We start from the raw sequence: 47597 nt of genomic DNA, 5'->3' as shown, positions 1-47597 counted from the left end.
CAGCGGAAAATCCATATCTCTCGCTACGTGCCATTTCTTAATCTGCTCCAATCAACGAACGAAAAGTGTACGTTGCGCTGACCGGTTGAGCCCGCCACTCTTTTCTTTACGAAAACAACATAAACCCAGAGCTATTTACGCCACCATGGACTTGCGAGTACCCGCTAGACTGAGTTCAACAAAAGAGGCCACAGAGGACACACTAACATGAGAACCCAGCTTAAATACGAACTCCATCCCCTTCGAGTCCCAAGCGGATGGACTATTACAATCAACAACCTTTTCGAGGTTGATTTCACACCAGAGACTGTCGGGTGGTTTAGTAACTCAGTTTTACTGGGTGGTGTCCGACGAACTACTGGTCACTGCTTTGACTCAAGACTTGAGCCAGATGGAGATCTTGACGGGGACTTTGTCATTGAATTCCTGACAATCAAGTACGACAACAAAGGAAAACCGATCAAAAACTCTGAGCTACCATTAGGGCAATACAGAACAAAAAGCAAAGAAGACTTTATCAAGCAGATTGAACGTTTCATGCTCGACGCTTGAAAATGCTTCCTTCTCAACCAAATGGAACTGATCTATTTTTCTTTTTTTCTGCAAAATAACAGGAATACCACGATGAGCTATTTGGAAAAAGAAATCACATCAGCACTTGAAAAAAACCATCTAAAAAACCAGCAACTCAAAGACAATGAATTAGAGAAAACAATCTCAAACATAAAAACCTGCTTCTTTTACTCCAACACAAAAACCCTTGACCCCCTCAATCTAAAATCCGTAACAAAACAACACGACCCAGACTTTTGGAAAAAAGTCGATCTTCTATACCCTTCTGAAAAACCAACATTAATAGTCCTCGACAACCAAATCCATGCTTGGACGCTTCAGTCATCATCCGATTTGAAAATATTGCTTTCAGCAACGACTGGCTTTCCATTCTGGATAACCAATACAGCCCTTAGCTTCTTAACTTATGTAGATGACCACGATTGCGTACATACAGCATCGCCTTCATTCCCTCCAGCGATTAAAAAATCATGATCTTCAAATCAGAAAACAAAATTATTGACCCAGCCTCTGTAACCTACCGCAGCCTTGGCTTCGGCGAACCTCTTTCCAACAACGCCAAAAATTATACTTTATCAATAAAAACCCACGAACTCCCCGAGCACTTTCATAAGTTAGCAAACGCATTCATCGCCGAATGCATACAAGATGATAACAAACAAGGCTACGCCGACATCCCGGAATTACGAGATTGCAACTACCCGCCATTTTCAACCCTGATAAGAAACAACCCAGACGTAACGGCAATCCTCATCAAGGACTACTTATTCTTTGAGCTGTTCTATTTGCTATTCCCATCAAAGGGAAAGCTAGAACTGGTAATAAACTCAATTTCTGAAGTTTATTATTTGGACGATACGTTTCACCTATGCGGCGAAACGTATCCCTACCGAAACCCGTAATTGCGTTATTTCCGTCACAGACTCAAAACCCTAAGGCAAAAACACAACCTACTGCTGCCTTTCAATGACTTGTTCCCCGAACTCATACTTAACCACCACCCGATTCCCATACAACTTCTCCCTCTCCACCAACGCCCCCACCTGCCCCTTCTCCCTCACCTCCCGCCAAATCTCATTCTCCCGATACACCCGCTCCCCCTCCCGCACAAACCGATGCCCCACTTCAAACACGTGATACCGATACGCCCGCTCCCGATCACACAACAATTCCCCCTCCAACTGCGTCTCCCCTACTTTCAACTTCAGCTGAAAGCTGCGATCCGTCGGGTTGTGCAGTACCAGGTCGATGTAGTTGTAGAAAATCGCCGCGCCGGAGCCGAATGGAAGGACGCGGCCGTCGTCCGGGAAGGGGTCGAAGCTGTGGTTGGCGCGTTCGATGACGACCAGAGGTGAGTGAATGGCCATCCAGTGGATGAGGTTGCTGAGTTGGCAGATGCCGCCGCCGATGCCGGTGCGGGCTTGGCCGAATGAGAGTTCCATGCCTTCGACGTAGCCGCGTTGGCGGGTCGGGCGGCCGACGAGGCGGCAGAAGGAGAAGTATTCGCCCGGAGCGATGGTGACGCCGTCGATGGCGGCGACAGCGAGTTTGAGGTTGATGACTTTGTTGTGTTGCAGCGCGAGGTCGGAGTCGCCGAGTTTGCGGATCAGTTTTGAGGTGTGTTTGAGGTAGCGGTAAGGCAGGCGCCCGGAGGTCGTGGCAGGCCGCGCGTAGCGTTTACTCGAGCAGTGCCAGGCGATGTGGCGGAACAGTCTTTTTTGCCACACGCGCAGCCAGTAAAGCGCCGGGTGGTAGAGGGAAAGTGGTTTCATCCGTGGCGAACGGCGCGGGCCGTTGTCTTCCTTGAGCTTGAAAGGGCGGCGCATCTTACCGTGGAACCGCGCTTGATCGCCAAGCGCCTCGCCTGCGTCGCAAGCCGTAACAAGTCGCCCGGCCTGGGCGCTCGGAAATTAAGCTTGAGCTAAGGTTGCGTCCCTACCATCCGGGCCACCAAGCAGCGGTTCTGTGTGCTGATTGCCGTCAGCAGAACCCTTCAACTTGAAGTGAGCCCGGATCATGAGCGCGATCGATTCAACCTCAAAACAAATGCCCGCCTTCAGTCTTGTATTGGTCAATTACAAGACGCCGGAAATAACCCGGATGTGCCTGGAGTTTCTCCAGCAATACGTCAAGGAGCATCAAATTCCGGTGTGGGTGGTGGACAACGATTCCGCCGATGAAAGCCTGATTTACTTGCGGTCTCTGGACTGGATCAACTTGATCGAGCGCCCTTCACCCGGCAAAGAGGCGGGGCATATTGCTCATGGCAAGGCACTTGATCTGGCACTTGCGAAAGTTGAAACCGATTACCTGTTTTTGCTGCACACCGATACTTTCGTTTTTGACAGCACTGTCTTTTCGATGATGATGAATGAGTGCATGCAATCTTTGGATACGGCGGCGGTCGGTTGCGTCGAGCAATTGGATCGCGGTGTTCTTAGAGACACCTGGCGTTTGTCTTCGCGTTATTTCAAACACTATTTCCGCCGGGCAAAACAGCATTTCGGGTTGCCGTCCCGAGAGCCAAAACCCTACCGGGAAACTCACCTGAAAAGCTTCTGCACCTTGTGGAATGCACGCCTGATCAAGGCTCATGGACTACATTTTTCGATGGACGACCGGGTCCCGGGATACACGCTGCAGGATCGTTTAAGCAGCCTTGGCTACGGCATCAAATGCCTCTCGCCGCGGACAATCTTTCGCTACCTGGATCACATCCAGGCCGGCACCGTAGCCGCTATCGGTGGATATGGCACGCAACACCGCCGCACCACCATGTATCAGGAAACGCTCAAGCGCCTTCAGTTACAACAGGGCATGCGACCCGCCAAATCGTAAGACAATAAAAAAGGGCGACTTCAAAGTCGCCCTTTTGGCATCTGAATTCTTGGGCCTCCACTCCGAGGAGGTGTTCGCCCAGTGTAATGGCCTGGCAATCCATGCACCGGTAAAGAGCCCTGACACTGGGCGAACGCGAAGGATTTTAATGGAAACTGGCGGATATGTCGTCCTGCTTCAACATGAAATTTATGTACTGAAAAGTTAAATAAAATATTCGTCGATATTTCCCGACAAACTTTCTGACATCCCCCCCTCGAATACTTCATATGACTGTTCTCATACAATTGTTCGTACAAGAACAGCCGTTTTGTAGAGTTAATACTCAACTTTCATGCTGACTGGTCACTTTTAATACATCGGTGTAAGTGACCACAACGCTTTGCCCGACTTTCAAATCTTTCAGTTTGGCCTGAATCTCAGGCTTTTCGACGTTGAGGGTTTTCGACTGGCCTGAAGGGTTTTCCAGGGTGACCTGGTTTGTCGCCAAATCAATTTTGGTGATTTTCAACTGGACCTGAACCTGGCGGAAAGCCTCTCCACCGGGGTTGCTGCTGCCCACGGCGTTGCGCAGTTCACCGGTACGCTCGGTAGAGCCTGGCAGACCTTTATCCACGTCGGTGTCCAGATAAGCGGCGACCGAACGTGTCACCTCGATCTTGACCAGATCGCCCACCTTGAGATTTCCGAGGTTTTTCGCCTTGTCGCTGAGCTGAATGTGCACTTGGCGACCTTCTGCGCCTTCCAGGACCACCTGATGATTGGCCGGGTCAACCGCCAGCACTTTGGTGGTGACCCGGTCCGCCTCGACCGCGGCCGACAGCGGGATATCGGCGGCCATCGCCGAAAGGCTGGCAGCAGAAAAGACAGTGGCAAGTGCAATGGCGTGCGTCAGTGCTTTGAGCTTCATAAGCGGTACTTTCCCTGTGATGGATGGCAGCGCACGGCACCGAATGGGTCTCGGCAGCGTGCGTGCCAAGGAGCATAGACGCTGATCGGCCGTTGCTCCTCGATCCGGGTCAATCAGTACCCGGTCATCTCCAGATACCCCTGCCCGCTCCGGTTGCCGCTCAGGCGCACCGGCCCTTCCCAATACGGAATGCGCAGGTTCATCCAGGCATCGGGGTTGATTGCATCAAGGGTGATCTGCAGGTTTTTCTGCGGAATGTCGATTGACCAGCGCACCGGCATTGGACGGCCGGCGACCTTCGCAGTGCCTTGCGGGGTCAGCTTGATCTGTTCGGCGTGCAGGGTTTCGGTCTGGCCATCGGCGGCAATCCACGTGCCGGTCAGGTACGGCGCACCTTCCTTCTGGCGCATGCGGTACAGCATGACGTGTTCACCGCCGTCCAGATGCAGGGAGAACCAGTCCCAGCCCGTCTGGTTGGCGGTCAGCGGCTGGCTGCTCCATTCGCGGTCGAGCCACGCGGGGCCGTTGACGGTGTAGGTCTGGCCGTCGATCTGCAGGGTGCCGCTGGCCTGGAAGAACGGCTGGCTGTAGTAATACGACGCCTGGCCATGTTCGGATTTCTGGCTGAAGCCCTTGTCGCCCTGCAGCACCAGCGGGCGGCTGGAGGTCAGGCGCAGTTGGTAGCTGAAGTTCTTGTCCTGGGCGCTGAGTAGCATGTCGCTCAGCGGATCGCTCGCCTGACTGACAAAGCGCCAGTCATCGATCCATGCCTCGAACGGCGCCGCACGCACCCCGGCCTGGCCGACGCCGCCACGGGCGTAACGCTCGGCGGCATGGTGGACGCTGGCCGAGGTCACTGCCGCGTGCCCGAGCCAGATCGTCTGGTTGGCCCAGCCCGGTTGCTGCGGCGAGGCGTTCAGGGCGCTGCGGAATAACGTCCACTGCACGCCGAAATCGTTGCCCTGGGCATCCTTGAGATTCGCCGTCACGTACCACCATTCGATGCGAAAACCGTCATGGGCACCGTGATCCGCCGGGAAGCTGAACACCCGCCCCGGCACCACCGGCGTAAACGCCTGCGCTTGAGCGCCCATCCCGGCGAAGCCCTTCTGCTCCGGTGCCGGGTTGTCGCAACCACCGAGCAATAACGCCAGAAACGCCAGCGCAAACCTAATCCTCATGGGCAAACGTCCTCAACAAGTCCGCCGGTTGCGTGCGGTACAGCGAATACAGCGGCCACGCCGAGGCCAGCAAGGTCGCCAGCAGCGCCAGCCCCATCAGTTGCAGCAACTGCCATGGAAACACCCGCAGCGGCAGACGCCAGCCAAAAGCCTGCACGTTGATCACCGCGTCCAGGCACCACGCCAGGCCGATGCCCAGCGGCAACGCCAACACCAGCGTCAGCAGCGCCAACAGCCAGGTTTGCCCGAGATTGAGCAGCATCAATTGCCGCCGCGTCACGCCCAGAGCCCACAACGGTGCGAGCTGACCGAGACGGCTCTGGCTCTGGGTCAGCAGGCTGATGAACAGCGCCACGCCAGCGACGGCCAATGTAAGGCTGTTCAGGGCGGCGGTCGCGGCGAAGGTGCGTTCGAAGACTTGCACCGACCAGCCCTTGAGTCGCGCCTGATCGACGATGCGGCTGTCATCAAGCTGAAAGCGTGCCTGCAAAGCCGTGAGCAGCGCCGGGATGTTCGGCGGGTCGATGCGCAGGTTGAAGCGGTTCGGCGTCAGTTGCGGCCAGCCGCGCAACAGGTGATTGCTGTTGACCAGCACATGGCCCTTGGGGTTGCCGTAATCGGCGTAGATCCCGACGATGCGCGGCGACCACGACCCGCCCGGCGTGGGAATCGTCAGGTGATCGCCCGGCGCCACTTTCAAGCGACGCGCCAGTTGCTCGCTGAGCATCACTGCATCGTCCTTGGCCAGCGCCGCCCACGGATCATCGCCCCGCGCTTCGAGCAGCGGCCAGTGCTGGCGATAGTGCGGATGATCAATGATGCCGAACACGTCCGCCGGCCAGCCTTGCAGCGTCACCGAAACCTGCCAGTTGGGCATGATCGCCGTGACGTTCGGTTGCTGTTTGAGCCAGGTGGACAGCTCTCGCGCCTGCGCCGGGTTGCTCGGGTTCAGATAGAGCTCGGCGGTGAGCCGTTGTTCGAGCCAGTCATTGAAGGTCTGGCGGAAACCGGCGGTCATGCTGCCGGCGCCGATGTTCGCCGCCATCGCCAGCAGCAACGCCATCAACGCCAGGCTCAACGCCGGCAATTGCTGGCGGCAATCGGCGAGAAACCACTGCCCGAGCACCGAGCGGCTACGCCCGAGCAAACCGTTGAGCAGCGCGCTGAGCAACACCGGCAACGCCAGCGCGGCGCCGAGCAACAGCCCCGCCATCAACACAAAACCGCTGGCCAGGCTGTTGCCCCACACCAGCGCGGCCAAGGCAATCACTGCACACACGCCGGCCACCCAACCCTGACGCCGCAACCAGCGCGCATGTTGCTGATGCCAGGCCTGTGGATCCGCCACCGCCAGCAACGGCAGACGCGCCGCCCGCAACAAGCTGTTGGCCCCGGCCAGCAACGCGCCGAGCAGGCTCAAGCCGATGCCGCTGAACCACCACCACGGACTCAGACGCAACTGCCCCGCCACTTCCGCGCCGTACAGACCGCGCAGGCTGGCGGCGACATCCGGCAACAGCATGCTCGCCAGCCAATAACCGCTGACCACGCCGAACAGCCCGCCGATCAACGCCAACGCGCCGAGCTCGACGATCAGGCAAGCGATCAACATTCGCGCGCTGACACCACAGGCCCTCAGCGTGCGCAGCAGTCCCCGGCGTTGCTCCAACGCCAGACCGATGGCCGCGTGGACAATGAACAAGCCGACAATAAACGAGAGGAACCCGAGCGCATCGAGGTTGAGGTGGAAGCTTTCGGTCAGTCGCGCCAGGTTGTTTTCCTCGCCACTGCTCTTGAGCTGCAGCTGGCCTTTGAACGCGGCCGGCACCTCGGCGTGAAAATCCTTCGGCAGCAGCAGACGCGACAGTTGATCGGGTTGTTCGAGCACGCGTTGAGCGACGCCAATGTCCACCAGCAGCACGCCGGGGGCCATGTCGGTTTGCGCTCGCAGCGGCGGCAACGTCTGGCCGGTTTCGGTAGCCGGCGTCGCGCCCTCGGCGAGGTTCAACGCACGCAACGTCTCGGGAGAAATCCAGGTGCTGCCCGGCGGGGTGAAGAATTCGACGACGCGTTCAATCGGCATCGCCTGCCCGGCCACTGCGCTGTCGCCGGGCAACGACACCGGTTCGATGCCCATCAATTGCAGGCGCTGGTTCTCGTGGCCCTTGAGCATCAGGCGCCCTTGCAGCACCGGCGACACCGGCCAGCCCAGGCGCCGCAGGTCAACAAACCATTGTTGCGGGAACGTCGCGCCGTTCGGCGTACTGAGGCTGGCTTGGGGCTCGCCGCCGATCATTTGGCTGGCCCGAGCGTAACTGTCCCGCGCCTGACTGTTGAGGGCTTCGACTCCGGTCAACAGGCTGGTGGCCAGCCATAGTCCGGTCAGCACACTGAAAAACTGCACCGGATGGCGTCGCCAGTGACTGAGCAGCGCCATCAGCGCATGGCGGAAAACCTTCACGTCAATCGTCCGTTGGACAGCACCACCCGCTCGGCCAGCCGTGCCGCCACCCGCTGACTGTGGGTGACCATCAGCAAGGTGGTCGGGGTGTCGTCGAGCAATTCCAGCAACAGCCGCAGCACTTCGTCGCTGGTGGCTTCGTCGAGGCTGCCGGTGGGCTCGTCGGCCAGCAGCAATTTCGGTTGCGCGGCCAGCGCCCGACCGAGCGCGACCCGTTGTTGCTGGCCGCCGGAGAGTTGTTCGGGATAGCGCTTGAGCAGTTCGCTCAGCCCCAGACGCTGCACCAGGTGATGCTGCCAGCGCGGGTCATGCCGCCCGGCCAGCCGCGCCTGAAACGCCAGGTTGTCCTCGATCCGCAGGCTGCCGATCAGGTTGTACTGCTGAAACACCAGACCGATTTCGGTGCGCCGCCAGTTGGCCAGTTGCGCCTCGTTCATCCGGTCCAGTCGATGCTCGCCGCTGCTGATGCTGCCGCTGTCGACTTTGTCGAGCCCGGCGATCAGGTGCAGCAGCGTGCTCTTGCCGCTGCCCGACTCGCCCATCAGCGCCAGGCTGCTGCCGGGCTTGAGCGTCAGGTCGATGCCTTGCAGCACCGGCAACGAGCCTTGCGGGGTGAGGTAGCTTTTGAAGACGTTGTGAACCTGGAGCATGCCGCCATCCGATCGATCCGTGTCGGCCAAGGATAGCGGATACCGACGCGTTACTGCCCCACCGCCACACTCGTCGGCGCTTCACCCGGCGTCACGATGCTGTTCAGGTCGATGTGTTTCCACTCGGGCTTGGCCCCCAGCCGCGCGTTGAAGCGGTAGTTGAAGGTGAATTCATCCGCCGTCGCCACGCTCAGCGGTTTGCCGTACACCGCTTCGATTCCCGGCAGGTCGTAGCCCATCAACTGCAACAGGGTCGGGAAGATGTTGTAGTGACTGGAGCGATCCTTGTTCGCCGCCAGTTGCGCCGACCAGTCCAACGTGTGCAACTGATCGCCCTGAATCACCACCAGCGGCACCAGCCCTTCTTCCTCCACCGGATCGCCGCCGCAGTGGGTGTTGAGTCCCGGATTGCCGCGTTCGTGCAAATCCTGGCCGTGATCCGAGGTGTAGATCAGCAGCGCATTGTTCAGGTTGGCCTGGGCAAATACCCGCGAGAAGAACTCGCCGACATTCCACAGCAAGGTGTTCTTGTAGGCATTGCGATACAGCACCCAGTCATCCGGCTGGCCGTTGAAGCCGGTACGTTCACCGGTGTCGGCGACTTCGGTGAACTGCCCGCGCGGCAAGGTCGGGCGGTAGGCCATGAAGGCGTCCGGGTATTTGTCGTGCACCGGGAAGTGCGCGCCGACCTTGTTGATCAGCACCAGCTCCGGCCTGTCGTCGTTGAGCAGCTCGATCAACTTGGCGGCGGCGGCCATGTCGCGGTCGCGCACGCTGGTCTGGTCGAATTGCACGAATTCGTCGATGTCCTTTTTTTCGGCATCGTTCATCAGGTTCTGCAGGTTGCCGCCAGTGCGCTGAGCGTCGATGTAGACCGTGCGCAGGCCGGCCTTTTTGGCGTACTGCCAGATCGACGGGAACGTGCTGTTGATCCGCATGTAGTCAGCGCGGGTGCCGCCGTAGCGCAGGGTGATGTTGGTGTCGGCGCTGCAATTGGCGATGGACGCCGCGTAGCCGTAATTGAAGATCTCGACGCCCGGACGGGCCTGCTTGAGGTTGCTGTGCACGCCGAACGGCGCGTTGATGTCCAGGTAATTGCCGGAAATGCTCTCGTCGATGATCAGCACGACGTCGTGGCCGACCGCCGGGCCGTTACGTGCGAGGGTCACCGGCTCACGCGGGCCGACGGTGTTGTGCAGCGCTTCGTAGCCGAACAGGTTCAGATAGGCCAGCGGCGTGTACATGATCGGCAACCCGCGCGCGCCCTCCCCGGCGCGTACGAACAGCACGACGCTGAGCAGCAACACGCCACACACCGGCGCAGCGATCCGCCAGGCATTGGGTAGCGGGATCGCGTGCCGAGGCTTGAGACCGATCCCGAACAACAGCAACAACCCGTTGAGCAGCCCGTGGATGATCGCCCCCCGGTATTGATACGCCGCTTCCTGGATGAAGCCGCCGGAGTACACCAGCGAAACGAAACTGCTGTAGGTCAGGTAATCGGCGGTCACCCTCGTATAAACATCAAAGAACACCGCCGAGACAAACAGGGTTAATGCGAACACATGCCGAATGATAGTCTGACGTATATAGGCAGTTAGTAATAACGCACCTGTAAGCGTCAAAAACATCGCGCCAAAAAGAAGTACTGCCAGCCCCATACCCATCGCATTTAAACGATCGAGGTAATATTCGGAATAAAGCAATAGATAAATAATTAAAAGCAGTTCTTTGAAATATCGAAACATGGCGATTCCGGGTGCGTCCGACGAGACGTTGTCAAAGGTTTGTCGGTCAAAATCTGACACTAGCACCGGGCCATCAAAGCGCAAGAAATGTCGGACATTATCAAAAAGCGTCAAAAAACCGCTGACTCAAATCTGACACACCCAAGTCGTTAAAACCCTTGAATTTCGCGGCCTACGACCGTTTATCGCTTTCTTGAAAATGGGAAAAACACGTCAAGAACGGGACAAATCCAACTACAGCAAGCACTTGATGGCCTTTCGCCCCCAGAAATGGGGGTGTTATACCCCTGCAACATGTCATTTTGCTGACACGCTTTTCCCACATTGCGCTATACCCCTTTTGACAGTTCCATTTTGATCTTCCATCACCGTCTTACGAGGCACGCCAATATGGACGTGAGCGTATTTGGTACGGGCTATGTTGGCCTGATACAAGCAGCCGCACTTGCCGATGTTGGACATCGCGTATTGTGCGTTGATATTGACCCGAACAAGATTAAACAACTGCAACAGGCGGTACCGCCTATTAGCGAACCGGGTCTTTCGGCAACTTTGGAAGAAAACATCAAGGCCGGGCGTTTGTTGTTCAGTACCCAGGCCAGTGATGCGGTGGAACATGCCGGACTGATCTTCATTGCCGTGGGCACGCCGGCCGACGAAGACGGCTCCGCCGACCTCAGCCATGTGCTCAACGTGGCGCGGCAGATCGCCAGCTTCATGGAGGATGATCGCACGCTGATCATCAAGTCCACGGTGCCGGTCGGCACGGCGGATCAGGTGCTGCACACCGCTGAAGAAGAACTGCAGCGGCGCGGCAAAAGTGGTCTGGCGGTGCGTGTGGTGTCCAACCCGGAATTTCTCAAGGAAGGCAGCGCCCTCGCCGACTGCATGCGTCCGGACCGGATCATCGTCGGCACCCGCGACGAGCTGGCCCGCGAGCAGATGAGCGAGCTGTACGCGCCCTTCTGCCGCAACCACGAAAAACTGATGTTCATGGACAACCGCAGCGCCGAGCTGACCAAGTACGCAGCCAACGCGATGCTCGCCACCCGCATCAGCTTCATGAACGAGCTGGCCAACCTCACCGAACTGCTCGGTGCCGATATCGAAGCGGTGCGCAAGGGCATCGGCTCCGACCCGCGCATCGGCTATCACTTCATCTACCCCGGCTGCGGCTTTGGCGGCTCATGCTTTCCCAAGGACCTGCGCGCCCTGCTGCACACCGCCGAACACAACGGCATGCCGCTGAAACTGCTGCGCAGCGTCACCGACGTCAACGACGCGCAACGGCACATTCTGTTCAGCAAACTCAGGGCGCAATTCCCTCAGGGGCTGGCCGGCAAGTCCATCGCGATCTGGGGTCTGGCGTTCAAGCCGAACACCGACGACATGCGTGAAGCCCCGAGTCGTTACCTGATGGATGCGCTGTGGGCCGAAGGCGCCAGCGTGCAGGCCTACGATCCGGAAGCGATGTCCGAGTGCCGGCGCCTTTACGGTTACCGCAATGACCTGCACCTGTGCGCCACCCGCGACGACACCCTGGAGGATGCCGACGCGCTGGTGATCTGCACCGAGTGGAAGAATTTCCGCGTGGTGGATTTCGAGCTGCTGGCCAGCAAGCTGCGCTCCAAAGTCATCATCGACGGCCGCAACCTCTACAACCCGGAACAAGTGGCAGCCGCCGGCCTGCACTACAGCGGCATCGGTCTGCGCCATATCGCGCCCGACGGGTTGCGGCCATGAAAATCCTCGTCACCGGTGCGGCCGGGTTCATTGGTGCTCATGGCGTGCTGCGGCTGGTGCGCGACGGGCATCAGGTGATCGGCCTGGACAATTTCAACGGCTACTACGATCCGCAGCTCAAGCACGATCGGGTGGACTGGGTGCGCGAACAGATTGGCGATTTCCAGCTCGCCACGATTGATCTGGCGGATGCGTCGGCTCTGGAAGCCCTGTTCGTCCGCGAACGGCCGCAAGTCGTGGTCCACCTCGCGGCGCAGGCCGGGGTGCGCTATTCGCTGGAAAATCCACGGGCCTACCTGGACAGCAACCTCGACGGTTTCCTGAACGTGCTGGAGTGCTGCCGCCGGCACCCGGTCGAGCACCTGATCTACGCCTCGTCCAGTTCGGTGTACGGCGCCAACCAGCGCACGCCCTACTCGGTACAGGATGGCGTCAATCACCCGCTGTCGCTGTACGCCGCGACCAAGAAAGCCAATGAACTGATGGCCCACAGTTACAGCCACCTGTTCGGCATCCCTTGCACCGGACTGCGGTTTTTCACGGTGTACGGGCCCTGGGGCCGGCCGGACATGTCGCCGATCCAGTTCGCCAAAGCCATCAGCGAAGGCTCACCGCTGAAGCTGTTCAACTACGGCGAGCATCAGCGCGATTTCACCTACATCGACGACATCATCGAAAGCATCGCACGCCTGATCGAGCGGGCGCCCCGGGCCAATCCCGAGTGGAACCGCGAGCAACCCGACCCGGCCAGCAGCATGGCCCCGTGGCGTTTGTTCAACATCGGTGGCCAGCATCCGGTGGCGCTGAAAACCTACCTCGCCCTCCTGGAAAAACACCTCGGTCAGAAAGCCGTGGTGGAGTTGCTGCCGCTTCAACCGGGCGACGTACTCAATACCTGCGCCGAGGCCAGCGATCTGGCCCAGGCCACCGGGTTCCAGCCCCTGATCGAGCTGGATGAGGGACTGGGGCGATTCATCGCCTGGTTCCGCGATTACTACCCCACTGCCTATCGCCCACGCGCCGCTCGCGGCTGAACATCAGCGGAGGACTCCATGACTGGACATGAGAAAGGTGTACCGATCCAACAATTGGTGCGGGACAAACGCATGGATCCGGAACAGCGAATGCGCCTGGACGCGGCGATCCACCGTCAGGGCCAAGGCTGGATGACCGGTCGCGACGGCGGTCGGCCGTGGCAACTGTCGCGCACCAATCGGGTGGTCGCCTGTCTCGGCGCACTGATGATTCTGCTGATGATTTCGCCGCTGCTGATCGGTCTGGCGCTGGCCATCAAGTTCACCAGCAAGGGCCCGGTGATGTTCGTGCAGAAACGCACCGGTTATCGCGGGCGCAAGTTCGGCATGTACAAGTTCCGGACCATGGTCGCCAACGCCGAAGAGCTCAAGGAGTCGCTGCGCCACCTGAACAAGCACGGTGCCGACGCCATCGACTTCAAGATCGACCAGGACCCGCGCATCACCGGGATCGGCGGTTTCCTGCGGCGCACCAGCCTCGACGAACTGCCCAACCTGATCAACGTCGTGACCGGCGACATGCGCCTGGTCGGCCCTCGTCCGACCTCGTTCAACGCCTACCGCTACAAGGACAATCACCTCGCGCGTCTGGCGATCTACCCCGGCATGACCGGCCTGTGGCAGATCTCCGGACGCAGCAATATCGACTTCGACCAGCGCGTTGAGTTGGACCTCAGCTACATCGCCGAGCAGAGCCTTCTGCTTGATCTGAAGATCCTGTTGAAAACCCCCTTTAAAGTATTCAGCGGCCACGGAGCAAGCTAATGGACGGTTCAACCAACAAAAGCCTGAGCATTGCCAGCCCCAGCGAGTCGAACCTGACCTCGACCGTGCTGGACCTGGATCTGCGGATCCTGTTCCTGACCGCCGCCAACCCCGGCGCCGGCACCACCACCAGCGCCCTGGCGCTGGCCAGTCAACTGGCGCAGATGAGCAGCGGCCAGGTGCTGTACGTCGACGCCAGCCAGTCGGCGAGCAACCTGACCCAGCAACTGAACCTGAGCAAGGAGCGCGGCCTGCGCGACCTGCTGTTCAACCCGGACAACCCGCCGCTGTTGCAGGACTGCGTGGTGCAGGTGTCGAGCCTGCCGTTTCACGTACTGCCCAACGGCCGGCCGATCCGCACCATGGAACACCTGACCGCCGAGCGCCTGAGCCCGTTGCTCGATCAACTGGGCAGCCAGTACCGCTTTGTGGTGATCGACGGCGACGCGGTGTATTCAGCCGCCGACACGCTGGTCATCAGCACCCAGGTCGACGGCGTGGTGTTCGTGGTACGCGCCGAAGACACGCGCTGGGAAGTCGCCCAGGCAGCCGTGCAACGGTTGACCCAGGCCGGGGCGAAAGTGGTCGGCAGCGTGTTCAACCGACGTAAGTACTACATGCCCAAATGGCTCTACAAAAACCTGTAAGCAACCGCAAAGGATGACGCCATGAACGCCAGGATTCTTGTGCTGCTGATGCTGCCGCTTGCAGGCTGCTCGAGCACCTCCGAAACCCAGAACATGCCGGTGAACATTCTCACCGCCACCCCGGCCAACGCCCAGGCCACCGACATGCCGAAGATCGAGCAGACCCTGCGCCCGCAGGATGTGCTGGACGTGATCTTCCACATCAGCACCAGCGGCTCGGACGCCTACCGCGTGCAGTCGGGTGACCAGATCGGCCTGAACTTCACCGCCGCCAGCCAGCTCAACGGTAATCAACTGGTGCTGCCGGACGGCACCATCGAACTGCCGGGCGCCAACACCTCGGTGAAAATCGCCGGGCTGACCAGCGATGAAGCGCGCCAGGAAATCCAGCGCGCCTATCAACGCAAACAGCTGTTCCAGCCCAACCGCAATCAGTTGACGGTGCAGATCATCAGTCCGCTGACCAACGAGCAGAACCTGAAAAACGCCCTCAACCACCCGGCCACCGGCATGAGCCGCGAGATCACCGTCGGCACCGACGGCTACGCGAGCTTCCCGGAAATCGGCGCCGTGCCGCTGCAAGGCATGACCGTCAACCAGCTCGAAGCCTTCCTCAACAAGAAGTACGCGCAACTGCCGGGACGCATGACCGTGGACGTGCTGCTCAAGTCCACCGCCGGCAATGAAATCTATGTGTTGGGTGAAGTCGGCCAGCCGGGATCCTACCCGATCCGCCGGCCGGTGTCGGTGCTGGAGGCGCTGACCCTGGCGCGTGGCACCAACGTCAAGGCGCGGCTCGATTCGGTGGTGATCATGCGCCGCAACGGCAATCAGGTGCAGGCCGTGCGCTACGACGTCGAGAAAGCGTTGTCGGGCGAGGCGCCGCAAATCGCCTACCTGCAACCGGACGACATGCTGTACGTGCCGAAAACCAAACTGGCCAGCGCCGGCGAACTCGCCAGGCAACTGGCCGACGTGGTGCTGTTCCAGGGCGTGGGCTTCAGCTTCGGCTATCGCGTCGACAACAAAGACAGCAACAACAACTGACTCTCAGGTGACCGATCATGAATCCAAAGGAAAACTACCTGCATGAGTTCTTCAGGATCTTCTTCGCCAACAAGCAGTTGGTGAAACGAGTGTTCCTGATCTTCGCAGTGATCGCGCTGGTGCTGCCGCTGCTGCTCAAACAGAGCTTCGATATCACCGCTCAGGTGATCGTGCAGTCGAAAAAACTGTCGCAGGGCGACGCCACCACGTCGCTGACTGTGGACAACGCCACCTTCATCCCGCCATCGCTGGCGGACATGGAAACCGAGAGCAACATCCTGCGTTCGCCGGCGCTGATCCGTCAGACCATCAGCGAACTGCGCGACAAGGGCGAATACACGCCTTCACCGGGCATGTTCAGCAAACTGGTGAGCGAGCCGTTCAAGCGCTACGTCAGCTCGCCGCTGCGCCTGTACGTGATCAACCCCCTGCGCAACGCCCTGGGGCTTGAGACCGATCCGGTGCGCGACACCGCGCTCGATGCGCTGACCCAGGACGCGATAGACAGCCTGAAGATCGAGACCCTGCCCGGCTCCAACGTGATTTCGATCGTCTACAGCTTCCCCGATCCGCATCAAGGCACGAGCTTCGTCTCTGCCCTGCTGCAAAACTATCTGGTGAGCCGTCAGGCGCTGCAATCGATCGAGCTGCCGCAGTCGTTCTACGAAACCAAGAAACATCAGTATCAGGTGCGTCTCGATGGCCTGGAAGGCAATCGCCAGGCGTTGCTGGAAAGTGTCGGCGCATCGGATCCGAAGGAGGAAATCACCTTCCGCCTCAACGCGATCAACACCGAAGAGCAGGCGCTGAACCTGTATCGCGACCGTCTGCTGCAAAGCCAGCGCTGGCTCGAGTACCTGAAGACCGCGCTGGCCGCCGCCAGTAACAGCAAACTCAACGACTACACCTTCCCCTACACCTTCACCACCACCGTCGACAACGTGGCGTTCGAGGATCGGGAAATCAAACAGATGGGCGAGCAACTGACCACTCAGGTCAGCCGCTACATGAACGACCTGGCCGTGTTCCAGCCAAGCAGTGAACCGATGTTGCTGACCCGCGAGCAGATTGCCCGCACCCGTCAGCAGTTCCTCAAGGTGGTGAGCAACCGCATCCAGGAACGTACCAACGATCTGGCGGTGGTCCAGCAGGTGATCAATCAGAAAACCGCGCGCATCGCCGAGTTCAAGAGCCGTATCCAGGAATTGCAGCAAACCCAGAGCAAACTGCGGCAGATGGACACCGAGATCGATGCCCTGCACGCCGCGTTCTCGACCTATGCCCAGCGTTTTGCTGAAAGCAGCACCACCCGTTCGCTGAACGATGACTTGTCCAACGCCCGGGTGTTGAGCCCGCCGTTCGAGCCGACCGAAGCGGCGTTTCCCAAGCCGATGCTGATCATTCCGTTCGGGCTGTTCACCGGTTTGCTGTTGGCGATTGCATTGGTCTACGTGCGTGAGTTCTTCGATCACCGCTTCAAACACCCGGCGCAAATCAGCCACGAACTGGGCCTGCCGGTGCTGCTGGTGATCAACGACCAGAACGCCCAGCCGAGCAACCCGCACAAGAACTGGACCGTGCCAAGCTTCATGTACTGGGTGCGCAATTGAACACGCCGTCCGCCCCGAACGCCGCCCTGCCGATCATGCATTTGCTCAGCAGCGGTGGCTTCTACGGGGCCGAGCGCATGTTGCTCGATCATTGCCTGGCGACACCGGGGCAGCACCAGGTGCTGTTCCTCGATGCGCCGCCGGAACTGATCGCGCGCTTTCGCGAGGCCGGGGTCGACGCACAAGGCTGCGCAGGGCTCGCTGCCCTGCTGCGGCACTTGCGTCAGCGCCGGGGCGAGCGTCCGTTGATCAATACCCACAATTTCAAGGGGCTGTTGTTCGGCTGGGTCGGCGCCACGCTGCTGCGCCTGCCGCTGGTCATCACCCAGCACGGCTTCACCCCGCGCAGCCGCAAGCAGAAGTTCTACACCTGGCTGAGCCTGCAACTGTGCCGCACGGCGTCGGTGGATCGGGTGGTGTGTGTCGCCGAAAGCATCGCGCTGTTGCACCGTCAGGCCAGCGTACGCGCGGAGAAGTTGCAGGTGATCCCCAACGGATTGCCGGCAGCGGCCGCCCTGCCTTGCGAGGCACCAGGACCACGCTGGCTCGCCGGATATGTCGGGCGCTTGAGCAGTGAGAAAGGCCCGGATCTGTTTCTCGACGCGCTGATCCCGCTGTGTCACCAGCATCCGCAACTCGACGCGGTGATGCTCGGCGACGGCCCGGAACGCGAAGACTTGCAGGCGCGGATCGACGCCGCCGGTTTGCAGCAGCGTATCCGTCTGCCGGGTTACCAGACCGACATGCGCCCCTGGTGGCAGCAACTCGATGCGCTGGTGATCAGCTCGCGCACCGAAGGCACGCCGATGATCCTGCTGGAAGCGATGCAGGCCGGAGTGCCGGTGGTGGCATTCGGCGTCGGCGGGATTCCCGATGTGCTGGAGAACCGCCACAACGGTTTGCTTGCGGCCCCCACCGACAGCAATGCCCTCGCCCGCCAGCTCGATACCTTGCTGTCCGAGCCCGGGTTGGCGCGGCAACTGCGCGACAACGCAAAACGCACGCAACAGGACCGCTACGACCTCAAGGCCCTGGCCGAACGCTGGTCGCAGTTGTACATCCGCACGGCACGGGAGGCACGCGCATGATTTTTCCGCTCTCGATCGTCAGCCTGCTGGGGCTGGCCTGCATCGCTCTGCTGGCCAGCCCCTGGCCCTATCTGGCGCCGGGCGCAGTGCTCGGTCTGGTGGGGTTCGCGGTGTTGTACCGCAAACCGACCTGGGGCCTGCTCGGCATCGTCGCCCTGGTGCCGTTCGAAGGTTTCTTCAAGGACAACCCGCTGTCGGGCAGCAAACTGATCGGTGCTTCGCTGGCGGTGATCCTGATGCTGCAACTGGCGATGCATCAGATTCCCTCGGATCGCCTGCGCAGCAATATCTGGCGTTTCCTGATCGCCTTCATGGTTCTGTACTTTCTGAGCCTGCTCAACACCGATGACATGGGCATGTCGCTCGGTCATCTGCGGGAAATCAGCGTCGGCCTGATTCTGTTTGTCATCACCCTGCTGATCGGCCGCGAGCTGAACCTGGACCTGTTCGCCCGGCTGGTGACCCTGGCGGTCAGCACGACCTGCGCCATGGCCATGTTCTCTACCAAATTCCAGGATCAGGGCCGCGCCGCCGGCCTGCTCGAAGACCCCAACGCCTTCGCCCTGCTGATCGCGTTCGCCATTCCACTGGCGTTGCTGCTGGTGATCCGCAGCCCGAACCTGCTGCATCGGCTGTTCTGGGGCGGTTGCTGCCTGCTGTTGCTCGGCGGCATGACCAAGACCGAATCGCGCTCCGGGCTGGTGGTGCTGGCCCTGAGTCTGGTGATCGGTTGCTGGCACTACCGCGCGCAACTGGCACGGATTCGCCCGCGTCACCTGGGCTTTGCCATGCTTGGCGCGGCGATCGTGATACCGCTGGCGATCTATGCGATGCCCGCCGGTTACATCGCCCGCATCCAGTCCCTCAGCGTGTTGAGCGCCGGTGCCAAGGGGCACAACGACGAATCCCTCGGCCGCCGCGCCTCGTACATCGTGGTCGGCAGCCAGATGATCCGCGAAAACCCGCTGCTCGGCTCCGGCCCCGGCACCTTCCCGCTGCACTACGCCACCACCGGTTACGCCAAAGCGTTTTCCGCCAACCGCAAAGTCGGCGACCTGTACCGCCGGGCGCATAACACCTACCTGGAAATCTTCAGCGAACTGGGGGTGCCCGCCGGCCTGATGTTTGTCGGCATGCTTGGATTGGGCCTGTACAACCTGGCGCGGGCGCGCAAGGCGTGGATGTTGCGGCGTGACTGGCAGCAGGCGGATCTGATGACCCATCTGGGGGTGAGTTTTCTGTCGCTGACGCTGTTCCTGATGTTCCTCAGCGCGCCGAACCAGAAATACCTGTGGATCATGCTCGCCATGACCTGCGTCCTGCGCCTCAAAGCCGAGCAGGCACCGATGACGGAGGCCAGGGCATGAGCCGGATCAGTATCGTCATTCCGATGTACAACGAGGCCCGGCACATCGGCCGCACCTTGCTGGCCGCGCAAAAAGCGGCGCACGCGGCGGATGTCGAGTGTGAACTGATCGTCGTCGACAACGGTTCGAGTGACGAAGGACCGCAGATCGCCCGGCAGTTCGGCGCCCACGTACTGGTGATGCCGGGCCTGTTGATCGGTGCGCTGCGCAATCGCGGCACGGCCATTGCCACCGGGGAATGGCTGGCGTTCATCGACGCCGACGTCGAAATGCCCGAAGACTGGCTGCTGCCGTTGTTCGACATCGAAGCCAGCGGCCAGGCCGACGTCTTCGGTCTCGATCTGCACACCCCCGCCGCTGCGCCGTGGTACGCCACTGCCTGGCAGCGCCGGACCCTGCGCCCGACCACCCACACCAGCCATGTTGTCGACTGGCTGCCCAGCGCCAACCTGTTGCTGCGCCGGCGCTGGTTCGACAAGGTCGGCGGTTTCAACGAAACCCTGCGCACCGGCGAAGACAAGGAATTCACCCTGCGCCTGCGCGAGCACGGCGCCCGACTGCTGTCGATCAATGAACACGTCGCGCTGCACTGGGGTTACGAAATGAACTGGCGCGAGTGGATGGGCAAGGAACTGTGGCGCCAGGGCAGTCATCTGCAACTGCTGCGCAGCCACGGTTTCAGCCTGCGCCTGCTGCGATTTCCAATGTTGTCGATCTTCGTCTGGATTCTCGATTTCCTGGCGATATCCGCCCTGCTCGACGGCTTTCCCCATCATGCCGTGATCATGGTGATGCTGACCCTGGTGCCGGGGCTGGTGCTCAGCGTGCGCCAGAGCGCCAGGCACCGCAACGTCTGCCTGACCCTGCAACTGTGGGGCCTGCACTGGCTGCGTCTGCATCTGGCGGGCGCGGCGTTCATTCTCAGTCTGTGTCATTGGAACGCCAGGAGGCCTGCCCGTGGCTGAATTCATTTTCTGGATGTGCCTGCTGCTGCCGGCGTACGCCTACGTCGGCTATCCACTGCTGCTGACGCTGCTCGCGCCGCTGTTTCCGGCGTGGCGCCACAGCCCGGCCCCGCCGCTGAACATCAGCATCGTCATCGCCGCCCACAACGAAGCGCGGCACATCGAACACAAGCTGCGCTCGCTGCTGTCCCAGGATTATCAGCCGACGACCCTGCAAATCATTTTGGCCAGCGACGGTTCCACCGACGACACCGTGGCCTGCGCGCACAAGGTCGTTGACCCGCGAATCACCGTGCTCGACCTGCCCCGCCAGGGCAAGGCGGCGACGCTGAATGCCGGCGCGGCGTTGGCCACCGGCGACATTCTGGTGTTCACCGACGCCGACAACCAATGGTCGCGGGAAACCCTCGGCAACCTGCTGGCGCCCCTGAGCGACCCGCAGGTCGGCGCCTGTGCCGGACACATGGTGATCCCGGTCACCGGTGGCGGACTGAGCATCGGCGACAGCCTTTATCGGCACTACGAGGGCTGGTTGCGCCGGGTCGAGAATCGCACCGGGTGCATGGTCTCCGCCGACGGCGCCCTGCTTGCCCTGCGCCGCGAGTTGTTCGAGAACGTACCGGCCGAGGTCAATGACGACTTCTTCATCAGCACCTGTGCGCCGGTGAAGTTCAAGCGCATCGTCTACGTGCCCGAAGCGCAAGTGATCGACCACGGCGTGGACGAAGCGGACAAGCAATTCCGCCGGCGCCAGCGGGTCACCGTCGGCGGCCTGCAAAGCCTGGCGCAACGCAGCGAGCTGCTCAATCCGTTCAAGCATGGGCTGTATGCGATTGCGTTGATCAGTCACAAGTTGATCCGGCGCCTGGCGCCGATCCTGTTGCTGCCGCTGCTGCTGAGCAACTTCTGGCTGTGGGAAGAGCACGGTTTCTATCGCCTGAGCCTGATCGCCCAACTGATCGGCTACGCCATCGCAATCGCCGGCCTGCTGGATGCACAACACCGCTTGCCCAAGCCGTTCCGCCTTGCGGCGTTCCTGCTGGTGACACTGGCGGGCATGAGCATCGGCTTGTGGCAGTTCCTGCGCGGCCAGCGTTATGCCCAGTGGAACCCTGACCAAAACCGTTGAGAGGGACAGAGCCATGGCGATCAAACAACTGATTAAACGCACCAGCGGCTGGCTCTATCTCAACTCGTCCGTGGGGCGACACCAGTTGCACGGCGCCGGTGTGATCCTGATGTTGCACCGGGTGCTGTCCAATGACCGCGCCGCCGACCTGCCGCACCGCAACGAACTGTGCGTCGGGCCCAAGGCCTTTGAGCATTTGCTGGTGTGGCTGCGCAAGCATTTCGATTGCGTGCCGCTGATGGAGATCCTGCAGCCCAACGCCTTGCGCAGCGAGCGCCCGCAGGTGGCGCTGACCTTCGACGACGGCTGGCGCGACAACGCCGCCAACGCCTTCGCGCTGCTGCAGAAACATCAGGTGCCGGCGAGCATTTTTCTCTCCACCGATTTCATCGGCAGCCGTCAGCGTTTCTGGTGGGAAAGCATCGGTGAAACCCTGTGGGGCAGCCATGGCGAAAAAGCCCGCACGCACTTGATCGAGTGTCTGCGTTCGGTGGGGCAGCCGTTGCCGGTGCTGTTGGACGACATTGATGTGGATCGTCGCAGTCTGACCTTGTTGCATTACCTGCAAAGCCTGAAGGCGCTCGACCCGATGATGCTCGAACACCTGACCGACGAATGTCCGCAGGAGTCATTGCCGCAAGCGCTGGACTGGCATCAAGTGCGGGCGATGGAAGCTTCGGGGCTGGTGCGTTTCGGCCCTCACGGCGCCAGTCACGCGATCCTCACGGGCCTGAACGATGTGCGTCTGAGCGAAGAAATCAGCCGCAGCCGCGATGCTCTTCAAAACGGCTGCAACCGGCCGCTGCCGGTGTATTGCTACCCCAACGGCGACAACGATGAACGCGTGCGCGAACAGATCGCCAATCACGACTACCCCTTCGCGCTCGGCACCGGCACCGGCCTCTATCGCGACACCGGCGATCCGCTGAATCTGCCGCGCTTCGGTGTCAGCCAGCGCACCGCACGCAACCCGCAACTGCTGTCGTGGCGGATCTATCGCGGGGCACGGCCATGAGTCGAGGCAATTACCTCAAGCACCTGGCGCTGAGCATGGGCACCAAACTGGCGATGATCGCCCTGCGCCTGCTGAGGAATGTGCTGCTGGCGCGGATCCTCGGGCCCAGCGAACGGGGCCTGTTCGCCCTGCTCAGCACCCTGCCGGATCTGATCAGCGCGGCCACCAGCGGCGGGTTGAACTCGGCGGTCGGTTATCAGGCCGCCAAGCAACGACCGATGGGCTTGTTGCTCGCGCAAGTGTTGGTGTTCGGCTGCTTGCTGGCGGGTCTGTTGACCTTGCTGGTGGTGGCACTGGTGCGCGAATTCGGCAGCGAACTGGACGTGACCATGCAGCTCGGTCTGCTGGCGTGGCTGTTGCTGCTGGCGGTGCCGCTGACCGTGCTCAAAAGCGGTCTGCTGACCTTGCACAATGCGTCCGGCGGCGTGGTCGCGTTCAATGCCTTGCGACTGGTGGAATCCCTGGCGCCGCTGCTGCTGTTTCTCGCCCTGTTCTGGATGTGGAAAGAAGCGGCGCTTGAAGCGGCGCTGATCAGTTGGCTGGCCGGCATCAGTCTGGTGGTGCTGGTCGGCTGGCTGTGGCTCAAACGCGCGCAGCCGTTGCAGCTGCAATGGGATCGCGCCAGCCAGAACGAATTGCTGCGTTTCAGTGCGCGCAGTCACCCGGATCTGCTGTTCCAGCAAGTGATCCTGCGTTCCGATTACCTGTTCATCGGTGCCCTGCTGGGCAGCACTGCCCTCGGGCATTACGCGATGGCCAGCGCCGCCGCCGAGTTGCTGCTGATCGTTCCGGAAGCGGTGACCACGCCGCTGATGAAGCGCCTGCTGCAGCAGGACGAAGGCATGGACAAGGTCACCCCGCTGGCCCTGCGCCTGACCGCCACGGTGATGCTCGGCGCCTGCCTGACCATGGCCGTGATCGGCGAATGGCTGATTGTCATCCTGTTCGGCGTCGCCTACCAGCCGGCGTATCCAGCGCTGCTGGCATTGCTGCCGGGGCTGCTGGGCCTGTGTTACGCGAGCATCCTGCGCCTGGATCTGATCGGCAAGAACCGCCCCGGCACGGTGTCGCTGCTGATGGGGCTTGGTGCGCTGCTCAACCTCGCGCTGAACCTGCTGCTGATTCCGGCCTACGGCATCGTCGGCGCCGCGGCGGCATCGTCGATTGCCTATCTGGCGGTGACCGTGGCGATGCTGGTGTTGTACTGCCGGTTGAGCGGCGTGGCGTTCTGGCAAACCCTGATCATTCTGCCCAGCGACCTCACGCCGATGTGGCTGATGTTGCAACGACGCTTTTTACAACGGAAATCGGCATGAAAGGCCTGTCCCTGCTGTTCGGTCTCGGCCTGTCGCTGGACGCCCTCGCGGCGTCGATGCGCTGGGGCGACATTCGCGACGGCAGCCTGTACCTGCAAGCCGATCATCCCGACACAGTGACCGTGCGCTGGGCGCCGGCGTGGCAGGCAGAGGCCAACGAAGAGCACATTTACCTGCTCGACGGCCGGGGGCGATTGCAGGGCGAGCGCTTCATCAAGGCCAGTGAAACCCGTGGCAGCCAGAGCTGGCCGTTGGCGCCGGGCGCCGCGAGTTATCAGCTGGAAATCCCCGGCTACAGCTTCCGCAGTTACCGGGTCGAACACGACGAAAACACCGTGGCGCTGTTCGCCCCGGCCAAAGTGCATTTCAGCGCGGAAACCCGTAACGGCGATGAACTGTATTTCAAGGTCGCCGCCGGTGAGCACGCGATACTGGCGGGCAAGTTTCACGGCGGGGTCAGCGCCCTGCAGGTGCAACGGGTCGGCGACGGGCAGCCACTGACATTGGCGCTCAAACCCTATCGCGCCTATTGGCGGTTCGATCAGCTCGCGTTGCCCGTCAGTCAGCGCGAGCAGGTCTGGCGCCTGCGTCTGCAAGGCAGCGGCAAAGCGGCGTTCTGGCTCGACGGCACGGCCAATCTGTTCGCGCAGAATCCGCAACAGCTCAAACCGCTGCGTGAAGACGACGGCCAGACGCACCTGACCCTGCACGACAAAGTCCTGGGGCGCACCCCGGATCTGGGCATCGCCCTGCCCTACGTGATGCCGCCGCCCGCCAGCCATCCGCTGCTCGACGCACTGAAACCGACGGCCGCCAGTTACTACAGTTTTGTCGACGTGACGGCAAAAAATCCGCAGTTCGAAGATGCATTTCGCCAGGTTTATCAGGATCGCTTCGGCATTCGTCAGGACATCACCCTGCTCGCTGGCAGTCAGCGTCAGGCCGATCTGCGCGCCGACGTGCAAAGCAACAACGGCCTCGACGCCTGGCTCGCCGGCACCCGGGCGCTGGGCGGCAAAGGCACGCACTACATCGGGTTCGCCGACGAGCCCAACCTGAACTATTCGAGCTACGAGCAATACCGTTCGATCTTCACCAGCATGGCCCGGCAAGTGCGCAGCGATCCGGCCAATGCCAGGGCCGGCGTGCGCATCGCGATGCCGGCCAGTTCGCGGCTGGTCAATGGCCCCTTCGCCGACAATGCAGCCAGCAAGCGCGGCATCGACTGGGCCCGGCGCCTGCTCGGTGAATCCGCCGAACAGGTCGATGCGCTGGCCTGGCACGAATGGATGATTCGCGACCTGCTCGCCACCCGCGTATACCGCGACAGCGTGCGGCGGGCGGCGGAGCTGGTCGGCCTCGACGCCCGCGGCCAGCCGCGCAAGGCCTTGCTGCTGGATCAGACCAACCTGTCCAGCGGTTCAAGCCTGAGCCCCTACGATCAGGAAACCCATTTCACTTCACTGTGGTGGGCCTCGGTGGTGATCAACGCCTCCCAGGACGGTTTGCTGACCATGCTCAACTGGTTCCAGGCCGCCGATGAGCCGCAGTACCCCAAAGGCATGTTGCGGGTGCTGGGCGATGATCGCTTCGAGTTGAAGCCGGTGGGTCTGGCCCAGCAGTTCATCCAGCAGCACTGGTTGCACAACGTGTTGTGGCTGGAGAACGATGCGTTCGAAGTCGATGTGCTGGCGATGGCCGGCGACGATCAACGCGGACTGCTCGGTGTGAACAAAGGCACGCGTTTGCAGCATGTCGACCTGGCGGGCGCCAGATGCCCGATGAACAACGGCGCGCTGCGTTATTTCGGCGCCGACAACCGCAGCCGCGACGCGCCGTTTCGCTGTCAGGACGGCCGCGTGCGCTTCGAACTGCCGGGACAGACCCTGTTTGCCCTGCGCTGGAACGCCTCATGACCGCCCTGTTGATGTCCGGCCGCGCTGGCCTCTGGCCGCGCGATGACTCGTCATCAGGAGCCACGACCATGAATGTTCTGCAAAAACTCTGCGATCACATCAAACACAAAGGCCTGCGGGCCACCTTGGCCAAAGTGTGGAAGCACTACGTCTTTTCTCATCAGGAACTGCTGTGGATGGAGCGCGACCTGGTCAGTCCGGTGCCGCCCCACAGCCTCAAACCCTACCCGCCGCTGCGAGTGGTGAAGATCACCCCGGACAACGTCAGCGCCTTCGCCCGCCACTTCGGCGACCGCGTCGGCACCATGGCGGAGCTTGCCCGGGAACATCACACCGGGCACATGCACCTGGACGATCAGGGCCATGCGGTGGCCTTCATCTGGGGCACCGCCCAAGACTATTTCGACCGGCACTACTACGGCTGCCTGTTCCCGGTGAAACCCGGCGAGTTCTTCGAATTCGGCGGCGAACTGACCCGCTCGTACTGGGGCACCGAACTGTCGGTGGACCTGCAACTGGAACTGTGGAACGCCATGGCCGCCCAGGGCTGCGACAAAGTCGTGGACGTCTGCGAATTTCACAACATCCCGGCGCTCAAGCTGCACCTGCGCATGGGCTATACCGAACAGGGCCGGATCATGAATGTGTATCAGCTGTTCGGTCGCTGGCGCTTCTACCGCGAAACCCGCTACAGCGGCTCGCGCCTGGATGCATTGCGCAAACCTTCCCGTCCACCTGTCACAGCCACGGTGACCTGAGCCTATGGCGCGATTCGAATGGCGCACTTCGTTGTGCGCACCTGACTTCCCGGCGGCGGCCTATGAAGCGCTGCGCCTGCGGGTGACGGACCACACGCCGTTCAACAGCCTCGACTGGCTGGGTGCGGCAGAGCAGGCGCTCGACGCGCATGAGCGGCTGCACGTATTGCTGGGTTGGGAAGCAGACGAATTGCGCCTGTGCCTGCCGCTGGTGGCGAGCCGTGAACGGTTTTTCGGCGTGCCGTTTCGGGTGGTGCATCACCTGGGTTATCCACTGGCCGATCGCCTGGCGTTGCTGTCACGGCTGGACGCCAAAGACATGCGCCAGGTCCTGCGGCTGATTCGTCAGCGAATGCCCCACGCCCTGTTGCAACTCAACGAAATCGCCGAGCCGCTGGGCGCCGAAAGCGTGCTCACCGAATGGATGGCCCGCAGCTCCACCGGCGAACGTCGCTTGAGCTGCCGGGTACCGGTGCACCTGATCAGCGACGCCGACCGCCAGGAAGTCTCGGGCGACCCGCGCTACAAACTGCGCCGGGCGCGCAAACGGATCGCCGCGTGCGCTGCCGAAGTCCGGCGGATCACGCCCGACGCGACCAGCATGGGCCCGTTGCTGCAGGTCATCAGCGAAGTCGAAGCGGTCAGTTGGAAAGGCGACGAAGGCGTCGGAATCTTTGCCAGCGACCGCAGCCGACGCTGCATGGAAAACGCCTTCACTGCCCTCGCCGCGTCGGGCCGGGTGCGCGTGGTGATGCTGGAACTGGACGGGCGTTGCATCAGCTACCGGCTCGGCCTGCTCGAACAGGGTCGACTCTACGATTACAACCTCGCCTTCCTGCCGCAATACGCCGATCTGGGCAGCGGTCGGGTGTTGCTGGAGGAATGGATTCGCTGGGGGCTGGACGACAACTGGCGCTGGATCGATGCCTCGCGGGTCAGCCTGGAAAACTCCAGCCATCAACTGCACGAACGCATGACCGGGCAACTGGAGCACTGGCGCTGGAGTTTCTATTCCTGGCGCCCGAGCGGACTGTTGCTGGGGCTCGGGCTGCGCGTCTGGCACCGGCTCAAGCCGGCGTTGCAACAATGGCGGGCGAAGCGTGCAACCGTAAAAGCGGCGGCCACCCCGACACCGGTAAAACACCTCACCAAGGAGGGCGAACATGCCACGCCAAGTCATAGTCAACGCTGACGATTTCGGCCTGAGCCCGAACGAAAACGCGGTGATCCTCAGTGCGTTCCAGGCCGGGGTCATCAGTTCCGCTACCGCCATGGCCAACATGCCGGCGTTCGAAGCGGCCTGCGCCATGGCCCGGTTGCCGCTGCTGGCAGGACGAATCGGTCTGCATTTCAACCTGACCTACGGCCGGCCCTTGAGCCGGGCCATTCTCGAGCGTCGCACCTTCTGCGACAGCCATGGCGTGTTCGATCTCAACCTGCCGCGCCACAGCCTGTGGCTGGGCCGCGAAGATCGCGAGGCGGTGCAGGAAGAATTGCAGGCGCAGTGGCAACGCTGTGTCGATCAGGGCATGCGTCCCAGCCACCTCGATTCGCATCAGCACGTGCACAACATCTGGCCGATCGGCGAGATCGTCGCGCGCTTCGCCGCCCATCAGGGGGTGCCTGTGCGCCTGGCGCGCAACCTGGGGCAAAACCTCAGCCTGCCCAAACGTGTGTTCAAGGGGTTGCTCAACCGTCGGTTGCAGAGTCTGGCCGGTGTGACCGCGGATTACGTCTGCACGCCGGTCGATTTGCGCAACGCCCCGGCGCCGACCGACGGCGTGCTGGAAATCGTCGCCCATCCGAACCAGTTCGGGGCGGATTTCGGCGACGCCTATCTGCAACCCGAAGAGTCCCTGAGCCGCTTGCTAGAGCAGCGACTGACGGGCGTTCCACGGGTTTCCTATGCCGATCTGAACAAGGACTTTCTGCGGGGTGCCGAGGCACTCTGAACCGTTACATAACTTGCAATACTTTCAAAGCTGGCGCTTTGACATGAATTTCCCGGCTTGATCTATACCCACAAAAGCGTCATCCACAACACCCGGGCTCCGGCCTCGGAGGGCATCATGAGCGTCATTGAAAAGCTGCGTGAACGTATCAAGCAAAAAGGCCTGGGCCGCACCTTCGGCACGTTGTGGAAACGCTACGTGTTCTTCCATTGGGAACTGTTGTGGATGGAGCGCGACCTGGTCAGCCCGGTACCGCCGCACAAACTGCGCCCCTACGACGGCCTGCGCAAAGTCGACATCACCGCACAGAATGCCGGCGCGTTCGCCAAGCATTTCGGTGACCGGGTGCAGACCATGGCCGAGCTGGCCAACGAGGGGCACACCGGGCACATGTACCTGGACGCCGACGGCCATGCGGTGGCGTTTATCTGGGGCAGCACTCGTGACTACCACGACCGCCACTATTACGGCTGCACCTTCCCGGTCAAACCCGGCGAGTTCTTCGAGTTCGGCGGTGAAATGATCCGCGCCTACTTCGGCAGCAGCCTGTCGGTAGACGTGCAGGTCGCCCTCTGGGAAGCCATGGCTGCCCAGGGTTGCAACAAGGTGGTGGACGTCTGCGAAACCCACAACATCCCGGCGCTGAAACTGCACATCCGCATGGGCTATCACGAACAGGGCCGCGTCACCCACGTCTATTGCCTGTTCGGCAAATGGCGGTTCTTCCGCGAAACCCGCTACGCAGGCTCACGCCTGGATCCACTGCGCAAGCCGGGACGGCCGGTGGTGACGGCGGCTGCGCAGGCTTGAAACAACGAAGGCGGCCATTCGGCCGCCTTCGCAATGCTCCATTCGCGCCTCAGCGCTTCACCCCCACCCACGTAAAACACAGCGGCATCTGCGCCTGGCGGTTCTGGTACTGGTCATACACTTCTTCCCGGTTCGAGTGCGGGTATTCCTTGAAGTGCGTGATGTTCAGGCCGGCCTCGAGGGCGGCGGTGAAGAGCGCGCCGAGGGTGTGCGCGAACCAGTAAGACTTCGCCGCCGGCTGTTCGACCTTGCCGAAGTAGACGATCGGCTCTTCCTGCACGAACGGTTCTTCGCGGAAATACGAGCTGGCGAGGCGAAACGGGTCCTCGGCCTCGGGGTCGACCATTTCCAGGAACGGGTGGGTTTCGTAGATCACCAGCCGTCCGCCCGGTTTGAGGGTCGAGACGACATGGCGGAAAAATTCGCCGATGTCGGGCATCCAGTTGAGGACGCCGATGGTGATCAACGCAACGTCGAAACGGGCGCGCAGCGATTCAGGTAAATGATGGATATCGGCTTCGATGAACTCGGCCTTGTGCGGCGAACGCTTGTTCAGTTCGCGGGCCTGTTCGAGAAACGCGCCGGACTGATCGATACCGACCACGCTCCGTGCGCCGAGGGCGAACAGTGACAGGCTTTCGCGGCCGTTGTTGCACCCCATTTGCACGACGTCTTTGCCATCGACACCGACCTGCTCGAGCACGCCGCGCAGGGTGTCGTCGAGGCAGGAAAAATCGGCCTGCGTGACCTCGGTCAGCAAGGCCTGCCAGTCGGGCGAGTCCTGATGATGACGAGCGGAATCGTTCCACGCCTGACGATTGCTCTCAATGGCGTTTTTATTGTTTGGCACTTCCATGGCGCACTCCGGGCGATGCTCACAATTGAGCGGCCCGAGTCTAGTCCAGCCTCGCGCAACAGGTTGTTGCGAACTTGTAAGCCGCCTGCGTCTGCACCAACGCCTGCACCGCGGGCAGCTATAGTTAATAGCCTTGGGGAAATCCGCTTCCACAGGTGCTGCCATGGGAATGTTCAATCGACTGCTGTTATCCGCCTGTCTGCTCGCCACCACGCCGGTGCAGGCGCTCGACAGCAACTTCAACTATTACGGGTCGGACCAGCCTTTTGCCCACCCTGCTCCCCCGTCGTTGTCGGCCCAGCCGCCTCGGCCGTTCGATGACACGCCGCCGCAGGATTTCATCGTCATCCCGGATCGCCATGTGTTCCATGACTCGCAGCTGCCCACCGTAGCCGATGCGACGGTGCGGGTGTTTATCCGCACCTACGATGCCGAGCGCGGCATTTACGTCAACGACGAAGTGCTGGACCCGACGTGCGTGCTGGAATGCCTCGGCACGCCCAATCCACGCAGTAACGCGGTTTACCACTGACGCTTGTCCGGCCGCGCCAGGCCGAGCTTTTCGATGCGGTAGCGCAGCATGTCGCGGCTCAGGCCCAGCAGGCGCGCCGATTTGGTGACGTTCCAGTCGGTCTTGTCGAGCATCTTGCGCACCATGTCGCGCTCGACTTCCGGCAGGTTCATCGATTCGGTGTTGCTCGCCGGACGTGGTTCGAAATGCTGCACTTCGTGCTGATGCTGCGGCGGCAGGTCATCGCACAGGCTCATGCACACGTTCAGTTGATGCGCGGCGACGGTGTCGTTTGGCGCCAGCAGCACGGTCTGTTCAAGCATGTTGCGTAGCTCGCGCACGTTGCCCGGCCAGGTGTAACTGCGCAGCAGCTCTTCGGCCTGATCGCTGAAATGCAGGTTCGGTTTGCCGTAACGCTTGCCGTGACTGGCGAGGAAGTGACGGGCCAGCAGCAGGATGTCTTCGCCACGGGCGTACAGACGCGGCACCTTGATCGAGATGATCCGCAGCCGGAAAAACAGATCGCGGCGGAATTTGCCCTGCTGGACCATCTGTTCAAGGTTGCAATTGGTGGCGCTGATCACCCGCAGGTTGACCTTGCGCTCCTTCACCGAGCCGACCCGGCGAATGGTGCGGTCCTCCAGCAGTTTCAGCAGTTTGGCCTGGAGCACCAGATCCATTTCACCGATTTCATCGAGAAACAGCGTGCCGCCATCAGCGGCTTCCACCAGCCCGACCCGGCGATCCTTGGCATCGGTGAACGCGCCTTTCTCGTGACCGAACAGCTCCGACTCCACCAGGTTGGCCGGAATCGACGCGCAGTTGAACTCAATGAACGGGCCTTTGCTGCGCGCACCGTCGAAATGCAGCGCCCGGGCGACCAGTTCCTTGCCAGTCCCGGTTTCGCCCTCCACCAGCACCGGCGGCAGATCGCCGTTGGTCATGCGTCGCTCGGCTTCGAGCAACTGGCCGATGGTGTTTTTCAGGTGCAGCATCGGCGCCGATTCGCCGATCAGCGCCTGCACTCCGGATTTCTGCGCCTCGCGCTCCTGATAGAACGACAGCGTGCGCTCCATCCGTTCGGTGGCCAGGGCCTTGTCCAGCAGCAGTTTGAGTTCCGGCAGCGCGACCGGTTTGGTGACGTAATGAAAGGCGCCCTCCTTCATTGCCACCACTGCGTCTTCGACGTTGCCGTAGCCGGTCATCATGATCACTTTCAGTTCCGGCGCGCTGATGCGCAGCTTCTGGATCAGATCGTGACCACTCATGCCCGGCAGCGAGTTGTCGGTCAGGACGATGTCCGGCATGAAGCTTTCCAGTTGCCCCAGCGCGTCCTCGGCCGAGTGGCAGACCGTCACCTCGAAGTCTTTGCGCTCCAGGTAGGTCTGAATATTGTCGGCCAGCAGTTCGTCATCCTCGACCAGCAGAATGCTGTGTTCCATATTCCCCTCCCGATGCCACTCTAAAATTGAGACTGACGCGGGTTCCTTCCTGCTCCCGGCTGGTCAGCACGACCGACCCCTGAAACCGCTCCATGATTCGCTTGACCAGCGCCAGGCCGACCCCGAGGCCGCCCTGCTTGGTGGTGAAAAACGGTTTGAACACCAGTTGTTGCTGCTGCGCGCTCATGCCTTTGCCGGTGTCGCTCAGGGTCATGCGCACCTGGTCGGTTTGCGCTGTTTCAATCTCGACACTGAGTACGCCGCCCTTGGGCATTGCTTCCAGGGCGTTGGCAAACAGGCTATTGAGAATTTGCGTGAGCAGCACCTTTTGACTGACGACCGGCGGGCAATCCTGGGGCGTGAATCGCACTTCAACGCCATTGCGCCGGATCAGCGCATCAAACGCCCCGAGGGTATCCTCGACCGCCGCGAGCAGTTCCACCGCCTCGCCGTCATCACTCATCGGGCGCAACGACACCAGCAGTTCGCGAACCCAGCGCGACATGCGATCGACCTGGCTGATGATGTCGCCGATGTTTCGCTGCGCGCCGGGGCTGGCGATTTCCTGAGCCAGTTCGGCGCTGGAACGAATGGTCGCCAGCGGATTGCGCAGGCTGTGCGCCACCGCCGAGGACATCTCGCCCAGGGCGACAAAGGTTTCGTTGCTGATCAACTGCTGTTGCTGGCTCTGCAGCAGGCTCGAGGCGCGCCGTACGATCCAGAACAACCCCAGGTAAATCGCCGCGCCGCCAAGGATGGTCGCGGCCCAGATCGAGGCGAATCCACGGTCGATGCGGTCCACCAGATCCGCCGGTTCCTTGTAGATCTCGACCATGGCGACCACTTTGCTTTTGTCGGCGTTGAACATCGGGATGTAGTTTTCGATGAACAGGTATTTCGGTTCACGGGACAGCCGCTGCTCGGGTTTCTCATCGTCGATCTTGTGATAGCTGGAAGACACCGGGACTTTCATTTCGAACGACTCGTCCAGTTCATCGTCATCTTCGATCTTGACGTTGATCAGCTCGGGGTTGGTCGACCAGATGATCGTGCGGTCCAGCGCATACACCGTGGCCAGCAATACGTCGGGCAAGTGTTCGACATGATCAAGAAACTCGGCGCGGGCCGCAGCATGGGCCAGCGCGTCGACATCGGGGTAGTTCTGATCCTGGCGCGGGTCGAGCATCTCGCCCATGGTGCGTTGCGGCGTGATGTTGGCGTGGCGCATTTCCGCATCGCCGATGGCCTGCACGAATTGCGCGGTGAGCAAGGCATCGCGCTCCACACTTTCGGTCACCACAAAGCGCGTGGAGATGTAGCCCAGCCCCAGCGCCACGGCCGCGATGATGAAAAAACTGGCCAGCGAAAACCAGCGCAGCAGATTGAACTGCCCGCCCCAGCTCTTGATGGCCGCCAGCGCGAGGTTCGGTGCCGATGTTTTCTGTTCTTCCAGTCGGTGCATGGCAGTGCCCTGGTGTTTTTTTTGTATCGCGTCGGTCAGCGCCGCCTTACGAGTGAGTGTAGGTGGCAATGACCGTGACACACGGTTCAATGATGCTATTTAGCCGCTACCGCATACGACTCACCGTTTCGCTCGCAGATGCCGGTTTTACTGGCGTCAACGCCCCGTCAGCCAAGGGCTGCACCGACGGATGCTGACGCTCGGTTTCGGCACTCAGAAAGTCGATGATCGACTGTGCCGAGGCCTCGTCCAGACGCAGATTGGGCATCGGGATGCGCTCGTATTGCTCATAGAGTTGCAGCGCGATCGGGTCTTTCTCCGCCAGCACGCGGTCCGGTTCGCGGATCCAGCGACTGAGCCAGGCCGGGTCACGCTGGCGGGTCACGCCGATCAGGTCCGGGCCGATGTTGCGCATGCCAATGCCTTCGCCATCCTGCGGGCCGAGGCTGTGGCACGAGGCGCAGCGGGTGCGGAACAGTTCTTCGCCGTTGCTCGGCGGACGGATCTGCGGGGCGTCGGCGTAACTCTCTGCGGTGCTGGCCTGTTTCCAGTTCTGCAACGTATTGGCGAGCTGGTCAGCGAGGATCCACGGGTTCTCGAACGGCGAGGCTTTCATCCAGCGCCCGGTGCTCTGGTTACCGACGATCAGGCTCAGGTTGTGATCCTTGGTGCGGCCGTTGTCGACGCCTTCGATAAACAGCCCGAGCTTCTTGCGCAGCTCGGTGACATCTTCGAACTCGCCGGTGAGGAACTTCCAGCCAGGGCCGACCCTGAAGCGTTGCGAATAGGCCTTGAGCACTGCGGGGGTGTCGCTCAACGGGTCGAGGGTGATCGAGTAAAAGAAGATGTCCTTTCCGACCCGGTCCCCCAGCAGTTTCTGCACCTGGCGCAGACGCGCGGTCTCCAGTGGGCAGGAGTCGCTGCACGACGTGAAGATGAAGTTGATCACCACCACCTTGTCTCTGATCAGGTCATCGAAAAACCGCACCTGCCGACCGTCCTGGTCGGTCAGCAGGGTATTGGGGAAATAGTCGCCACCCCACGGGGTGGCGGATTCGCTGGCACCGTCGGACTGCGCCTGATGGGCGATGAGCACCTGACTGCCGAGCAGGCAGGTGACCAGCACCAGAATCAGATGCATGCCCAGGGCGCGGGAGCGCGGCGTTGGCTGGGTCATGTCGGCTCCCTCCCGGCTCATGGTTTCACGGTCACTTGCGGGCCGACGCCATCGCCAGTGCGGAAGGTTGGCAGTGCAGCGGAGTTGACGTAGCGCACGCCGTCCCAGCTTGGCAGCGGTGTCGGCATCAGCTGAAGTTGCCCAGGTTTCTCGAGGTCCCAACGCAGCAGCATCGAGTTGTCCTCATGCTGGGTGTTGTGACAGTGCTCCATGTAGGTCCCGGCAAACTCGCGGAAGTTGATCGCCATTTCCACGCTGTCCAGACCGTCGGCTTCCGAACCGATCCGGTAGACGTCCTTGCGCGCCCATTTTTCCCATTCAGGCGGGGCCTTTCCGCCACGGCTGAGGATGATCCCCTCCTCGAAGTGCACGTGTACCGGGTGGCTCCAGCCCGTGCCGCCGGCCTTGATATTCCACACCTCCAGGGTGCCGATGCCGCTGACCCCGGCGTCGGTCGGGCCGCTGGCCAGTTTGGTCGAGGCATTCAACCGGCGCGGGTCCATGTGGAAGCCGAAGCCGCCATCGGTCTTGATCGTCCACGGCGCTTCATCGGTACCGTCGGCGCGGCCGAAGGTGAAGGTCCGGTGCAGCGCCTTGGCGAGCAAGGCCTTGTCGGCAGCGTTGTCGCGGTGGATCTTCAGCGGAATCATCACCATGCCTTCCGCCTTGCCCGGTCTGGCGGGCTCGTAGGCGGCCGGGTTCATCGACAGATCCTGGCCGGTATAAGCCTTGACGTTCAGTTGCAGGACCTTGCCCACCACCGGGTCGCCCCGGTCCCATTGCGGGCCTTTGCTGGTCTGCTTGATGACCGCCAGGTATTTCTCCGACAGCACGTCGGCCAGCGGGATCACTTCTTTCGGACCCTTGCCGTCGTCCTGGGCTTGCAGGTTGACAAAGAACAGCTTGTCGCCCGGTTTGATGCCGTTTTTCGAGAAGTTGACGATGATGTCGAACCGCTCGGCGATACCCTGGGTCGGCAGAATCGCGTTGTGGTTCTGTTTGTCGCCGTCGGCATCGAGGTCCATCGAACCGTCGAACGGCACGCTGTGTTCCATGATGTTGCCGTCGTTGGCGATCATGTGGAACGGCACGCGGCTGTACGACACGCCAGCGTTTTTCGGCCCCGGGAATTCGCCGCCGCTGCCTTTGACTTCACGCACCAGCGCAAGCTTGAAGTAGCGCGACACCGAACCGTTGAGGAGACGGAAGCGATAACTGCGCGCCCGCACGTCGAGGCTCGGTTTCCATTGCCAGTTGACCAGCACCTGATCGCCGATGAAGCCATCGGTGTTGAACGGGTTGAACCACAGCTGACCTTGCTGATCCCAGGCCTTGTCGGCGAACACCAGGTTGACGTCGTAGTCGCGGTTGCCCCACGGCAAGGCGCTGCCGCTGGGAAAGCGCAGGTTGACGCCGTCGTTCACCGATTCGTTGCCGCGGTCCAGGGCGCTGTAGTAGTTCATCATCGCCGCGTTGCCCTTGTAGACGTTCTGCGCGGTGAAATCGAGCATGTGGTCGTGGAACCAGTGGGTGCTCATGGTTTCCCGGTAGTCGCCGCGAATCTTGATGGTGCCGTGGTCGCAGGTCTTTTTCGCCGGCTGCAGGTCGTTGACCCACAGGGTTTCTCCCGGCGCGCACGGGAATGCGGCGCGCGGATCTTCGGCCTTGGTGTTGATGCTGTCGTAACCGGCGAGCTGGATCGGCCAGCGATAGTCGTAGTACTGGCCGGGGAAGAAGAACGCGTTGGCATAACCATCGCTTTCCGCCGGGGCGTGGCCGTTGTGCTCGTGGGTGCTGATGGTGTGCAGACCGAAGCCACGGTTGGCCGACGGATCGATCGGCAAGCCGTTGTAATGCCGCATCAACACCGGTTGGCCGTAGCGCACCATCAACAGTTTCGGTGGCAGCGTGCCGTCGAAGGTCCACACCGAGTTGTGGTTCTGCACCGGCATCGCCGGGTGGAAGCGAACGTCGACCCCCTTGGCCGCGCCATCCGTCGCCGGTACGCCCGCGACGTTGTGGTACAGCCCGCCGGGGCCGAACTCGCCGACCGCATAACCGTGCATCTGCCGACTGTCACGCAGCCCGCCGTTCAGGCGCGCGCCAGTCTGCACGGTCTTGTAGGCGACTTGCGGGTAGAACTCGTTCCAGCGCTGATGGGCCCAGCCTTTTCCCGGTGGCCGGCCTTCGGCAGAGGAGCCGATATGCCGGTTGAGGAACAGTTCGATCTGCGATTGCCAGGGGTTGCGGTCAACCACGTTGGCGTACTGGCTCGGAAATGGCGTGAGCCCCGGTTGACGCAGAAACGCATCCAGCGCCGTGCCGGGAGGCGCACTGCGGGCGATGTTGTTCGGGTCTTGCGCCGGCGCCGGGCCGATGGCGGCTGGCGGGAAACTCAAGGGCGCTGCCGGTGTGGTCGGGTCGAGTTTTTCCGGGCCGAACTCTTCAAACAGCATCAGTTGCTGAGTGAACGGCTGAGCACCGTACAGCGGGCTCGGCTTGCCGTTGGTGGGGTAATTGAAACTGGTCTGGACGGTGGGCGGCAGAATGTTTTCCGTACGCGTCGTGTCCCGCGTGCCTTTGACCCCGTCGGGCAGATCGAAGGAGTCTTCGTTGGCTTCGGGCATCGTCAGGATCGCGTTGAGGGCGCCGGCGCGGTCCTCGGGCTCGTCGTAATAGGCCGACGGGTCGGACGCTTCCGGCTGATTCTCGTCGTCGATCGGGCTCGCTCGAACCCCGGTCATCTGGCCGAGGGTCAACATCAGAAAGACGCTCAGTGGCGTCAACAGGAAGCGTTTTTTGGGGTCATGCGTTGTTCTGTCCATCACCAACCGCCTCATCTAAGGAAGGGGTGATGGTGTTTTGCAATTACCTCGCCAAAAAATCATTTCCAGTTGTAACAGGGACTTGCAGGCGCTGTTGCATTCCCCACTCCCCGGTGACCGGGGCCTGACACCCACTGCTGGGGGAAGTTCACCCGATTTGCTGGATGAGCTGAAACGCCAGACGAACGGTGGTGCCCTCGCCTTCGCGGCTGTCCAGACTCACGCCGCCGCCGAAGCGCTCCATGATCCGCTTGACCAGCACCAACCCCACGCCAAGGCCGCCCTGCTTGGTGGTGAAGAACGGCCGGAACGCCATGCTGCGCTGCTCTTCATTCATGCCTTTGCCGGTATCGCTGAGCATGACGCTCACGCCACGGCTGTCGCTCGGTTCGAGGGTGATGGTCAGCGTGCCGCCCTTGTCCATGGCTTCCAGCGCGTTGGCCAGCAGGCTGTTGAGGATCTGTGCGAGCTGTACTGGCTGGCTCAGCACCATCGGCGTCTGCTGGGGGTGAAACACCACCTGCACGCCGGCCTTGGCGATCTGTTGCTCGAACGCCATCAGGCTGTCGTGCAGCGCCGCCACCAGGTTCACCGGTTCAGGGTCATCGTTGAGCGGTCGCAACGATTGCAGCAGCTCGCGCACCCACTTCGACATGCGATCGACCTGGCCGATGATGTCCTTGATGTTTTTCTGCGCCGGCCCCGCATCGAACTCCAGCGCCAGCTCGGCACTGGAGCGGATGGTCGCCAGCGGATTGCGCAGACTGTGGGCTACCGCCGAAGACATCTCACCCAGCGCAACAAAGGTTTCGTTGGCGATCAGTTGTTTTTGCTGGGCCGCCAGCAGGATCGCCGCCCGCCGCACGATCCAGTACAGCCCCAGATAAATCAGTCCGCCGCCCAGCGCGGTGGCCAGCCAGATCAGCGTCAGGCCGCGCTCCATGCGGGCGATCAGGTCTTTCGGCTCTTTATAGATCTCGACCATCGCCGTGACGTTCTTGCCCTCGGCGTCGAACAGCGGGATGTAATTTTCGATGAAGATGTATTCCGGCGGCTCCACGAATTTCTGTTCTTCACGGCCCTTGTCTACGTTGTGATAACTCGCTGACACCGGAATCCTTTCATCGAACGCCCGGTCAAGGTCTTCGTCGGCATGAATCCGGGTGTTCATCAACGCGGGGTTGGTCGACCAGATCACGGTACGATCCGGCGCATAAACGTTGGCGAGGATCACATCCGGCAAATGTTCGATGTGATCGAGAAATTCGCCCCGGGCACTGGCTCGGGCCGCCGGGTCGACATCGGGAAAGTCGTTGTCCTGACGCGGGTCGAGCAACTCGCCCATGGTGCGGATATTGGGGATCGAGACGTGGCGCACTTCCGCCGACGCGATGGCCTGGATGAACTGCGCGGTCAGCAAGGCATCGCGCTGCACGCTTTCCTCGATCACGAACCGTGTCGACACCGCCCCGAGCGCCACGGCCACGGTGCCGATCACCGCCATGCTGATCAATGAAAACCAGCGCAACAGGTTGAACGGCTGCTTGCGCGAGCTCAGCCGCTGGCTGCCCTCCTCGACCGGTAGCGATTGTGACTGCATGTTCATGGCGGCGACTTCCCGATACGTCCCTATAGGGTTATAGCCCACGGTTGGGTGTTTGCCCGGATGCGGGGGAATCGCCCCCCCCACATCACGATGAGCTCCACAAAATGGAGCGCAATTCAACGACCGGCTGTCTATTTGATGGAATCGAGTGTTTCACCTGTCAGATCTGACAGTTGGCAATGCTTCAGTAATGGCGTCTGATTCAGGTGACTCATTCAAAAGCGTCGCAGACTCAAGGACCTATCGTTCGGATCAAGGAGGAATCACATGGCAACGCCAACAACAGCAAACACTGCCAAAGGCGTGGTCAAGCGGATCACAGACAATGAAACGCCAGGCCTGCCTCCGCGCCTTGTCATCGTCACACCGGATACTGGAGGCCCGGATATCGTCTTTGGAGCGGGTTCGAGAACCTTGCTGGCCATAAATGACCGGGTGAGTTACTCAGAACCGGATGATCTCCAAAAAATACTGTTCGCTCCCGTCAAGAAGATCTAGCCCCCACCACAGTCCCCCAACTCTGGGGGCTGTGGCCCTATCGCGCGCCACCCGGTCCGTCTCTCTTCGCCCCTGCAGCCCTTGCGCCACGGTGCTCTCCAGCCAGTTGGCCGATCGTTGGTATGGAAGTTGTAAAGCCCTCTGCAACTGACCCATCCCACGGGGCAGGTACTTTGCTAGAGGGATTAACTCATGCACCCTTTACTGTCCAAAACCGCGACCGTCCTGGTCGTGAGCGCCTTGGCCCAGGGCATTGCCCAGGCCGCTCTGTTCGCCGTCGATCCGGGTCCCTACACACCGGCCAATGGCGGTTTCGCCAGCTGGTATCAGGACAGCCACGGTCGCACTCTGGATCTGTGCCTGTCCAAAGCGCTCAGCTCCCGCGTACCGAGCACCCCGGGCGCCCCGTCGTACATGTGCTCGCTGCTGCCGGCCCCCGGCGTGTTCGATGACACGCAACCGCTCGTATTCCCCACCAACTTCCCCGATGAAGCGTTCTGGTTCACCGGCGATACCTCCATCGTCGACGCGGCACGCGGCATCGACCTGACTTACGTCAGCGCCGTCGAAGCCGCGTTCGGGGGCGGCGATCCCGCGGAAGGCGACCAGATCAGCTTCGCGCGAATCCGCATCCGGGTCGACGTGCCCACCGCCGGCACCTACGTCATCACCCACCCGTACGGCGTCGATGTGTTCACCGTCGATACACCTGGCCGGCGGGCCATCAACATGACCCGCGACATCGGTATCGGCATCCCGCAAACCTACGACGGCGCGCTCAAGGGTGACATCGGTCCGTTCCTGCGCAGCGTCAACGGGCCGTACACCGAGACCAACCCGTTGACCGGCGCGGCTGAACAGTTCGTTGGCGATCCGAATCTCAACGAGGCGGTAACCGGCAGCCCGTTCAATACCAACTACGTGCGCATCGAAGGCCCGGGCGGCATTGACCTGCGCAGCACGACCTTCGCCGTGTCCGGCAAATTGTCGACAGTGGTTCGGCCAACGCCTCTGATCACCGAGCGCAGCACCTACTCACGCAAGCCCGGCGAAAGCGCACCGGTGGCCCAACAAGACGTGTTCGTCAAAGCGCCGCCAGCGCCGGGCACCGCCGCCATCACCAGCAGCACGCCCGTCGTGAACATGACAGAAGCCGACAGCACCGGCAGCTGGTACGCGCAATCGGCGGTCAACCCGACCTTGCCGACCGTGCTGCAAGTGACCGCCGACAACCACCTGGCAATCGCCACCAGCTCACCGACCACCCTGCCCATGACGCTGACTGACCTGGTGGTGATCCAGCGCGCCGAGTACAGCCTCAGTTCCGGGCAATTGACCGTGGTGGCTTCGACCAGTGACGAAACCTCGCCACCGGTGCTCACCGCCACCTCCGACACCGGCGCCACCATCGGTGCGCTGGGCGGCGACGGCGCGGAGAAAACCCTGGCCACCGGGATCACGCCGATACCACCGGCCAGGGTTCGGGTGACGTCGTCCAACGGCGGCAGCGATACCGAAGAAGTGGTCATCGTGCAATGAACGCTCACATGCCCAGATCCGCATCAGGAGGCATCATGAACAAGTGGCCACGCTTCGCGCTCAACGCGCTCGGGCTGACAATCTCGCTGACCGGCAGTGCGTTCGCGCAACTGGCCGCCGTCGATCCCGGCCCCTACACCTTCGCCACCGGGAAATTCCCGATGTGGTACCAGGACGACAACCTGCTGTCGATGGAACTCTGCCAGTCCCGCGCCGCCAGTTCGCGGGTGCCGGTCAGCACCCCGCCGGCGTACATGTGCACCCTGCTGCCGGAACCGGGCGTGTTCGATGACACCTTGCCCATGGTGTTCCCCGACAACTGGCCGCCGGAAGCCTTCTGGTTCCTGGCGGAAACCAATATCCCCAACAACGGCGCCGGTTTCGGCGTGGATGCCTACGTGGCCGGTATCGAAGCGGCGTTCGCCTCGGGGAATCCGGCCGATGGCGATCAGCAAAGCTTCGCGCGGATCCGCATCCGGGTGAACGTCCCGGTGGCCGGCACCTACACCATCACCCATCCGTACGGTGTTGAAACCGTCAACGTCACCACGCCGGGCCGGCGGGCAATCAACATCACCAAAGACATCGGCATCGGTGCGCCGGGCAACTTCAGTGGCGCGCTCAACGGCGCCATCGGCCCATTCCTGCGCAGCATCAACGGCCCGTACACCGAAGTGAACCCGGACACCGGCGGCATCGAAACCTTCGTCGGCGATCCGAACCTCACCGAAGCGGTGACCGGCAGCCCGTTCAACACCAACTTCCTGCGGATCGATGGCCCGTCGGGTGCCGGCTCGATTCAGACCAACCTGTTCACCGTCGCCGGCAAGGTCCTCGACAACCGGCAGCAAACCCAGGTCGCCGTCGACCGCGCCACCTATCGCCGTACCTCGGCCGGTGTGCGTGCCGAAGTATTCGCCAAGGCCGACAGCAGCTCGACCCTGTGCTTCCGCGAAACGGTAGCGCTGCTGCCCGGCCCGCCGCCGACGCCTTGCGAGACCAGTCTGCTGGGTGACAACAACGGGCTGTTCTTCGGCCAGCGCCTGGGCACCGGCACCCTGCCGTCGGTGGTGGTCGTGACCGCCACCAACCCGGCCGGCACGACCCGGCCGACGGCTGTCTCGGCCAAGCTCACCGACGTGGTGAAAATCCAGACCGCCCGCTACAGCTGGGCCAACCACAGCCTGCTGATCGAAGCCACCTCGACCGATGAAGTCACGGTGCCGGACATGGTTGCCCAAGGCTACGGACGCCTGTCGAAATCCGGCACCCTGCAACGCATCACCGTGGCTGACCTGACTCAGCCCCCAGCCACCGTCACGGTCAAATCCGCCGCCGGCGGCAGCGACACCGAGCCGGTGGTCGTGGTCGGCAGCGCACCGGACACCGGTGAGAACCAGGCACCGCTGTCCGTCGCCGACACCGGCAGCACCAGCTTCGGCGTGCCCATCACCCTCAGCCTGTTGACCAACGACAGTGACCCCGACGGCAATGTGCCGCTGAGCATCACTGCGCTGACTCAACCGGCGGCCGGCCAAGGCACCGTGGTCCTGAACGGCACCACGTCGGTGGTCTACACCCCGCCAGCCGTGGTCAACACTCCGCTGACCACCACCTTCACCTACAAGGCCCAGGACAACAAAGGCCTGGCCTCGGTGAACCCGGCGACCGTGACGATTACCGTCGCGCCCAACCAGCCACCGACCGCCGTCGCCGACAGCGTCGCCACGCTGGGCGTCGCGATCCCGATCAACGTCCTGGCCAACGACACCGATCCGGAAGGCAACACGCCGCTGGGCGTCGCCAGCCTGACCCAACCGGCCGTTGGCCGCGGCACGGTCAGCACTGACGGTACGGTGATCACCTACACCCCACCGGCCACCGTGACCACGGCCTTCACCACGACCTTCACCTACATCGCCCGGGACAGCTTCGGCGCCCAGTCGACGCCGGCGACCGTGACGGTGCAAGTGTCGCCACGGCCTGCCGCGGAGACCTTCACGATCACCACCTCGACCGTGCAGGCCCGTTCCGGAGGACGCTTCAACTGGGACTTCACCGGCACCTCGTCGGTGACCACCGGCAACACCATCACCGTGCAGGTCACCACCCCGAACGGGTTGGTCACGCTCGGCACGACGACGGTACCGGTCACCGGACGCTGGCGGCTGACGCTGAACAACACGCTCGTCGTGCCATCGGCCAACCCGACCGCCACCATCCGTTCGTCCCAGGGCACCGTTCGCACCGTCTCGGTGACCACCCTCTGAGCCCACGCCCCACCCAACCCACACCGCCTGGCGCGGGGTGGGTGGGGCTGACTCAACCACGATTTCAGGTTTGAGCAACACAAAACACAACAGGACAACGCCATGAACACGCCGACCGCCGCCCTGCTTTGCCTGCTCGCCCTGTGCGTCAGTGCGGGCGTGCGCGCCGACGACCTGATGGAAAACGACGACCTGGCGCCCAACAGCGCCGATCTCGGCGAACTGCCGCCCCCCGTGGGCCAGCAAGCGCTGATCGACCAGAACGGCCAGGTCAACCTCGCGCTGCTGTCGCAGAACGGTCAGTCGCTGCTGGGCAGGATCGTGCAGTCGGGCAGCAATCAGGAGGCGTACATCCTGCAACAAGGCAGCGACCTGATGGCCCTGATCACGCAAACCGGCTCCGGCAACGCCGCGTCCATCACGCAAACCGGCAGCCACAACCGCGCGCAGATTTCGCAAAACGGCAACAACAACGACGCCAGCATCGAGCAGGCCGGCACGGGGCTGCAAAGCGCCGTGACCCAGTCGGGCAACGGCATGAGCGTTTCGGTCAAGCAATATCGCTAAGCACTGCAATCATCGGAGAGTTCATCATGTTCAAACTGACACCCCTCACCGCCGCCATCCTGGTCATGATCAGTGCCCAGGCCATGGCCGACGACAGCATTTCCACCCAGAGCCAGCTCGGCACCGCCAACATCGCCGATGTGAAGCAGACCCAGGCCCCGTTCAGCACCGCGACCCAGACCCAAGTGGGCCAGGGCAACAACGCCGCCGCCGTGCAGGACACCGCCACCAGCGTCATCACCCAGGACGCGGTCGGCGACTACAACGCCGGTTACGCCGAACAGCTGTTCGAAGACAACAGCACCATCACCCAACAACAGACCGGCGCCTTCAACACCACCCACGCCAGCCAGTCCCTCGGTTTCGGCGCCGGCAACCAGGCGCTGCAACAACAGCAAGGCACCGGCAACTTCTCGTTCGTCTACCAGGACTCGCAGAACGGCAGCGAAGGCAAGACCTTCCAGTTCGGCGACAGCAACGAAGCCAATATCGAGCAGCTGTACGAAGGCACCGGCAACAGTTCGGTGATCACCCAGTACGGCACCGCCAACTACGGCACCGCCGAACAAGTGCTGCACAACGGCGGCCAGATTGGCATCAACCAGGCCGGCGAAGGCAACTACGCCTACGGCGACCAGCGCAACGGCACCGGCGGCAACATCACCATCAACCAGTTCGGCAACCTCAACGGCACCGAAATCTGGCAAGACTCGCAACTGGCAAGCCAGGCCACCGTCAACCAGTACGGCGACAGCAACGAAACCGTGGTCGACCAGAGCTTCGGCGAAAACAACACCGCCGCCGTCACCCAGGTCGGCAACACCAACGCCATCTATGCCGACCAGTTCGAATCGGTCAACTCGACCCTGGCGCTGTACCAGGTCGGCAACGGCAACGTGCATTTCACCTACCAGAACGGCGACAGCCACACCCTCAACGCCACATCGGTGGGCAACGACAACAAGGTCTACGCCAGCAACTGGAAAGGCCCGCAGTCAGGCGGCCAGTTCGGCAGCAGCCAGCGCGCCACCGTCACCCAGGCCGGCAACGGCAACATTGCCAGCTTCACCCAGGACGGCATCGGCCAGATCATGACCACCCACCAGACCGGCACCGGCAACAAGACGACGGTCAGCCAGGCCGATTCCTACAACGAGCTGTACTTCGATCAGAACGGCAGCGACAACATCCTCATCGCCGACCAGCGCGGCACCACCAACCTGGTTCAAGGCTCATCGAACGGCTCGGGCAACAGCGCCGAGTTCGACCAGTCCGGCACCGGCAACCAGGCGTATACCGCGCAGCTGTACGGCAGCGACAACATGATCACCGTGAAACAGACTGACACCATGAACGTGGCGTACGTGACCCAGGGCGGGACGGGAAACTTCGCCAATGTGGACCAGAGCGGGATGACACAGACCGCGACCATTCAGCAGTTCGGGTCGGCTAACCAGGCGACGGTGTTGCAGCAGTAAGGGTTGGGTGTTGGAAAACCGCGATCTTGAGGTCGCGGTTTTTTTTGCGCTGACGCTTGAGTGGCGTCCTACGGAAAACGGAACGTTTTCAGAAATTCAGGGAGTTTTCTGACGAATTCTGGCGGTTGGCCGTCGGAAGTGCAGGCTCTAGGATTTGCCGGGACAACTTGATCCCCATGGAGCTTGGCCTACATGCAATTCATCCAGACAGCGACGACAGCGATACCGTTCGACCCACTGTGCCCGGTTGTTTCGGATCTTGATCCCGAGGAGCAGGCTGCGAGTTACGACCGTTGGTTTCGGGCCGAAGTACAGGCTTCTCTCGATGATCCGCGTCCGAACATCCCGCATGACCAGGTGATGGCCGAGATACATGCCTTGATGGAATCAATGCGCAAAAGGGCTGATGCTAATTGAGATGAAATATACGACTTATAGCGGCTCGAGCCTTCTTGCCGTCTGCCTCGTAAAGCCCATGCAACAAAGCCTGATCGGTTAACCGATGGAGACGGAAATGATTGTAGAAGGCTTGTCCCAATCGCTGATTATCAAAGGAACCCATTTCCCACAGGCCCAAGAATTCTGCATAGGTAGCGCTGTCGATTTCCAGTGGTGGTGAACGGTCCATGCGCTCCTCAAAAATGGTTAGTCGCCAGGAAGCAGTAGAGTAGCCAAAATCAGCATTGCGCTTTTCTACTTTTCACCTTGCCAACGCAAAGCACTCACCCCGCCTCATGCTTTCTTCGTTTGTCCTCCATCAGGGCCGACATTTCAGCCATCACCTGCTCATTCGGAATGCTGGGTCGTGGGTCATCGATTGAAGCCTGTACTTTGGCAATCAACCAGCGGTCGTAGCTGGCGGCCTGCTCTTCGCTTTCGAAGGCTGAAACGATTGGGGAGATCCGGGGATCCATGGTGGCTCCAGTTTGTATGTGAAAAACGCGACCCATTGCTGGGTCGCGTTTTTTATTGGGGACTTGCTGGATCAGCCCTTCAGCTCGACGTGATCCAAGGCCTGATTTACGGCCAGTTCACCCAGCATGAGGATCTGGGCGATGCCCAGGGCGGTTTTGCGGTGGGCGGGGTCGAGGGTGGCGGCGAAGTTGTTGAGCATTTCGCTGGCCGAGCCCAGGGATTCGCTGGCGTTGGCGAGCAGGGATTCGGTGTTGTAAGCCGGGTTGGCGAGGTACATCGGGGCGGGTTCGTTGACGCTGCCCATGATGTGGGCGCCGGGGCAGAGGTAATGGTCCAGGGCGCGCTCGGCGGCTTCGTGGAGTTTTCTGGAGTGGGTGGAGGTGTATGGGGAAGTTGGGTCGCTTTCGGAATGGGCTTGGTTTTCGGGTGGGTTGGGTGTTGGTTTCTTCATGATCATTTCGTTCTCATTGATAGTTGCAGCTGGCCCAATCGACTTCCAGGAAGAATGGGTGGCAGCCGTACGCAGGCTGGAAATCCGGGGAGAACGCGACCCGGCAGACATAAATGTCTCCCGCGTACAGCCGCCATAACAGCGGGCACACAATGAAGGTGCGCAGCATACGTTATGAACAGCGTTTTCGCCTTCTCACATTCCCGGGTTTCCAGGCCCGGCCGCTGAATTGGCAGCGACCGAAACAGGCTAGAGCCCGCGCTTCCGACGGACAACCTGAAAACCTTGTGGGAAGGATCGCCGAAACAGACACAACTTTTAAACATTCGAGAATGGAACGCGGAGCGTCCCGGGCTGCATTCCCACGCGGAGCGTGGGAACGATCAAAGCAAAAGCAGTCCGCTTTTCGCTTTTCGCTTTTCGCTTTTCGCTTTTCGCTTTTCGCTTTTCGCTTTTCGCTTTTCGCTTTTCGCTTTT

43 protein-coding genes are annotated in these 47597 nt (G+C 61.5%); 28 read left to right on the top strand and 15 right to left on the bottom strand.

Annotation, left to right across the window (positions count from 1 at the left end; translation table 11 throughout):
- Positions 1 to 207 precede the first annotated feature (207 nt).
- From ACKJSM_RS27045 to ACKJSM_RS27035, 3 genes are all read left to right on the top strand, one after another.
- Positions 208 to 552, top strand: a complete 345-nt coding sequence (locus ACKJSM_RS27045) for a hypothetical protein (protein ID WP_410239369.1) — start codon at positions 208 to 210, stop codon at positions 550 to 552.
- 72 nt (positions 553 to 624) lie between these two features.
- Complete coding sequence (locus ACKJSM_RS27040) at positions 625 to 1047, top strand: hypothetical protein (RefSeq protein WP_410239368.1); 423 nt, start codon at positions 625 to 627, stop codon at positions 1045 to 1047.
- The gene (locus tag ACKJSM_RS27035; protein ID WP_410239367.1) at positions 1044 to 1475 is read left to right on the top strand and encodes a hypothetical protein; all 432 of its coding nucleotides are present in this window, start codon (positions 1044 to 1046) and stop codon (positions 1473 to 1475) included. Before ACKJSM_RS27040 ends, ACKJSM_RS27035 begins: the two co-directional genes overlap by 4 nt.
- A gap of 48 nt (positions 1476 to 1523) precedes the next feature.
- Here the strand turns inward: ACKJSM_RS27035 and ACKJSM_RS27030 are convergent, their stop codons facing one another.
- Complete coding sequence (locus tag ACKJSM_RS27030) at positions 1524 to 2345, bottom strand: VanW family protein (RefSeq protein WP_410239370.1); 822 nt, start codon at positions 2343 to 2345, stop codon at positions 1524 to 1526.
- A gap of 244 nt (positions 2346 to 2589) precedes the next feature.
- On the opposite strand from ACKJSM_RS27030, the gene ACKJSM_RS27025 reads away from it, so the two are divergent.
- A complete protein-coding gene (locus ACKJSM_RS27025; protein WP_410239366.1) occupies positions 2590 to 3411 on the top strand; it encodes a glycosyltransferase family 2 protein in 822 nt (273 codons plus the stop codon).
- Positions 3412 to 3736: 325 nt separating this feature from the next.
- Here the strand turns inward: ACKJSM_RS27025 and ACKJSM_RS27020 are convergent, their stop codons facing one another.
- From ACKJSM_RS27020 to ACKJSM_RS27000, 5 genes are all read right to left on the bottom strand, one after another.
- Complete coding sequence (locus ACKJSM_RS27020; RefSeq protein ID WP_236182363.1) at positions 3737 to 4321, bottom strand: hypothetical protein; 585 nt, start codon at positions 4319 to 4321, stop codon at positions 3737 to 3739.
- 113 nt (positions 4322 to 4434) lie between these two features.
- Positions 4435 to 5502, bottom strand: coding sequence for a lipocalin-like domain-containing protein (locus ACKJSM_RS27015; protein WP_410239365.1), 1068 nt, complete (start codon positions 5500 to 5502; stop codon positions 4435 to 4437).
- A complete protein-coding gene (locus tag ACKJSM_RS27010) occupies positions 5492 to 7963 on the bottom strand; it encodes an FtsX-like permease family protein (protein WP_410239364.1) in 2472 nt (823 codons plus the stop codon). The genes ACKJSM_RS27015 and ACKJSM_RS27010 overlap by 11 nt, the downstream gene beginning before the upstream one ends.
- Positions 7960 to 8613, bottom strand: a complete 654-nt coding sequence (locus tag ACKJSM_RS27005) for an ABC transporter ATP-binding protein (protein ID WP_236182312.1) — start codon at positions 8611 to 8613, stop codon at positions 7960 to 7962. Before ACKJSM_RS27005 ends, ACKJSM_RS27010 begins: the two co-directional genes overlap by 4 nt.
- 50 nt (positions 8614 to 8663) lie before the next feature.
- Complete coding sequence (locus ACKJSM_RS27000) at positions 8664 to 10361, bottom strand: sulfatase-like hydrolase/transferase (protein WP_410239363.1); 1698 nt, start codon at positions 10359 to 10361, stop codon at positions 8664 to 8666.
- A gap of 390 nt (positions 10362 to 10751) precedes the next feature.
- On the opposite strand from ACKJSM_RS27000, the gene ACKJSM_RS26995 reads away from it, so the two are divergent.
- The 17 genes from ACKJSM_RS26995 to ACKJSM_RS26915 all read left to right on the top strand — a co-directional run bounded on the left by ACKJSM_RS26995 (position 10752) and on the right by ACKJSM_RS26915 (position 29523).
- The gene (locus tag ACKJSM_RS26995; RefSeq protein ID WP_236182314.1) at positions 10752 to 12104 is read left to right on the top strand and encodes a UDP-glucose dehydrogenase family protein; all 1353 of its coding nucleotides are present in this window, start codon (positions 10752 to 10754) and stop codon (positions 12102 to 12104) included.
- On the top strand, positions 12101 to 13138 hold the full coding sequence (locus ACKJSM_RS26990; protein ID WP_236182315.1) for an NAD-dependent epimerase: 1038 nt from the start codon (positions 12101 to 12103) through the stop codon (positions 13136 to 13138). Before ACKJSM_RS26995 ends, ACKJSM_RS26990 begins: the two co-directional genes overlap by 4 nt.
- An 18-nt stretch (positions 13139 to 13156) precedes the next feature.
- Positions 13157 to 13903: a sugar transferase gene (locus ACKJSM_RS26985; protein WP_236182316.1), complete on the top strand. Its 747-nt coding sequence runs from the start codon at positions 13157 to 13159 to the stop codon at positions 13901 to 13903.
- Entirely contained in the window at positions 13903 to 14550 is a 648-nt protein-coding gene (locus ACKJSM_RS26980; protein ID WP_085698620.1) for a CpsD/CapB family tyrosine-protein kinase, read from the top strand. Before ACKJSM_RS26985 ends, ACKJSM_RS26980 begins: the two co-directional genes overlap by 1 nt.
- A gap of 21 nt (positions 14551 to 14571) precedes the next feature.
- The gene (locus ACKJSM_RS26975; RefSeq protein ID WP_410239362.1) at positions 14572 to 15597 is read left to right on the top strand and encodes a polysaccharide biosynthesis/export family protein; all 1026 of its coding nucleotides are present in this window, start codon (positions 14572 to 14574) and stop codon (positions 15595 to 15597) included.
- Between the two features lie 17 nt (positions 15598 to 15614).
- Positions 15615 to 17207, top strand: a complete 1593-nt coding sequence (locus ACKJSM_RS26970) for a GumC family protein (RefSeq protein WP_236182318.1) — start codon at positions 15615 to 15617, stop codon at positions 17205 to 17207.
- A 35-nt stretch (positions 17208 to 17242) separates the two neighbouring features.
- Entirely contained in the window at positions 17243 to 18295 is a 1053-nt protein-coding gene (locus ACKJSM_RS26965; protein WP_373874341.1) for a glycosyltransferase family 4 protein, read from the top strand.
- Positions 18292 to 19662, top strand: coding sequence for an O-antigen ligase family protein (locus ACKJSM_RS26960; RefSeq protein WP_410239361.1), 1371 nt, complete (start codon positions 18292 to 18294; stop codon positions 19660 to 19662). Before ACKJSM_RS26965 ends, ACKJSM_RS26960 begins: the two co-directional genes overlap by 4 nt.
- On the top strand, positions 19659 to 20627 hold the full coding sequence (locus ACKJSM_RS26955) for a glycosyltransferase (protein ID WP_410239360.1): 969 nt from the start codon (positions 19659 to 19661) through the stop codon (positions 20625 to 20627). Before ACKJSM_RS26960 ends, ACKJSM_RS26955 begins: the two co-directional genes overlap by 4 nt.
- Entirely contained in the window at positions 20620 to 21756 is a 1137-nt protein-coding gene (locus tag ACKJSM_RS26950) for a glycosyltransferase (protein ID WP_410239359.1), read from the top strand. The genes ACKJSM_RS26955 and ACKJSM_RS26950 overlap by 8 nt, the downstream gene beginning before the upstream one ends.
- A 13-nt stretch (positions 21757 to 21769) precedes the next feature.
- Complete coding sequence (locus ACKJSM_RS26945; RefSeq protein ID WP_410239358.1) at positions 21770 to 22771, top strand: polysaccharide deacetylase family protein; 1002 nt, start codon at positions 21770 to 21772, stop codon at positions 22769 to 22771.
- Entirely contained in the window at positions 22768 to 24087 is a 1320-nt protein-coding gene (locus ACKJSM_RS26940) for a lipopolysaccharide biosynthesis protein (protein ID WP_410239357.1), read from the top strand. The genes ACKJSM_RS26945 and ACKJSM_RS26940 overlap by 4 nt, the downstream gene beginning before the upstream one ends.
- Positions 24084 to 26003, top strand: a complete 1920-nt coding sequence (locus ACKJSM_RS26935; protein WP_410239356.1) for a hypothetical protein — start codon at positions 24084 to 24086, stop codon at positions 26001 to 26003. The genes ACKJSM_RS26940 and ACKJSM_RS26935 overlap by 4 nt, the downstream gene beginning before the upstream one ends.
- Before the next feature lie 68 nt (positions 26004 to 26071).
- The gene (locus tag ACKJSM_RS26930) at positions 26072 to 26761 is read left to right on the top strand and encodes an N-acetyltransferase (RefSeq protein WP_339490242.1); all 690 of its coding nucleotides are present in this window, start codon (positions 26072 to 26074) and stop codon (positions 26759 to 26761) included.
- A gap of 4 nt (positions 26762 to 26765) precedes the next feature.
- Positions 26766 to 27953 (top strand): GNAT family N-acetyltransferase, encoded by a 1188-nt coding sequence (locus tag ACKJSM_RS26925; RefSeq protein WP_410239355.1) that lies wholly within the window; start codon positions 26766 to 26768, stop codon positions 27951 to 27953.
- The gene (locus ACKJSM_RS26920) at positions 27925 to 28713 is read left to right on the top strand and encodes a ChbG/HpnK family deacetylase (RefSeq protein ID WP_236182327.1); all 789 of its coding nucleotides are present in this window, start codon (positions 27925 to 27927) and stop codon (positions 28711 to 28713) included. The genes ACKJSM_RS26925 and ACKJSM_RS26920 overlap by 29 nt, the downstream gene beginning before the upstream one ends.
- A gap of 117 nt (positions 28714 to 28830) precedes the next feature.
- Positions 28831 to 29523, top strand: coding sequence for an N-acetyltransferase family protein (locus ACKJSM_RS26915; protein ID WP_410239354.1), 693 nt, complete (start codon positions 28831 to 28833; stop codon positions 29521 to 29523).
- A 49-nt stretch (positions 29524 to 29572) separates the two neighbouring features.
- On the opposite strand, the gene ACKJSM_RS26910 is transcribed toward ACKJSM_RS26915, so the two are convergent.
- A complete protein-coding gene (locus tag ACKJSM_RS26910; RefSeq protein WP_410239353.1) occupies positions 29573 to 30379 on the bottom strand; it encodes a class I SAM-dependent methyltransferase in 807 nt (268 codons plus the stop codon).
- Positions 30380 to 30542: 163 nt separating this feature from the next.
- Between ACKJSM_RS26910 and ACKJSM_RS26905 the strand changes: the two genes are divergently transcribed.
- Positions 30543 to 30911, top strand: a complete 369-nt coding sequence (locus ACKJSM_RS26905) for a hypothetical protein (RefSeq protein WP_410239352.1) — start codon at positions 30543 to 30545, stop codon at positions 30909 to 30911.
- Here ACKJSM_RS26905 and ACKJSM_RS26900 read toward each other — a convergent pair.
- The 5 genes from ACKJSM_RS26900 to ACKJSM_RS26880 form a co-directional block, all read right to left on the bottom strand.
- Complete coding sequence (locus ACKJSM_RS26900; protein WP_410239351.1) at positions 30902 to 32332, bottom strand: sigma-54-dependent transcriptional regulator; 1431 nt, start codon at positions 32330 to 32332, stop codon at positions 30902 to 30904. The two genes, ACKJSM_RS26905 and ACKJSM_RS26900, sit on opposite strands and share 10 nt — an antisense overlap.
- Positions 32301 to 33794, bottom strand: coding sequence for a sensor histidine kinase (locus ACKJSM_RS26895; protein ID WP_410239350.1), 1494 nt, complete (start codon positions 33792 to 33794; stop codon positions 32301 to 32303). The genes ACKJSM_RS26900 and ACKJSM_RS26895 overlap by 32 nt, the downstream gene beginning before the upstream one ends.
- A 106-nt stretch (positions 33795 to 33900) precedes the next feature.
- Positions 33901 to 34971, bottom strand: a complete 1071-nt coding sequence (locus ACKJSM_RS26890; protein ID WP_410239349.1) for an SCO family protein — start codon at positions 34969 to 34971, stop codon at positions 33901 to 33903.
- Positions 34972 to 34988: 17 nt separating this feature from the next.
- Positions 34989 to 37796, bottom strand: coding sequence for a multicopper oxidase domain-containing protein (locus tag ACKJSM_RS26885; RefSeq protein ID WP_410239348.1), 2808 nt, complete (start codon positions 37794 to 37796; stop codon positions 34989 to 34991).
- 148 nt (positions 37797 to 37944) lie between these two features.
- Complete coding sequence (locus ACKJSM_RS26880) at positions 37945 to 39402, bottom strand: sensor histidine kinase (protein ID WP_410239347.1); 1458 nt, start codon at positions 39400 to 39402, stop codon at positions 37945 to 37947.
- Between the two features lie 267 nt (positions 39403 to 39669).
- Here ACKJSM_RS26880 and ACKJSM_RS26875 point away from each other — a divergent pair, with 267 nt between their 5' ends.
- From ACKJSM_RS26875 to ACKJSM_RS26850, 6 genes are all read left to right on the top strand, one after another.
- A complete protein-coding gene (locus ACKJSM_RS26875; protein WP_410239346.1) occupies positions 39670 to 39900 on the top strand; it encodes a hypothetical protein in 231 nt (76 codons plus the stop codon).
- A 192-nt stretch (positions 39901 to 40092) separates the two neighbouring features.
- Entirely contained in the window at positions 40093 to 41439 is a 1347-nt protein-coding gene (locus ACKJSM_RS26870; RefSeq protein ID WP_410239345.1) for a hypothetical protein, read from the top strand.
- Positions 41440 to 41474: 35 nt separating this feature from the next.
- Positions 41475 to 43709 carry an Ig-like domain-containing protein gene (locus ACKJSM_RS26865; protein ID WP_410239344.1) on the top strand — a complete coding sequence of 745 codons (2235 nt, stop codon included), beginning with the start codon at positions 41475 to 41477 and terminating at the stop codon, positions 43707 to 43709.
- Between the two features lie 102 nt (positions 43710 to 43811).
- Positions 43812 to 44276: a curlin gene (locus ACKJSM_RS26860; protein ID WP_236182338.1), complete on the top strand. Its 465-nt coding sequence runs from the start codon at positions 43812 to 43814 to the stop codon at positions 44274 to 44276.
- A gap of 26 nt (positions 44277 to 44302) precedes the next feature.
- Positions 44303 to 45754, top strand: a complete 1452-nt coding sequence (locus tag ACKJSM_RS26855) for a curlin (RefSeq protein WP_236182339.1) — start codon at positions 44303 to 44305, stop codon at positions 45752 to 45754.
- 192 nt (positions 45755 to 45946) lie between these two features.
- On the top strand, positions 45947 to 46171 hold the full coding sequence (locus ACKJSM_RS26850) for an antitoxin (RefSeq protein WP_236182340.1): 225 nt from the start codon (positions 45947 to 45949) through the stop codon (positions 46169 to 46171).
- Here the strand turns inward: ACKJSM_RS26850 and ACKJSM_RS26845 are convergent.
- From ACKJSM_RS26845 to ACKJSM_RS26835, 3 genes are all read right to left on the bottom strand, one after another.
- Positions 46164 to 46382: a hypothetical protein gene (locus ACKJSM_RS26845; RefSeq protein WP_410239343.1), complete on the bottom strand. Its 219-nt coding sequence runs from the start codon at positions 46380 to 46382 to the stop codon at positions 46164 to 46166. The genes ACKJSM_RS26850 and ACKJSM_RS26845 overlap by 8 nt on opposite strands.
- Before the next feature lie 94 nt (positions 46383 to 46476).
- Positions 46477 to 46668 carry an antitoxin gene (locus ACKJSM_RS26840; protein ID WP_410239342.1) on the bottom strand — a complete coding sequence of 64 codons (192 nt, stop codon included), beginning with the start codon at positions 46666 to 46668 and terminating at the stop codon, positions 46477 to 46479.
- Positions 46669 to 46739: 71 nt separating this feature from the next.
- Positions 46740 to 47120 carry a DUF6124 family protein gene (locus tag ACKJSM_RS26835; RefSeq protein ID WP_236182342.1) on the bottom strand — a complete coding sequence of 127 codons (381 nt, stop codon included), beginning with the start codon at positions 47118 to 47120 and terminating at the stop codon, positions 46740 to 46742.
- Positions 47121 to 47597: the final 477 nt, after the last annotated feature.

Origin of the sequence: Pseudomonas sp. PHC1 (assembly GCF_046487845.1) — a bacterium.
GTDB lineage: Bacteria > Pseudomonadota > Gammaproteobacteria > Pseudomonadales > Pseudomonadaceae > Aquipseudomonas > Aquipseudomonas sputi.
The sequence above is the reverse complement of the archived record's forward strand: the minus strand, read 5'-3'. Positions and strand labels throughout refer to the sequence as shown.

Bases quoted from the DNA above. Each gene is read 5' to 3' on its own strand.
- ACKJSM_RS27045 (WP_410239369.1), top strand. From the start codon at position 208: ATGAGAACCCAGCTTAAATACGAACTCCATCCCCTTCGAGTCCCAAGC.
- ACKJSM_RS27040 (WP_410239368.1), top strand. From the start codon at position 625: ATGAGCTATTTGGAAAAAGAAATCACATCAGCACTTGAAAAAAACCAT.
- ACKJSM_RS27035 (WP_410239367.1), top strand. From the start codon at position 1,044: ATGATCTTCAAATCAGAAAACAAAATTATTGACCCAGCCTCTGTAACC.
- ACKJSM_RS27030 (WP_410239370.1), bottom strand. From the start codon at position 2,345: ATGAAACCACTTTCCCTCTACCACCCGGCGCTTTACTGGCTGCGCGTG.
- ACKJSM_RS27025 (WP_410239366.1), top strand. From the start codon at position 2,590: ATGAGCGCGATCGATTCAACCTCAAAACAAATGCCCGCCTTCAGTCTT.
- ACKJSM_RS27020 (WP_236182363.1), bottom strand. From the start codon at position 4,321: ATGAAGCTCAAAGCACTGACGCACGCCATTGCACTTGCCACTGTCTTT.
- ACKJSM_RS27015 (WP_410239365.1), bottom strand. From the start codon at position 5,502: ATGAGGATTAGGTTTGCGCTGGCGTTTCTGGCGTTATTGCTCGGTGGT.
- ACKJSM_RS27005 (WP_236182312.1), bottom strand. From the start codon at position 8,613: ATGCTCCAGGTTCACAACGTCTTCAAAAGCTACCTCACCCCGCAAGGC.
- ACKJSM_RS27000 (WP_410239363.1), bottom strand. From the start codon at position 10,361: ATGTTTCGATATTTCAAAGAACTGCTTTTAATTATTTATCTATTGCTT.
- ACKJSM_RS26995 (WP_236182314.1), top strand. From the start codon at position 10,752: ATGGACGTGAGCGTATTTGGTACGGGCTATGTTGGCCTGATACAAGCA.
- ACKJSM_RS26990 (WP_236182315.1), top strand. From the start codon at position 12,101: ATGAAAATCCTCGTCACCGGTGCGGCCGGGTTCATTGGTGCTCATGGC.
- ACKJSM_RS26985 (WP_236182316.1), top strand. From the start codon at position 13,157: ATGACTGGACATGAGAAAGGTGTACCGATCCAACAATTGGTGCGGGAC.
- ACKJSM_RS26980 (WP_085698620.1), top strand. From the start codon at position 13,903: ATGGACGGTTCAACCAACAAAAGCCTGAGCATTGCCAGCCCCAGCGAG.
- ACKJSM_RS26975 (WP_410239362.1), top strand. From the start codon at position 14,572: ATGAACGCCAGGATTCTTGTGCTGCTGATGCTGCCGCTTGCAGGCTGC.
- ACKJSM_RS26970 (WP_236182318.1), top strand. From the start codon at position 15,615: ATGAATCCAAAGGAAAACTACCTGCATGAGTTCTTCAGGATCTTCTTC.
- ACKJSM_RS26965 (WP_373874341.1), top strand. From the start codon at position 17,243: ATGCATTTGCTCAGCAGCGGTGGCTTCTACGGGGCCGAGCGCATGTTG.
- ACKJSM_RS26960 (WP_410239361.1), top strand. From the start codon at position 18,292: ATGATTTTTCCGCTCTCGATCGTCAGCCTGCTGGGGCTGGCCTGCATC.
- ACKJSM_RS26955 (WP_410239360.1), top strand. From the start codon at position 19,659: ATGAGCCGGATCAGTATCGTCATTCCGATGTACAACGAGGCCCGGCAC.
- ACKJSM_RS26945 (WP_410239358.1), top strand. From the start codon at position 21,770: ATGGCGATCAAACAACTGATTAAACGCACCAGCGGCTGGCTCTATCTC.
- ACKJSM_RS26940 (WP_410239357.1), top strand. From the start codon at position 22,768: ATGAGTCGAGGCAATTACCTCAAGCACCTGGCGCTGAGCATGGGCACC.
- ACKJSM_RS26935 (WP_410239356.1), top strand. From the start codon at position 24,084: ATGAAAGGCCTGTCCCTGCTGTTCGGTCTCGGCCTGTCGCTGGACGCC.
- ACKJSM_RS26930 (WP_339490242.1), top strand. From the start codon at position 26,072: ATGAATGTTCTGCAAAAACTCTGCGATCACATCAAACACAAAGGCCTG.
- ACKJSM_RS26925 (WP_410239355.1), top strand. From the start codon at position 26,766: ATGGCGCGATTCGAATGGCGCACTTCGTTGTGCGCACCTGACTTCCCG.
- ACKJSM_RS26920 (WP_236182327.1), top strand. From the start codon at position 27,925: ATGCCACGCCAAGTCATAGTCAACGCTGACGATTTCGGCCTGAGCCCG.
- ACKJSM_RS26915 (WP_410239354.1), top strand. From the start codon at position 28,831: ATGAGCGTCATTGAAAAGCTGCGTGAACGTATCAAGCAAAAAGGCCTG.
- ACKJSM_RS26910 (WP_410239353.1), bottom strand. From the start codon at position 30,379: ATGGAAGTGCCAAACAATAAAAACGCCATTGAGAGCAATCGTCAGGCG.
- ACKJSM_RS26905 (WP_410239352.1), top strand. From the start codon at position 30,543: ATGGGAATGTTCAATCGACTGCTGTTATCCGCCTGTCTGCTCGCCACC.
- ACKJSM_RS26900 (WP_410239351.1), bottom strand. From the start codon at position 32,332: ATGGAACACAGCATTCTGCTGGTCGAGGATGACGAACTGCTGGCCGAC.
- ACKJSM_RS26895 (WP_410239350.1), bottom strand. From the start codon at position 33,794: ATGCACCGACTGGAAGAACAGAAAACATCGGCACCGAACCTCGCGCTG.
- ACKJSM_RS26890 (WP_410239349.1), bottom strand. From the start codon at position 34,971: ATGACCCAGCCAACGCCGCGCTCCCGCGCCCTGGGCATGCATCTGATT.
- ACKJSM_RS26885 (WP_410239348.1), bottom strand. From the start codon at position 37,796: ATGGACAGAACAACGCATGACCCCAAAAAACGCTTCCTGTTGACGCCA.
- ACKJSM_RS26880 (WP_410239347.1), bottom strand. From the start codon at position 39,402: ATGAACATGCAGTCACAATCGCTACCGGTCGAGGAGGGCAGCCAGCGG.
- ACKJSM_RS26875 (WP_410239346.1), top strand. From the start codon at position 39,670: ATGGCAACGCCAACAACAGCAAACACTGCCAAAGGCGTGGTCAAGCGG.
- ACKJSM_RS26870 (WP_410239345.1), top strand. From the start codon at position 40,093: ATGCACCCTTTACTGTCCAAAACCGCGACCGTCCTGGTCGTGAGCGCC.
- ACKJSM_RS26865 (WP_410239344.1), top strand. From the start codon at position 41,475: ATGAACAAGTGGCCACGCTTCGCGCTCAACGCGCTCGGGCTGACAATC.
- ACKJSM_RS26860 (WP_236182338.1), top strand. From the start codon at position 43,812: ATGAACACGCCGACCGCCGCCCTGCTTTGCCTGCTCGCCCTGTGCGTC.
- ACKJSM_RS26855 (WP_236182339.1), top strand. From the start codon at position 44,303: ATGTTCAAACTGACACCCCTCACCGCCGCCATCCTGGTCATGATCAGT.
- ACKJSM_RS26850 (WP_236182340.1), top strand. From the start codon at position 45,947: ATGCAATTCATCCAGACAGCGACGACAGCGATACCGTTCGACCCACTG.
- ACKJSM_RS26845 (WP_410239343.1), bottom strand. From the start codon at position 46,382: ATGGACCGTTCACCACCACTGGAAATCGACAGCGCTACCTATGCAGAA.
- ACKJSM_RS26840 (WP_410239342.1), bottom strand. From the start codon at position 46,668: ATGGATCCCCGGATCTCCCCAATCGTTTCAGCCTTCGAAAGCGAAGAG.
- ACKJSM_RS26835 (WP_236182342.1), bottom strand. From the start codon at position 47,120: ATGAAGAAACCAACACCCAACCCACCCGAAAACCAAGCCCATTCCGAA.